Genomic DNA, 57,671 nt, shown 5'->3' with positions numbered 1-57,671 from the left:
GAACGTGGAGATCACGTTGGTTCGCACCAGACGGATGAACACGCCTGCGGTCAGCAGGCCCAACGCCAACGCGGGAAGCACGGCGTGGCGCAGCACGTCGGCGAGCACGGTCATGTTGCCCAGCTGCAGGGCGTCGATGATGTAGAAGCCGGTGGGCGAGATCAGTCTCGAGAACTGCATCTCGGACGCCAATGACGATCGGCCGGAAGCGGGAAGCACGTTCAGCCAGATGGCGAAGATCAGTTTCAGGACCAGGCCAAGGAAGAAGACCGGCGTGGCGTAGCACAGGATTGCGAAGGTGCGGATACCGGCATCAGCCGCGCGGTCGCGCCGGCGTGCGGCAAGACGCCCCAGACCGATGCCGACGATCAGCGCGACGATCAGCGCGAGGAAGGCCAGTTCAAAGGTCGCGGCGCCATAGTGGGCGAGGATGGCGCTCACCGGCTGGTTGTCGGTCAGCGTGGTGCCGAGGTCGCCATGCAGCAGGTCACCCAGATAATCGGCGTATTGCACGATCAGAGGCCGGTCGTAACCGGCGGCGTGGATGCGTCGCTGCAGCTCCTCGGGGGTCAGCCGTCCGCCCATCGCGGCGGAGATCGGGTCACCGGTGGCGCGCATCACGAAGAAAACGATGGTGACGAGAATGAAGACGGTGGGAATGATCAAAAGGAACCGAGTGAGGACGAAACGGAAGAATCCACCCGACAGTCGGTTCTTTTTGGCTTGTTTCGGCTTCGCCGCATCAGGTACGGCGGCCGGAGCTGCTGTGTTGGACACGCGGCGCTCCTTACGGTAAAGGCCAATGGAAACGATTGTTCCTCCCGGCACGGGAGGCGATGACAAAGTCGCGTCACGACACGCACCTTCCCTATGCGGGGAGGTGGGACGCAACGCCGGAAGGGAGAGACGCGCCGGGCGAATGCCCGTTACGCGCGCTCTCCCTTCTCCCGCCTTGCGGCGGATGGCTCCCGTCGGGGAGCATGCAGGTCACTTGGTGACGGAGGAGTAGCGGAAGCGGAAGGATGCGTCAAGCACGACGCCCTTCACGTTCGAGCCGGCGACGGCGGTCTGAGCACCCTGCAGCAGCGGGATGGTGGACAGATCGTCGGTTTCAAGCCGCTGAATCTGCTTCAGGGTCTCGGCTCGGGCGTTCTCGTCGGTTTGGACGGCCTGCTTGACGATGAGGTCGTTGATCTCCTTGTTGGAGTATCCGTTGTTCACGAAGTTGCCGTCGCGGAAGAACGGGGAAAGGTAGTTGTCCGGATCGGAGTAGTCCGGGAACCAGCCGAGCTGGTAGACCGGGTATGCGCCATCGGAATCCTTGGTGACCACACGGTCCTTGTTGTACTGAGTCCATTCGGTCTGCTGCAGGTCGACGGAGAATAGGCCGCCCTCCTCGAGCTGGGACTTGATCGCGGCGTACTCGTCGGCGGAGGAGGAACCGTAATGGTCGCCGTTGTACTGCAGTTTCAGGTCGACCGGAGTGGTCACGCCGGCGTCCTTGAGCACCTTCCTGGCCTTGTCGACGGAAGGCTTGCCGTTCTCGCCGTAGGCGGCCTTCAACGTGTCCTCGTGGCCGGCAAGGCCATCGGGGATGTAGGAGTACATCGGGGTGTAGGTCTTCTTGTAGACCTTGGTGGCCAGTTCGTCACGGTCGATCAGGTTGGCGACGGCCTGGCGCACCGCCTTGGCCTTGTTGGCGTCGGCGTTGGGCTGGGATTCGCCGAAGGGCTGGATCTTCATGTTGAAGACGAGCAGACGCTCCTCGCCGCCCGGTCCCTTGATGACCTGCAGCTTGGAGTCCTTGGACAGGTCCTCGATGTCGGTCGGGGTCAGGGAGCGGTAGGCGACATCGACCTGCCCCTGCTGCACGGCCATCTTCAGGTTGGAGGCGTCGGCGAAGTACTTGACCTGCACCGCGGCGTTCTTGGCGGGGGTCAGGCCTTGATAGTCGGCGTTCTTCTCGTAGGCGGCCGTCTCGTTGAGTTTGAAGGAGGTCAACGAGTAGGGGCCGGCGAAGGCCTTCTTGGACACGATGGTGTCGGCGTCGGTCAGCTTGTCGGCGGCGAAGGAGTCCTCGTCGACGATCGGACCGGCCGGGGAGCTCATGACCTGCTTCAGGGTCACGTCGAAAGGCACGGCGTCGGTGAACACCACGGTGGTGTCGTCCACGGCCTTGACGTCGGTGATGTTGGCCAGCAGCGAACTCGGCCCGTTCTCGTCGTTGATCTTCTTGACGCGATCGTAGGAGAACTTCACGTCGGAGGCGGTCAGGTCATTGCCGTTGGCGAATTTCAGACCCTTCTTGAGTTTGACGGTGAACTGGGTGCCGTCCGCGTTCCAGGTGCCGTTGTCGGCGGCGATGTCGGCAGACAGTTCGGAGGTGTTGTAGTTCTGGGCGTACAGGAACGGGAACACCTGAATCTGCACGGCGTAGGAGCCGTTGTCGTAGGATCCGGCCGGATCGAGGCTGGTGATCTTGTCGGTGGTGCCGATGGTGACGGCGGAGCTGCCGCCGGCCGTGGCGGCATCATCCTTCACGCCGCCGCATGCGGCGAGGGACGCGATGGCGGCCACGGAAGCGATGGCGGCCAGAATCTTCTTGGAATGCACGGGAGTCCTCTCTCTGTAATGGCATCGCCGCGCCTGTGCTGTGGACACGGCCTTTCCGCCGACTATCGCCCCGGTTTGTTAACCGTGCGTTTCCGAATCGGACTTCTTTCATTCCACTCGCGACGCATGGCGGCTGATTTTCGGCGGTATTGAGCGGTTTATCGGATTCCTGTGACATCTGGCCCCGTGGGGCCGCATGGTGAGACAAACCGTCGCGTCTCGCCATCAGCCCCGCGGTCCCGACATGCCGTCACCGGCGAATGCGCAGCGTGGCGAGCTGGAAGGGCGCCAACGAGACGACCGCACCGTCGGCGGGCATTGGTTCGTCGCCGGCGAGCGCGCGCGGCAGTTCGGTGTCCAATTCCGGCTCTTCCATGAGATTCACCTCCTGTACGCTGGCCTTGGCGTCGGCGAGAGCGGCGTCAAGGCGTAGTGCGGCCGCGGCATTGCCACCGGCGGCCTCGTACAGGCGCACAATCAGATCGTCGGAACCGTCATCGGCGAGCTTGATCCAGTCCAATACGATGACGCCGGTGGCGTCGGCGAGCGAGACCAGCGGCGCCATATCAGGCAACTCCCCTATTACGGGGCTGTTGAGTCGCGCCGCTTCGTCCAGCACCGCATTCATATCGGCGGCAGCGACCAGAGACCACGCGAAGGAGTGTGCGCCTTGGTCGGTGCGTGGGTCGGGGTACAGCGGTGCGGACAGCAGCGAGATCCGCACCATGGTGCCGCGGCCGGTGCCATGTGCCGCATCGGCGTGGATGGGGCTGACGTCGGAGCCGTAGGTGGAGGCGTTGACCACAGCGGCGGCATAGTCGGCATCGGCGATACGTACGAAGCGGTGTGTGCAGCTTTCGAATTTGGCATCATCGCTGCGCGTGTTCTTGTTAATCGGACGTTCGACCAACCCGTACTGGCATTCGTACTGCGCGTTCACCGCCTGCACCGTGACCGGCATATCCACTTTGAGGAACTGTTCGACGGCATGCCAGTCCACATCGGCGGTGAAGTCCAGTGTGGCGGAGCCTGGCCTTAAGGCAATGCCCGTACGAATTTCAACGCCCTTCGCGCGAGTGACAGCACGCACGACGGCCCCACCGTTGGCGGTTTCGTCCACGCTTGCAATCGATGCCTCGCTGAGCGTGGTGACGGTGAGGAACGCATCGCGTTGAATATCCCAGGCATCCCAGTGGGACGGTTCGTCCTTGAGCATCTCGTAACGGCCCAATCGGGTGCCGGCCGGTACCAGTTCGCGGCCGTTGCGTTGATCGACGAGCGACGAAACGGTGCCGTCGGCCTCGATGCGCACGTGCAGTCGGTCGTTGTCGAGCACAATCGTATCGCCGTCATGGGCAACGGCGACCCGAGCCACGGATGCGGTTCCCACTTCGGCTCGGCTCGAAGCCGGGCGTACCGCCCATGCCTCACAGTCCTGGCGGGAATATGGGGCAATTACGGCGTCGGTTATGGTTGCGTCATCGGGTTCCACGGCTGCGATCGCGCGCCCGGCTTCAAGGGCGATCTCGTTCAGCCGAGCGATGTCACGCGCGTATTCGGTCCGCGCCTGACGATGCACCCACGCGATGGCCGAACCGGGCAGAATGTCGTGGAACTGGTTCAGGAGCAGCGTTTTCCATATGCGGTCCAGCTCTTCGCGCGGATAGACATAGTCCGGGTTCTTGATGCGGGCCACGGTGCACAGGTATTCGGCGACACGCAGCATCGACTCCTCCTGACGGCAGCCGCGCTTCATGTCCTGCTGGGCGGTGAGGGTAGCACGGTGCAGTTCAAGGTACAGTTCGCCCTTGAACACCGGGGTCTCTCCTTGCGCATCGTCGACGATATCCTTACGCACGCGGTCGAACAGTTGGTCGGGAGTACCGAATTCGATCTTCGGCGCACCGGCGAGATCATGGTCGCGGCGGATGCGTGCGGTCATCTCACGGGTGGGGCCGCCACCGCCATCGCCGAAACCGTACAGCAGAATCGCGTTACGGGAGAGGTCCTTGTCCAGGAAGTTGCGCTGCGAATACATCAGCTCGTGCATGCTCATCCACGAGCAGTAGGTATCCGAAGGCGGGAAGTGCGTGAGAATACGAGTGCCGTCGATGCCCTCCCACATGAAGGAGTGGTGCGGGAACTTGGTAGTGTCGTTCCACGAGATCTTCTGCGTGAGGAACCAGTCGAATCCTGCACGGCGGGCGATCTGCGGCCAAGAGCCGGTGTAGCCGAAACTGTCCGGTAGCCAGATGCCGCGCGGCGCGACGCCGAGATGCTCCTTGAAATATCGGCGGCCGAACGTGATCTGCCGCACCAATGATTCGCCGGAAGGAATCATGTTGTCGGATTCCACCCACATGCCGCCGACCGGGATGAAGCGGCCCTCTTCGATGCGCCGCTTCATTCGTGCGAACAGGTCGGGATGCTCCTCTTCCAGCCATGCGTACTGTTGGGCGGAACTCATCGCATACGTGAAGTCCGGGTCTTCGTCCATCAAAGCCAGCACGTTGGATACGGTACGGGCCACCTTGCGCCGGGTTTCGCGCACCGGCCACAGCCAGGCGGAATCGATATGGGCGTGGCCGATGGCGATGTGTTTGATTGCGCTGGAGGCGGCCGGTTCGGCGAGTACGCCGGCGAGCGCCGCACGGGCTGCCGACACGGTTTCCAAGTCGCGTTCATCGTAGATGTTCAGGGAGCGTTGCAGTGCTTTGGCGAGCTGCCAGTAGCGTGGGTCGTCGTCCTTGAGCTCACGAATCAGCGAGGAGACGGTTTCCAGATCCATGTAGTAGGCGAACACGTCTTCGTTGAAGATGGTGACGTCCATACGACTCAGTGTGTATGGGAAGTCACAGGTGCCGGTGGCCTCTTCACCGAGTTCGGTGGGTGAGAACGGGGTGGAGCCTTCGACGAATGGGTTGGCGGCGGCTTCGATATAGACGGTGAAGTCGCCATGTTCATCGAGTTCTACGGTGCTGCTGCCGTCCGCGTAGACGAGTGGAATCCAGTGGTTGCGTGGGTTCGCGGATTTGATGGCGGTGCCGTCGGCACGATAGACAAGTCCCTCGGATTGGAATCCGGGGCCGCGGTGATCGAGCCAGCCGAGGTCTACCATGAGTTCGACTTTTCGTCCTTTGACCGCCGCCATGTCGATGTGGCCGTTCACCTCGAACCATGTGGTGCCCCATGCGGTGCCCCAGACTCCGGGAACGCGGAAAGGTTCGAAGGGCACTTGGCCGTTGCGCACTTTGGCTAGAAATTCGCTGGAGGGCACCGGTTCGCCGGGATTGTGGAACGAACGCAAGGTGCATGCGGCAAGTGTGGTGTGGATATGCGGTTTGACGCGCTGCTGCATGACGCGGTCGCAGCGCTCCAACTGCTGATTGGGCAGAAGAAACATGGAGAGTTCTCCTTTGCTGTGTCTGATGGAAATGATGGGTGTGGTGGCAATTGGGAAAACCGTAATACGACATGCTTCTGCCCCCTCATGGTACAAGGAGGCAGAAGCGTCAGGCGAAAATTCAGCGCGTGATGCGCAGGGTGGCGAGCTGGAACGAGCCGAAGTGCAGTGTGGCGCCTTCGGCGTTCTGTGTACCGTCTTGCAGCGCGACCGGCAGGTCGGCGGCCAGATCGTCGCCTTCCAACACGTTGGTCTCATGCACCGAAGCGCCTGCGAGCGCCGGGCAGATGCGCAGCGTGGCATCGGCCTGGCCGCCGGCCGCCTCATAGGCACGTACGATCAGGTCGCCGGAACCATCATCGGCCAGCTTCATCCAGTCCAGCACCACGGTGCCATTGACGGACTCGATCGAGGCGAGCGGCGTGATATCGGGCACATCATGGAGTACCGGTGCGTTGAGCACACCGGCGGCGCCAAGCGCACGGTCCACCGTGGCGTCGGTCACCACGGACCAGTCGAACTCGTGCGAGCCGATATCGGTGCGCGGGTCGGGGAAGGTCGGCGCGGAGAGCAATGACAGTCGGAACATAGTGCCCGAGTCACAACCTTCGGCGGCATTCCCGGCGATCGGCGTGGCATCGGACCCGTATACCGATCCGTTGATGACGGCCGCGGCGTAACCGGCATCGCCGATAATGGCGAAACGGTTCGTGCTGCTCTCATACTTGGCTTCGTCTGATGCGGTGTTTTTGACGATTGGGCGGCGGACCAGACCATACTGGCAGTCGTAGGTCGCCTGATCGGCCACAATGCCCAGCGGCAAGGCGACCTTGAGGAAACGTTCGCGCTCATGCCAGTCGATATCGGCATGGAAATCAAGCGTGTGCGAACCCGGGCGCAGCGTGATGGTGGTGGTGATAACGGTGTCATCGTCGGCGGTGCGCACGCGAACTCGTGCCGCACCGTTTTCGGTATCGACCGATTCGATTGATCCGGTCATGGCATTCGCCATGAGCAGGGATTCGCGTTCGATCTCCCACGCATCCCAAACGGCGGGTTCGTCCCTCAACAGTTCGTATTGGCCCAGTCGGGTGCCGGCCGGAACCAGTTCACGGCCATGCTCCTCGTCAAGCAGCGACGAGATTGTACCGTCGGCCTCGATGGTGACGGACAGTACGCCGTTGGCCAGCAGTACACGGCCGTTCTCCGATGTCTGGGTCAGTACGGAAAGCGCGTTGGTCGGTTCGTTGATGCGGTTGGCATGCCAAGACGCGCCGTCATTGCGGAACTGGCTGATGCGGGCCTCGGCGAGCAGGTCGGCCTGCGGGTTGGCCTTGCGCAGCACGGCGCACATGTCTTGGGCGATTTCAGCGAGACGCTTCAGGTCGCGGCGATAGTCCTCGCGGGCTTCGCGGTGCACCCATGCGATGGCCGAGCCGGGCAGGATGTCGTGGAACTGGTTCAGCAGCAGCGTCTTCCATATGCGGTCCAGCTCCTCGCGCGGGTAGACGTACTCCGGATCGGACAACACGGCGGCTGCGCCCAGGTATTCGACCGTGCGCAACAGCGATTCCTCTTGGCGGCAGCCGCGTTTCATGTCCTGTTGCGAGGTCAAGGTGCCACGGTGCAGTTCGAGATACAGCTCGCCCTTCCAGACGGGCATTTCTGGGCCGGCGTTCTCTGCAAGCTGCTGATGCGCCTTGTCGAAGAAGTCATTCGGCTCTTCGATGCTCACCCTGGAGACACCTTCGAGGTTCTCGTAGCGGTGCAGGTGCTCCATCATGTTGCGCGTGGGGCCGCCACCGCCATCACCGAAACCGAAGAGCAGAAGCGAGCGGTCGGAGAGATCCTTGTCCTGGAAGTTCTTCTCGGCGTAGTCGAGTTCCTGGACCTTGCACCAGGCGGCATAAGTATCCGCCGGCGGGAAGTGGGTGAAGATGCGCGAGCCGTCGATGCCTTCCCACATGAACGAGTGGTGCGGGAACTTGGTGGTGTCGTTCCACGAGATCTTCTGCGTGAGGAACCATTCGTACCCGGCACGGCGGGCGATCTGTGGCCATGCGCCGGTGTAGCCGAAGCTGTCCGGCAGCCATACGCCCTTGGGCTCCACACCGAGATGTTCCTTGAAGTATTTGCGGCCATATGCAATCTGGCGAATCAGCGATTCGCCGGCGGGCAGCATGCCATCGGCTTCCACCCACATGCCGCCGACCGGGATGAACCGGCCTTCTTCAATGCGCCGCTTCATGCGCTTGAAGATGTCCGGATGATCCTCTTCCAGCCAGGCGTACTGCTGGGCGGAGCTCATCGCGTATTTGAAGTCGGGGTCGGCGTCCATCAGCGCCAATGCGTTGGATACGGTGCGGGCCACCTTGCGGCGGGTCTCGCGCACCGGCCACAGCCATGCGGAGTCGATATGTGCGTGGCCGATGGCGCTGACGTTCATGGCCGAGGCATTGGCCGGCTTGGCCAGTACGCCGGCGAGTGCTGCGCGCGCGGCTTCCACGGATTCGGGGTTGCGCTCGTCGTAGGCGTTCAGCGAACGCTGCAATGCTTTGGCGAGTTGCCAGTAGCGCGGCGACTGTTTGTCGGCGAATTCCATCAGGGAGCTCACCACGTCGAGATCGACGGAGTAGTTCTCGTAGCGTTCATCGAATTCGGCCAGATCGGCAGACTTGAATACGTACGGCTCGTCCGGCTTGCCGGTGGCATGGTCGCCCAGTTCGGTCTCAATGAACGGAGGCACGCCGAGCAGCAGCGGGTTGCTGGCGGCTTCGAGGTACAGGGTGAAGCTGCCGTCTTCGGCGACCGGCACTTGCGCGTTGCCCTCGGCATCCATGAACGGCACCCAATAGTTGAGCGGGTGTACGGCTTTGATGGCGGTGCCGTCGGCACGGTAGACGAGGCCCTCGATATGGCCGCCGCAGGAGTGCGGGTACCAGCCAAGGTCGAGGATGAGCTCCAGCGGCTTGCCTTTCGGGTAGCCGGCCGGCACGGACCCGGTCAGGCGGAACCAGACCGTGCCCCATGTGGTGCCCCATTCGCTGCCGAGCGTAAACGGCTTGAAATCGATGTCACCTCGATTGAGTTTCGTGAAGAACTCGTCAGTGGGCATCGGCTCTCCGGGAATGTCAAAGGACTCCACCGCGAGCTGTACGATCGATGGGTGGATATGAGGGTCCACGCGCTGGCGCACGATGCGCTTGCACCGCTCCAGTTGCTGTTCAGGTTTCAGGAACATCTGCTGTTCACTCCCCTTATCTCTGCCGCTTGTGCGGCCACATCATTGTGCTGCCCGTTCATGGGAAACATATCGACATGCGCCCTCGCCCGCAGGAGACTAAAGCGCTTTAGTAACATGTTGGAAGGAACGGGATATGATGTCAAATTATTATCGCAATTCAGCGTGTTCCGTCAGGCATGTCATGCTCGGTGTCGATGACGATGGTCACCGGCCCGTCATTGACCAGCCCGACCCGCATATGCGCGCCGAAACGACCTTCCTTCACCGGTACTCCCCCGGAGCGCAACGCCTCGTTGAACTTGATCCACATGAGATCGGCATGCTCGGGCTTGCCGGCCTTGATGAAGCTCGGGCGATTGCCCTTGTGCACGTCGGCAAACAGCGTGAACTGCGAGATGGAGAGAATCTCGCCGCCGATGTCCTGAATCGAACGGTTCATCTTGCCCTGCTCATCCTCGAACACCCTGAGATTCAGGATCTTATGGGCCAGCCAGGCGATCTGCTTGTCGTCGTCCTCATCGGTGACGCCCACCAGAATCATGAATCCCGGGCCAATCTGCTGCGGCTCGAACGTGGGATCCAGCGTGCCCAATTCATTGGCCACGTTCACGGACGCTTCGGATACTCGTTGCAATACGACTTTCATGGTTCCCTACAGTAGCAACTGCAGCAACAAAAAAGCGCCGTTCCCTTACGGAAACGACGCTTGTCTTGGTGGAGGCGCGGGGAATTGAACCCCGGTCCGATGACCGAGCCCACAGTCTTCTACGTGCGTAGTCTGCTGGCCAAGTTGGCGATTTTTCTGCCCCCATCGATGTCGCAGACAACTGATGGCGAGCATATCCGCAGTTAAAGTCCCGATGCAGCCCTGAGGCTCAACTGCATCAGCAAGTCTTCTAAACGACGCTCAGCATCCCCCCAAAGACGAGGAGGAGTGAACGGAGCGGCTGCTCACTGGTTAATCCTGACTAAAATCAGGCAGCGAGAGCGAACTCAGTGCGGTTAGATTTAGCACTTATTCTTTTGCCGGGGTCATCCACGAGCGGACCCGGCGTTCTCGGCACGCTTCCCTGCAGCGAACAGGTCACCGTCGAAACCGATCGCCCCCCAATCTTGAGTTATCAAGCTTCCGGCTTTTCGGCCGGACTTTTCAGTATACACCCTATGGCGCTACGCGCGCAAGTCGCCGGCAGCGAACGCCGCCCCGGAACCAACGGAACCAACGTTGTCAGCAGGACCAACGGAGCGAACATCGCCCCGGAACCAACGGAACCAACGAAGCCAACGGAACCGCCATCACTTGATGATGGGCTTCTGGGATGCGGAAACATCAATCTGATGTTTGCCGGCAAAGCCAGCCGTGCCAGCGGTGATGTTCTTGTCGATTTCCTCGACTTCCGCCAGCTTCAGCTTCAGTTGCGATGAGTCGCCCCAAATGATTACGCGGTCACCGTCGTTAAGCGTGGTGGTCACCGAATCCTGCGTCTCAGCGGTGACCTTGGTAATGGACTTACGCATCGATTCCGGCAATGCGCCCAGAATCGCCAGCGCCTCCTTCACCGAACGGTTCTTGAGACTGGCGTCTATATCCTTGACCTCGATCACCGGGATGCCATCCACGTTGGCGTTCTTCACCGAGTTCAACACGCGCGCCTGGGAATCCACCGCGGTCAGGGTATCGCCTCTTTTCAGCATGGCCGCAGGCCGTTGCGCCTTGACTTCCACGCTCATCGACTTGGGGAACTGTTTGGAGACCTTGGCCTCGCTGACGCCGGGAATGGACTTGAGTTGCTCTGTGACCTCATGGGCGGAGACCAGGAACAACGACTTTCCAGCCTGCTTATCGGCGATGGCATGGATGGTCTGCGCGCTCACCCATTCGTTGGCACCGGATACGCCGATCTCGCTGGTTTCCAGACGAAACACCGGCGAGAAGAGCAGCAGCCACGTTAGCCCCGTCACTACAGCCACGCTGACGACAGCAATCAACACGCGTAACGCAACGACACGTACGTTCGCACGCTTGCGTTCTTTGGCGCGTTCGGTGAAATTCACCACTTTCGGGCGTGATACGACTCCTAGGGAGCCGGTGGTCTGGTGCAACGTTTCGGCAACGTAATCCTCGCTGTGCAGCCGTCGTGCATCGACGAAGGCACCGGCCTGGCCCTTGGCTACCGTCACATCGTCGATAATCTCCGGCTCGTCGATCTCATGCCCGGAAGACACGGACCGGGGAGCGCGAGACTTCGACGAGTGACCCGTGTTTCCGCGTGAACCGATGGTGCGCGGCTTGCGGGGACTTCCGGACGAACGACGTGAGCCGTTGTCATTGCCCCCGGATCTGACCGTGCGCCCGGACATCACTCGCAGCTTTCCCGATGGGCCTCAAGTGCGGTGAGCAGCACCTGATCCATGTCGGTGATGTCGCCCGCGCCCACGGTGAAGATCACGTCGCCGTGGTGGGCGCGCATGGCCATCATCTTGGCGGCCAGGCACATATCCTCGACCGGCTGAATCCACGTGCCTGCGGAAGCATCCTTGAGTCCCGCAGCCGCGTCCACGATGGTGGAGGGGCTGATGTCCGGGAAATCGGCCTGCTTTTCACGGGCCGGGAAGATGCCGGTGATAATGACGTCATCGGCTTTGGCCAAGGATTCGGCGAACTGGTGCGCGAAGAACTTGGTGCGGGAGAACAGGTGTGGCTGGAAGATCACACGAATGGTCGAATCGGGGTACCGGCGTCGGGCCGCATCCAGCAGGGCCGCGATTTCGGTGGGATGGTGGGCGTAATCGTCCACTACAGTGACCTGCTTGACCGTGCCGCGCACCTGGAAACGGCGTGCCGCACCGAGGAATGTGCCGGCCGCCTTGGCCGCGTCTGCGGGGCTCACGCCCAGCAGCACGGCAGCGCTGATGGCGGCGGCCGCATTGCGCGCATTGTGCACGCCAGGAACCTTCAGGGCAACGCTCTGAGACACCGGCTCCCCCGCCGTCACCGCGGCCGGCAGATGCAGGGTGAGCTGTTCGACGCCGCTGCCTGCGGTCTCGCTTTCCGAAGCGATCCAGACATACGCGGCACCGCCCAAATCGGGCAGGGATTCACGCGCGGTAGTGCCGTAGGCAACGGTATGGGATTTCACGTCGGCGGGCATGGCCTCCAGCACGGCAAGTCCGTCGGGGTCGTCGATACTGATGATCACGTGACCGGTGGCCCGGCCGGCGTGGGCAACGAACGCGGCACGGTAGTGGGCTTCGTCGCCGTAATGGTCGAGATGATCGGCTTCACAGTTGGTGATGATGGCGATGGTCGGATGATATTTGGCGAAGCTGCCGTCCGATTCGTCGGCTTCGGCCACCAGGATATCGCCTTTGCCCGCGTGTCCACCGTCCAGCGTGGTGCCGTCCGGGCCTTGGATAAAGCCGCCGATGGCGTAGCTTGGATCAGCACCGGCGTTCACCAGAATGTGGGACAGCATGGAGCTGGTGGTGGTTTTGCCATGCGCTCCGGCCACGGTGACGGCTCGTTTGCCGTTCATGAGCAGAGCGAGGATGTCACTGCGATGCACAATGCGCTTGCCTGCCGCGTGCGCTGCGACGATTTCCGGATTGTCCGGTTTGATGGCGCTGGAGTAGACCACGGTCTCGGCCTGGGCGACATTTTCGGCTCGCTGCCCGAATTCAACGGTGATGTCCAGCGTTTCAAGTCGGTCGGTTTTGGCGCTGTGTGTGCGATCGGAGCCGTCCACCGCGACTCCTTCGGCGTGCAGCATTTCGGCCAGAACGCTCATACCGGCGCCGCCGATACCGATGAAATGGGTGGCGCCGAGATCCGCGGGGCGGGCCGCAGCATCGAATGAGGCATACGTGGGGTCAAGCACGATGGGCTGATCTTGAGACAATTCACAACTCCTTTGGGGATTCCAGCACCCTATATTATGACCGTATCTCGTGTTGCGGGACGGGATTGGCCCGTATCGCGCACGGGATGATATCTGAATACTATTTGGATGGTTCGGCTAATTGCAGAACGTGCCGGGCCATGATTTCGGCAGCGTTTCTGATGCCGTATTCCCATGCCTTGCGGCCGAATTCGGCAAGTCGTTCGTGATCGGCGAGCAGATCGGGCACATGCTCATGCACCCACTGCGGGGTCAGGTCCTTGTCTGCGACCAGAAGGCCGCCGCCGGCGTTCACCACCGGCTCGGCGTTGAAACGCTGCTCGCCGTTGCCGATGGGCAGCGGCACGTAAATGGCCGGCAGACCCAGTGCAGCCAGCTCGGATACCGATCCGGCTCCGGCGCGGCAAATCACCAAGTCGGCACAGGCGAAGGCCAGATCGATTCGTTCCAGATATTCGGCGGTATGGTAGTCACCTTGTCCGGCCGATTCGGGGCCGATGCCGGTAAGCACGTCCGCGCCGGCCGAGGCCGTGACCAGTTCGCGTACTTCGCTGATTTTGCCTCGCCCGGTCAAGTGGATGATTTGTGCGTGGGCCAACAGGTCTGCGGCGGAGGAAGCGATGGCGCGGTTCAGGCTTTGCGCTCCCAGCGATCCGCCAGTGACCAGCACCAGCGGACGGTTCGGATCGACGCCAAGCTGCGCGGCCGATTCACGGCGTACGGCGGCACGGTCGTCACCGATGCGTTTGGTCAGGGAGGCGATGGCCGGGCGCAACGGCAGACCGACGCGCTCGACGTCGGCTCCGGCACGCGGTTTGAGACCGGTGCCCTCGTACACGGTACCGATGAAATCGGCCCAACGAGCGCCCAGTTTATTGGCCATGCCGGCACGCGCATTCTGCTCATGGACGGCAATCGGAATGCCCATCTTATGTGCGGTGGCGTAGACGGGGGCGGAAGCATACCCGCCGAATCCGGCCACGACATCCGCATGCCGCGTTTCAAGAATGGAGCGCACCTTGGCGGTTTCTCGCTTCCATTTTGCCGGGAAGCGCAGCATGTACAGGTCAGGGCGACGCGGGAACGGCACTTTTTCGATGGTGTCGAGCTCGTAGCCGGCCTCAGGCACCAAGTCCTTCTCCAAACCCACCGCAGTGCCGATGACGGTGACCTGTGCCGTGGGTTCGATGTCGCGAATCGCCCCGGCGACCGCGAGCAGCGGATTGACATGTCCGGCGGTACCGCCGCCAGCAAGAACGATATGTGGTGTGCCTTGATCCATGATTACCGAGTCTACTTACGCGCTCTGACGCGACTGTTTTATCTGCGGTTGAGAGCGCATAAGTCCCACAACCAGTCCGGCCGCCGTCAAGCACATGATCATTGATGAGCCACCTGCGGAGACGAACGGCATAGGCACGCCCAATACCGGGAACACACCCACGACCACGCCGATGTTGACCATGGCCTGGCCCACAATCCAAATGGTGACGCACATCAGCACCATGGCAACATAACGATCGGTGACCTGCAATGCGATGACGATCATGCACCAGGCGAGAATCGCGAAGAACAGCAATACGATGGCGCAACCAACGAATCCGGTCTCCTCGCCGATGATCGCGAAAATGAAATCGTTATGGGCGGCCGGCAGGTAATTCCATTTCTCTCGCGAATTGCCGATGCCCAATCCCAGAAAGCCTCCGGAGGCGATGGCGTACTTGGCGTGAATGGACTGGTAGCATACGCTCTGCGCGTCAGCGGCCGAGCAATCGCCATATGTGGCCAGAATACGACGCATGCGGTTCGGGCTGGAAACCGCCAATGCACCGACCATAACCACCGCGCCCAATACGCCGACTCCCATCCATTTACTGGGGAATCCGACGATCAGGAAGGCCACGCCTCCGATGAAGACCAGAATCATGGCCGTGCCGAGGTCCTTGCCGCCCATCACCAGCGCCACGCCTATCGCATACAACACCAACGGCGCGGCATATGCTTTGATTCCCTTCTTGTGGTACATCTTGCTGCAGGCATGCAACGACGAGGGCAGCCATATGCATATCGCGAACTTCATGAATTCGGCCGGCTGGATAGTGGTGAAGCCGAGGTTCAGCCAACCTTTGTTGCCGTAGACGTCGAGACCCAGCGGAGTAAAGGTCAGCGCCTGCAACAGACAGGCACCCACCACAAAGAACACGCCGGTCCGTTTCCAGAACGTCACCGGCATCGTCAATGCCACAAAGCCCAGCACCAAGCCGATCAGGCAAAACGCGCCCTGGTTCAGAAGCTGAAGGAACGGCGACTTGCCCAGTGCGGCCATGGTGACCGTGGAGCTGGAGAACACCATGATCAGGCCGAAGCATGTCAGCCCCACCACGGCCATGCGGAATCCGTGGTAGCACCATAGCGGGTTGAGCAAGCTTCGCCAACCCGTGTAGTCGGTGATCTCGAGTGCGGGCCTGTCAGGGGCTCTGTATGCCTTACGCTTATGGGTATCAGTGGAGGCCATGCACCTCGCTCCACGTCTTGGCTGCGGCGGCGAATCGATTGCCTCGATCCGCATAGGACTTGAACTGGTCCATGGAGGCGCAGGCCGGAGCCATAAGCACAATGTCGCCGGCGGCGGCATACGTGCCGCAGGCTTCGACGGCACGATCCATGACGGTATCGTTGTCTTCGGGATCGATGATGGTCACCGGGATGTCCGGAGCTTGGCTGGCAAACGCTTCGATCATCGGCTGCTGGTCTTTGCCGATGATGACGGCCGCTTTGATGGTATGTGCCTGGTCCTTGACCAGGTCCTCGAATCGACTGCCCTTGGCCAGACCTCCGGCAATCCAGATCACAGACTTGGCCGGGAAGCTGGACAGCGAGGCGCGTGCCGCATGGCCGTTGGTGGCTTTGGAATCGTCCACGAAACGAACAGAGCCGCCCTCGACTACGGCCTCAGCCACGGTTTCGATGCGATGGCCGCCCGGCTTGAACGAGGTAAGCGCCTTCAGCGCGGTATCGCAATCAGCGCCAAGTCCCAGCACCAACGCCAATGCCGTCAATGCATCGGCCACCAGATGCGGGTACAGTGAGCCGTCCGGCTCCGCCAGATGCGTGAAATCGGTGATGGCGGCCAGTCTGACCGGCTCCCCCACTGCGCCGCCGGCCACGCCGCTCCTGTCCACAATCCAGCCATCTTCAATGCCGATCTGACCGGCCTGGGGGGCCTCGAGCGTGAATCCCACCTTGCGGCATCCTTCGGCGGTTTGGGCCTCGGCCGCCAGTTCGCTGACTTTGGTGTCCTGCGCATTGTAGACGATGGCGTGTTTGGCGTTGTGGAACACCTTGGATTTGTCGGCGGCGTAATTCTCGCGCCCGCCATGCCAGTCGAGGTGATCGTCGGCGATATTGGTGATCGCCGCGCAGTCAAGTGCCAGCGAATCGGTGAAGTGCAATTGGAAGGAGCTCAGTTCCACGCACAGTACGTCATGCTGAGGATTGGTGGCGCAACGAGACAGGCTCATGCTCATGTCTCCGGAGGCGATATTGCCGGCGGTCGGCGCGTCGAGTCCGCAGGCGGTGAGCATTTCCGAGGTCATCTCGGTGGTGGAGGTTTTGCCGTTGGTGCCGGTGATGCCGATCCATGGAGCCGGAGTACCGGTGCGCTCGTTATTCACACGCAGTTGCCATGCGAATTCCACCTCGCTCATCACGGGGATGCCACGGCGTTGGGCTTCCAGCACGAACGGGGTGCGGGGGTTGAACACCGGGGACGACATGACGTAGTCCACGTGGTCCCAGTCCACGTCATCAAAGGAGCGGAGATCAGCCTCGGGCTTCCTCTCGTCGACGCCAATCACGTGGGCGCCGCGTTCCCTCAATACCTCCGCCAACGAGGTGCCGGATACCCCCAGTCCGGCGATCGCCACTGTCTTATCCGCTACTTGCATTGTTCCTCCTGATATAGGAATTCCGTGGGTGAGCATAATCCACCCAGATTTCCGCTAGCTGAACAGCAGGCCGGAGCGGGTGACCCAGTCGCCGTAGAAAATCGTCAGGGCGAGCAGCACGAAGATGAGTTCGATCATCCAGAACCGCACCACCACCTTGGTTTCGGTCCAACCCTTCAGTTCGAAATGATGGTGGATCGGTGCCATTTTGAATACACGTTTGTGGGTCATCTTGAAGTACCCGACCTGGATGACGTCGCTCATGGCTTCCATGACGTACAGTCCACCCAGAACCACCGCCAGGAATTCGGTGTGCGTGGCGATGGACAGGGCTGCGAACAGACCACCCAAGGCCAGGGAACCGGTATCACCCATGAAAATCGATGCGGGGTTCGAGTTGTACCACAAGAAGCCGAAGCAGGCGACGGCCGCGCATACGGCGATGACGGTCAGATCGAGAGGATCGGACACGGCATAGGAATATCCGCCATGGCTGCCGCCCTTGATGTGGTAGCTTTCCCAGAATGCGATGATGCCAAAACCGGTGAAGGCGATCATCGACGAACCTGCCGCCAGACCGTCAAGCCCATCCGTCAGATTCACTGCGTTGGTCCATGCGGTCATCAGGAAGTTCACCCAGATGACGAACAGGATGATGGCCACGGTTCGACCGGCGAAGTCGAAGTTGAAGAACGGCCGTTCGATGAAGCTGATGCCCGCCTGCGCACTGGGGAAACCCGATTTGGTGGGAATCAGCAGCGCCAGCACCGCGTATATGGTGGCGAAGATGAACTGGCCGATGAACTTGCCGGTCACCGATAGGCCTTCGTTCTGCTTCTTACGCACCTTGGCGAAGTCGTCGATAAAGCCCAGCAGACCCATCGACAGCATGGCGAACAGTACGAGCACCGCGGACCAGGAGGGCACGTCGCCCGAACGCAGGTATCGGTACAGTGCGGAGGATGCCCAACCGAGCAGAATCGCGAAGTTGATGACCACGCCGCCCAACGTGGGGGTGCCGCGCTTGACCAGATGCGACTGCGGCCCATCCTGGCGGATGTACTGGCCATAGTGCAGCTTGTGGACCAGCCGAATCAGCAGCGGGGTGCCGACTAAGGTGACGATGAGCGACACCAGCATTCCAATGATCAGAGCAATCACGTGCAGCTTCTCTTTCTTGTCGGTTTCTTGGGGTGGTTATCGGGTCAGTTCTTTGCCCAGCGTTCAGCCAAAGCGCTCAGGCCTGACGCGTGCGATCCCTTGAGCAGTACCACAGCGTCGGAATGGTTGCGCGCCAAGTCGATGACCAGCTGTTCGGCCGCATCGATGTCGTGTACGCAATCCACCGACGCGGATTGGCTCTGACGGGCACCGTCCGCCAGAGCCTGTGCCAGTGCATCGAGATGTTGGTCTTGGGCGGAACCGACCGCGATGATCGCGTCGATGCCCAATTCGGCCGCATACGTGCCGATAGAGGTGTGCAATGCCGTCTCATCGGCGCCGAGTTCCAGCATGGCACCCAGCAGCGCCACGCGGAACGGATCCTTGCCGTCATTTGAGTTCCAAGCCTTCAACCCGTTCAGGCCGGCTTTCATGGAGTCGGGATTGGCATTGAAGGAATCATCGATCAGTGTGAAGGAAGTCCCCTCGCGATTCACCGTGGACAATGCCATGCGATGAGGGCTGATGGTGTGCTGCGAGGCCAGAATCCGCGCCACCGTTTCGGGTGCCATACCGTAACGCATCGCCACGGTTGCGGCGGCCAACGCGTTCATCACGTTGTGACGTCCAGGAATGCCCAGATGCACCGGCGTATGGTTGCCGTCCGCATCGACCAACGTGAATTCAGCATGATCGGACCGGTCGGCAGTGACATCAATGGCCCGCACCTCGGGCTCCTGCGACGATCCCAAGCCGAACCACAGCACATCGCCGCTGGCCAGGCCGGCCATGGGAACCACGTGTTCGTCATCGGCGTTCAGTACCGCGGTGCCTCCGGGAAGCAGTCCCTGCACGATTTCGCTTTTCGCCTGTGCGATGCGTTCGCGGGAGCCGAATTCTCCAAGGTGAGCGACGCCGACCTTCAATACGATTGCCGTGTTCGGCGGCGCGATACGGGTCAGTCGCGCGATTTCGCCGATATGGCTGGCACCCATCTCAGCCACGAAGAACCGGGTGTGCTCATCGACCCGCAACGCAGTGAGCGGCAGGCCGATCTCATTGTTGAACGATCCCACCGGAGCCACGGTCGGGCCTACGGTGGCAAGCAGGGAGGAGAGCAGATCCTTGGTGGTGGTCTTGCCCACCGAACCGGTCAATCCGATGATGTCGAAGTCGCCGTCCAGCTCGCGGCGGCGAACGATGTTGTGTCGGGCGAGCTCGCCAAGGGCGTCGACCGTGTCTTTCACTACGATCTGCGGCAGGCCATCGGACTCCACCTCATGGTCGACGATGGCCACCGTGGCTCCCTGTTCAGCGGCTTTCGCCACAAAGTCATGCCCATCGACACGCTCGCCTCGGATGGCCACAAACACCGATCCGGGACCGGCCTGCCGCGAGTCGCTGACCGTATTGGTGGCTCGAGACTCGGAATCGGCGTCTCCGATCAATCGACCATCGACGGCCTTGGCGATCTCCTCCACACTCATCGGAACCATGGTGTTTCAAACTCCTTTACGATTACGCTTCGTCCCGCATCCACGGACTTAATTGAGATTGTTGGCCACATGCAGGGCACTGCGTATGTTGTTTTTCCTCACGCCGGCGGCCAGTACCATGGCGATGGCCAAGGACATGTGCCCGAGTCGGACGCGGTCGTACATTGCCGGTGAATCCGCAGCCATTTCATCCGATTCGGGTGTCGACGAGGTCATGGACATGTCATGTTCCGCAACGAATGCGTAGCGTGTCTTCAATTCGTCCAAGCTTGCGCTTGCGTTGACATCTTCCGTGCCCAGCACATCCACGTTCACCGATTCCAACGCATGCTCGGTCAATGTGCGGTCATCCATGGCGATGATCACGGCCGCCACACCGTCTTCGGCGCACACGGACAGCGCGCGCTGCATATCGAGGATGCCCAGAGGATAGTTCAGGTTCATGGTACGTGTCATCGACGTGGACCCGGATGCGGTGATTACCGCCACCGGATTGCCCAGCATGTGCAGGAATTCGGAGAGCTGGGACACGCCTGCGTCAACGGCCTGCTCATCCGCACCGGTCACCGCGAACACCGCCATGGCGTTGGATGGTCCACCGGCCAGGCCGCTGGCCAGATCGCCGAGTACGCGATCGTCGCAATCGCCGTAGAGCAACGGTATATCGGCATTGGCGATCTGCCCTTTGGACGCGCGTGGCAGCAACGCCGCATAGGCACCGGCCTGTGCGGCATGCAGCACATCGGGTTCCTGCTCATGCGTGCAGATGAACAGCGAGCCGGGAATCACGGTATCCACGGCATCGCTGAGTGAGGTAATGGTGACATTGGTGGCGAAGGGTGGATCGACTTCAAAACCGTACCGTTCGACCAGCATTCCCAAGGTCACCCGCTGGGCGATGGATTCGCTCACTGCACTCATGGGCTATCGCCTTTCTCCCCTGATCCTTACCACGTGACTGGAATAGCATTTTTTCGTGGACTGGAGACAGGCACCTCGTATTTCTGCATAAGGAACTCACAAATCTGTGCGGAAACAGGGCCGGCCGTCAGACCGCCGAACACACCATTCGGATCCTTCAGCACCACGGTGACCGCATAGCGCGGGTTGTCCGCGGGAATCACCACGGAATAATCGGAGAGAATGGACGAGAGCGCGCCATCCGAACCCTGCACCTCTGCGGTACCGGACTTGGCGGCCATGCGGTAACCATCGACCTTGACGAACTTGTTGTAGCTCTCCGCCACTGATTCCATCGCATTCATCATGTCCGATGCGACCTTTTCATCCACCACGCGGGTGGCTTCGCCCTTCTTGGTCTCAGTGGTCTTGCCATTGGCATCGGTGGTTGATCTGATGATCGACTGCTGCTGCTTGACGCCCTTGTTCGCGATGGTGGCCACCACGTTGTTGAGCTGCAGGGCGTTGACGGCGTAGCCCTGACCAAACAGGATGGTGTTGCGCGTACGCAGATCCCATGCCGAAGGGCTGGTGAGCAGACCGCTCGATTCACCGGGCAGGTTCAGTCCGGTCGGTTGTCCGATGCCGAATTTGGTCAGGTACTCGTAGCGTTGCTCATCCGGATAGTTCTCCCCGGCCATGATCATGCCGACGTTCGATGAGTTCTGCAGAATACCGGCGAGCGTCCAGCGCTCAGTGCCATGGTCGAATGAGTCCTTGTAGGTCTGGCCCTTCTGTGTGATGTGGTCCGGGACCGACAATTGATCGCTCATCTTATGCAGTCCCGTCTGCAGATAGCCGGACATGGAGATGACCTTGCCCACCGAACCAGGCTCGAAGGTTTCGGACACGGCCCGAGACGGGCTCATCTTCGCCGCATCGGTACCAGCCTGTACTTCATCGCTATCGGCCAGTGCGAGAATCTCCCCGCTCTGGACATCCTGCACCACGGCGATCGCCCACGCTGCACCATACTTGGATTCGGCCTCCTTCAAGGCCTTTTTGACATACCATTGCACATCACGGTCAATGGTCAGGGTGACATCGTCGCCATTTTTGGCCGCCACCGATTCGGTCATGGTGCCGGGAATCTCTTCGCCGCCATTACCACGCTGGTAGGTTTCATGGCCATCGGTTCCGGTAAGCGTCTTGTTCTCGACCTGCTCGATGCCGGCGACGCCATCGCCGTTGTCGTTCACGCCGCCAAGCAGCGCGCCCATGAGATCGCCATCCGCATACAGTCTTTCACTGCTCAGCTCACCCCAGACAATACCGCCCAGGTGCAACGCCTCGATGCTGCGCTTGACCTGTGGGGTCACGTCTTTCTTCAGAATCACATACTGCCCGGTACCGGACAGATCAGCGCCCAGTTCCATGGCGTTCATATCCAGGACTTTGGCCAGCAGTCGGCCCACGGCCGCCGCTCCGGTAGCACCCACGGGTTTGCCGTCAATTTCGTGGCAGTAATCACGGGTGTTGTCATTGCAAGTAATCGGCTCGAACTCCTGTGCAGCCTCCGGATTGGCGACGATAGTATAACGCTCCACGCTTTGAGCGAGCACGGAGCCGTTGGCGTCGAGGATACGCCCACGCTTGGCGCTCAACGTCACGGTCAGGGTGCGGTTAGCCGTGGCCGCTTGTGCGGTTTGACGGCCGCCGATGAGCTGGGTGGAGGCCAGCTGAATCACGCATGCCGACGCCACCAACGCCAATGCGGCGCCGATGGCAATGCATTTGAACGCGAAGGTCTTGACCTTGGCGAACTCTACGATGCGACGAATGGTGTTCACTGGGTTCCGCCTTTGTTGGACTGGTATCCGCTTAAGTCGATGGACACTGATCCCTGCTGCGGGACCATGCCCATGTCGCTGGCCTTGTCGGGCAGGTTCGCGACTAATTGATCGAGTTTGGCCTGATCGTCTTCGATATCTTGGGTAAGTCTGTTGATATTGGTTTCGATCTGTGCCGCCTCAAACGAGTTCTGCACCATCTGGGTACGCAGCATCAGCGCGCCGAACAAGGTGCCGACGAGGAAGATCACTGCGATGGCCACGTGCACCAGCGGTGCGCTTCTTGTTCTGGTCCATTCGATGACCCGTCCGACGACATTGCCCCGCTCGTCTCCACGCGGGTTGGAGACCACCCGCAGCTCAGGTCGGGAGGAGGACTGATGCTTGGTGTGCGGCCGGTTCGAGGCCGGAGCCGCGTTCGATCGAATGTTACGTGCGGTTGCCATATGCCGTTATCCCCTCCTTGTACGAATTCGTGCTGTGTTTTTGGCTCTGCCCGGAGACGCGGAGCCTTGTATCTTGATGTCATTCAGGCCCTGCGCGGTTTGCGTAAAGCGTTTCCTCCATCGCGACGGAATATCACGGCTGACTTCCACCGCCCGCAACCGCACCGAAGCCGATCTCGGGTTGGCTGCGATTTCATGTTCGTCGGCCTTGATGGCACCTCGCGTGAGATCCGTGAAAAACGGTTGGGCATCCGGCGGTATGACAGGCAGGCCAGCCGGAACATCCACTCGCAGCCCTTGTGCCATGAACGATTTGACGGTTTTGTCTTCGAGCGAATGATAGGACTCCACCACCAGTCGTCCCCCGACATGCAGTCGGTTCGCGGCTTGCGGCAATGTGGAGGCGAGCTTGTCTAATTCGCCGTTGACTTCAATGCGCAACGCCTGGAAGACGCGTTTGGCGGGATTGCCCGCCGGGCGGTGGGCTTGCGGCACCACTTCATCGACCAGACGGTTGAGCTGTGCGGTGGTGGTAAACGGCCCCTTGTCTCGATGCGCCACGATGGCGCGGGCGATCTGACGCGAGAAACGCTCTTCACCGTATTCCTTGAATATGCGGACCAGTTCCGCCGCATCATAGGTGGCAAGAATCCGTTCGGCCGTCAACGGCTGGCTGACGTCCATGCGCATATCCAGCGGCGCATCATGCGAATAGGAGAAGCCACGATCGGTTTCGTCGATCTGCAGGCTGGATAATCCCAGATCCATGAATACGGCGTCCACACGTTCTATGCCTCGGTCCGTCAACACCTGATCAAGCTGATCGAAGGCGGCATGCACTGGGATGAATCGATCGGCGAGCCCCTCCCGTTCCATGCGTTCGGCGGCCAGACCCAGCGCTTCGCTGTCACGGTCAATGCCGATGAGCCGAGCCTGAGGCGCGGTTTTGAGGAAGGCGATGGAATGGCCGGCAAGGCCCAAAGTGCAATCCACTGCGACGGCGTTCTCATGTTCCAGGGCAGGCGCCATCAGGTTCACGCAATCGTCAAGCAATACCGGCAGATGAATATTCGCCACATCAACCATCAGAATTCCACCTCCGGCAACACATCGTCAGCAATGTCGGAATATCCCTCTTCCTTCTCGGCGAGGTAGGACTCCCACGTGTCCTTATTCCACAGTTCGGCACGGGTGCCAACGCCGATCACCACGACGTCGGAACCCAGATTGGCGTAATCGCGCAGCATCTGCGGCACCAGTACGCGGCCCTGCTTGTCCGGCTGCTGGTCGACGGCACCGGAAAGGAACACACGCAGGTATTCGCGGGCGGCTTTGTTTCCCACCGACACACGCTGAATCTGCGAGGCGATGCGTCGAAATTCATCGAACGGCAGCAGGTACACGCACCGTTCCTGGCCTCGGGCCATGACCAGGCCCTGCCCCAGCTGGGAGCGGAATTTGGCCGGAAGCGCCATACGGCCCTTGGCATCGATCTTCGGCGTATATGTGCCGAGAAGCAATGGCGGCAGACCAGCCATGAGATCGGCCATAGTGGTGGAGCCTTGTGCGTTGGCATCAGCGTCGCGAATCGGCTGATCGGCAACCATGGCTCCACCTCCTTCATCGTTACGTGGGATACACTTCGGCCAACTGGTTCACCACTCTACCCCACGATTCCCCATTTCTCCCCACTCCTGCACGATTTGCTCACCCTTTTAGGGCGATTACCGATGGATTGCGCGTGTCGGCCACGACTGTCGCACGAATGGACGCTCCGCACATCCAATCCACGTTGTGCACTCCACCGACCAAGCAGCATGGTGAATTCACGCTGAATTCACCTATTCCGGGTTGTCCGCATCACTGACGTAGGGGGTGTGCGGTAAATTTGAATGCCTTAAGTTTTTTCTGCCCCACGGAAATGGAACGAAGAGAACAGCATGTCGAGTTACGCCTCCCAGCTGCATGAGGAGCAGCAGGCCGTCGATCGCGCCTATGGACGATTGGATGATCTGCGAGCCGAAATGTGGCAACGCCTGGACACCGTACGCGCCGCCGGCTCCCACGGATCCCCCACGCAACGCAGCGAACGAGACTCCTTTGCCACAATGTACGAAAACCGCCTCACGCAATTGCGCAGCGTTGAGGATCGGCTGGTGTTTGGCCGCCTCGATGCCAAGAACGGCGACCGTCATTACATCGGCCGCATCGGCCTGTCGAGCCCGGACCATGAGCCGATTCTGACCGACTGGCGTGCCGAAGCCGCACGTCCTTTCTATGAGGCGACCCCCTCCAATCACGGCGACATCGTGATGCGCAGGCATATCACCTTGAGTTTCCGCGAAGTCGTGGGCGTTGAGGATGAGGTGCTCGACGTGCATTCAGACCAGATCGGCCAGGCGTCTTCCGCCGGCACATTGACCGGCGAGGGTGCGCTGCTGGCTTCGTTGAGCTCACGCCGCACCGGCAAGATGACCGATATCGTGGCCACCATTCAGGCCGAGCAGGACCGCATCATCCGCTCCGACATGAATCGCGCCGTGGTGGTGCAGGGCGGCCCCGGCACCGGCAAGACGGCCGTGGCGCTCCATCGCGCCGCCTACCTGCTGTACACGCACCGGCGCACGCTGGAACGTTCCGGCGTGCTGGTGGTTGGCCCTAGCTCGGCGTTCCTGCACTACATTGATCAGGTGCTGCCCTCCTTGGGCGAGACCGGCGTGGTCTCACGCACCATCAGCGATCTGATTCCCGGCATCACCGCCACGGCGGTCGACTCCCCTTATGCAGCCAAGCTCAAGGGCGACCGACGCATGACCTCCGTAGTGGCCAATGCCATCGCCGCACGCGTGCGTGTTCCCGCTGCTCTGCCGACAGTAACCATTAGCGGCATTCAGGTACCGATGTTGGCCACTGATATCGAACAGGCGCAGGCGGACGCGAAGCGCACCCGGCAACCTCATAACAAGGCCCGCGAGACCTTTATCCGTTCGATGCTGACCAGCATGCAGAACCGTTATGCCGAACAGCTTGATTACACGCCGGATCAGGCGGAGCTGAACCGCGCGATGTCGCTGCTGCGTATGAACGAGCAGGTGCGCAAGACCCTGAACCTGTGCTGGCTGCCGATGACCGCCCCATGGCTCATCGATCAGCTGTTCGCCCATCCCGAACGTCTGAAGTCTCTGGCTGGTTGGCTGACCGACAACGACATCGCGGCACTTGCCCGTCCCAAAGGCTCCCCGTTGACCCGTTCCGACATTCCGCTGCTCGACGAAGCGATGGATATGCTGGGCCCCGATCCCAAGGCGGTGGCCCGCCAGTCCGCCGCCGACGCACGTCGTGCCGCCGAAGAGCAGTATGCCAAAGACACGCTGGCCGCGACCGGTCTGGGTGGAGGCATCGTCTCCAGTCAGATGCTGCTCGACCAGATGAACGGGGACGACGCTGAGCTGACCGCGCAGCGGGCCGCGGCCGACCGTGAATGGACCTACGGGCACATCGTGGTCGATGAAGCGCAGGAACTGACCGCCATGGACTGGCGTATGTTGATCCGCCGTTGCCCCTCCCGCTCGTTCACCATCGTGGGCGATGTGGCGCAGACTTCGGCGCTGGGTGGCACCCGACGCTGGAGCAAATCGATGAACCGCCTGTTCGGAGAAAGCCACTGGGATCTGAACGAGTTAACCATCAACTACCGCAATCCGCAGGAAGTTTCCGAACTTGCCTCACGATTCGCCGAGAAGGAAGGCCTCTATATCTCCACGGTCAATGCGGTGCGCACCATCCCCGATTCGGTGTCCCGCAATGTGGTGCCCGACATGTCGTCCTTGCTGGAAACGACGGCCGAGCAGGCGGCGCAGCTTGCCGAACAATTCGTTTCGGCAGACGGCACCGGCCGCATCGCCGTCATCTGTCCGGATGATCTCATCGCCCCGGTGCACGACGCCGTGCGCCGCAAACTGGCCGCCATTCTTGACCCGGCCGAATACGCAAGGCTCATCGAGCAGCCCGAATGGGATGAGCAAATCAGCGTCTGCGGCACCGAAACGGTCAAGGGTCTGGAGTTCGATGCCGTCGTGGTGGTCGAGCCCGGTCTCATCGAGGATGACGCGCCGAGCCGCCCGGTCGCCGCTTCGGACCTGTACGTGGCAATGACCAGGCCGACCCAGAAACTGGTTATAGTTCGGACAAAAACAGACGAGAAGTCCCTGAACATCTAAGGTATGAAGCATGCCCAAAGCACTGTTATTGGAAAACATTCACCCCGACGCGGCCAAGTCGTTGCGTGACCACGGTTTCGAAGTCGAGACCATGAAGGGCGCCTTGAGCGAGGACGAACTCATCGACGCGCTGGATGGCGTGGACCTGGTGGGCGTACGCTCCAAGACCAACGTCACAGCCCGCGTTCTGGATGCGCGTCCTACGCTCAGCGCCATCGGCTGCTTCTGCATCGGCACCAATCAGGTCGATCTGGAGTACGCCGGCAAGCGTGGCATCGCCGTGTTCAACGCTCCCTACTCCAACACCCGTTCCGTGGTGGAATTGGTGATTTGCGACATCATCTGCTTGATGCGCCGCATTCCCGCACACACGCATCACATCAAGCATGGCCTGTGGGACAAGTCCGCTTCCGGCTCGCATGAAGTGCGCGGCAAGACCCTCGGCATCATAGGCTACGGCAACATCGGCTCCCAGCTGTCGGTACTGGCCGAGGCCCTCGGCATGCGCGTGGTGTTCTACGACATTGAAGAGAAACTGGCACTGGGCAACGCCCACCGTTGCGACACCCTCAACGAACTGCTGGAACAGTCCGATGCCGTGACCCTGCACGTGGATGGCCGCAAGTCGAACACCGGCTTCTTCGGCGAAGACCAATTCGCCCACATGAAGCAGGACGCGATTTTCATTAACCTTTCGCGCGGTTTCGTCGCCGATCTGGGAGCTCTGAAGCAGCACCTCGATTCCGGCCATCTGTCTGGCGCGGCGGTCGACGTGTTCCCCGTTGAACCGAAGAAGAGCGGAGATCCGTTCGAGACCTCACTGGCCAATGAAGACAATATGATTCTGACTCCTCATATTGGCGGCTCCACTTTGGAAGCTCAGGAATCCATCGGCCATTTCGTCTCTCAGCGTCTTGAGGATTACTGGTTCAGGGGTTCTACCTCCTTGTCCGTGAACCTACCGCAGATCAACCTCGGTGAGTGCGAGGGTGTGTGCCGTATCGCCCATCTGCACGACAATCTTCCTGGTGTGCTGGCTCATGTCAATCGTGTGCTCGGCGAGGAGAACATCAACGTTTCCTTCCAGTCGCTGGCCACCGAAGGCGAACTTGGCTATGTGGTCACCGACGTGGCTCAGAAGCCCAGCGCCGCCACGCTTGAAGCACTGCGCAGCATCGAAGGCACCATTCGCATGCGTGTCATCAGCTGACGCAGCTCATCCTCGATTGATATGAAAGAGACCCGTCGTTGACGGGTCTCTTTCATAAGTGCAGGGCTTCATGATTGGCGCGCACCATGGTTTGCGAATCACTCGCATATCACGGTGCATGGCATTCGAATATTATTCACGCAAACCATCAATGGCGCTTTGGAAATCCTCCAGACCTGCAAAGTTCTGGTACACACTCGCGAATCGAAGGTACGCCACCACATCCAAGTCACGCAACGGTTTCAGGATGGCTTTGCCCACTTCGTCTGAGGTGACTTCGGCAAGGCCTCGGGAGCGAAGATCCTCTTCGACTTTCTGTCCCAGCAGCTTCAGATCCTCTTCTCTGACCGGCCGCCCCTGGCAGGCTTTGCGTACGCCGGAAATCACTTTGTCTCTGCTGAATGGCTCCACGCCACCCGAACGTTTAGTGACCAGCAGCATACTGGTTTCCACCGTGGTAAAACGCTTGTTGCATTTCGGGCATACGCGACGCCGACGGATGGAATGACCGTCATCGCTAATGCGCGTATCAATGACTTTGGTGTCGGGGTTCTGGCAAAAAGGACAATGCATGCTCCCCAGAATAACGTGTACGGGCGGAAAAACCATGCCGATCGGGTTTCATTTACTCAGCCGGAACAATAATGCGCTGCCCGGCCTGCAATGATCCGGACTCAAGATTGTTCAACGCAATCAGTTCATCCACCGTTTCCGATACATCATGACCAGCAGGCGTGATAGCCGAAGCATATGACCAGAGCGTATCCCCCGGCCGCACGATATAACTGGTCACCTGCGTGGCCCCCGTATCCGATTGGGCCCGCTGAGCGGTAAACGCGCCGAAACCACACCAAGCAAGCGCCAAGGCGACCATCACTGCGATAATCCTCCCACGCACATTCCGGCGGGACGTTCCAGCATGCTGCATAGTTACACGTGCGCTACAGGCCGGGGCCATCACCATTGAACCAGTCATCACGACCACCTCTCTCGAACAGATGTTCTATCGAACAACTGTTCTTATAATGGCACAAATGTTCGACACGGTCAAGTAGAAACTCGAACAGATGTTTGATTTCACGCGAACAACACGTTATGCTGGTGGCATAACGAAAGGAGCCCTGACGTGAGCACCATTCCCTTCTCCCCCAAGCAGAAGCCGGACGAGTCCACCCTAACCGACCGCCAGCGCAAAGTGTTGGACGCCATTCGCACGCATATCGACGAACAAGGCTTCGCTCCTTCTTTCCGGGAAATCGGAAATGCCGCCGGGCTCAAAAGTCCGTCTTCGGTCAAGCATCAGCTACAAGTTTTGGAAGACAAGGGCTTCATCCGCATGAACGCGAACAAGGGTCGCGCCATCGAGGTGGTGGCAGGATCCGCCCCGAATGCCGAAAAGCCCTCCCAAGCCAGCGAAGAGGCAACCAGCACCAGTAATGTGGCGGAGATATACCAATTCCCCGCCGAAGCCATTGCCGAATCACACGATGTGCCGCTCGTCGGCCGTATTGCCGCCGGTGTGCCAATTACCGCCGAACAGCATGTGGACGACGTCATGCGTCTGCCGGAACGGCTGACCGGCTCCGGCACCCTGTTCATGCTGGAAGTCCACGGTGATTCCATGGTGGATGCCGCTATCTGCGATGGCGACTATGTGGTGGTGCGAGAACAGAATTCCGCCGTCAACGGAGATATCGTCGCCGCTCTGCTGGATGACGAGGCCACGGTGAAGACCTTCCGCAAGGAAAACGGCCATGTCTGGCTGATGCCGCACAACCCCGCATACTCGCCCATCGACGGCACACATGCAACGATTATGGGCAAGGTGGTCACCGTACTGCGCAAATTGTAGCCTGTTCGCCACCAGCTGATCAGCGTGCGCTGAATCGCGCTGGTCGTGCTATAGTCGCACACAGCTTACGAAACCCCGGCCTCGCGCCGGGGTTTCGTCGTATTCAGACCATATCGCAAATGGTATTGAGAAGCGGTTTCAACTCGATAGAGCGAAGGAGTACATATGGCTCATACCCATGCACCCGCATCATCCACATCCGTAGACCCTGCCGCGCATCAGCGCAGGCTGATTGCCACGTTGACCGTCACCGGTTCGGTCTTCCTCATCGAAGTGGTGTCGGCCGTTTTAACCGGCTCACTGGCCCTGCTGGTGGATGCCGGTCATATGCTCACCGACATGTCCGTGCTGGTGGCATCCACAATCACCGCCATACTGATGCGCCGCAAGCCCAACAACACTCGTACTTGGGGCTGGGCCAGGCTTGAGGTGCTCACCGCTGCCGCAGGTGCCGTGGTGCTGCTCGTCGTTGGCATCTATGCGTTGGTGGAGGCCGGCATGCGTCTGTTCGGCGGTTCCAAAGCGGAAATCGACGATATCGGCTTGCTGCTGTTCGTGGGCATTCTGGGTCTTGCCGCAAATATCATCTCGATTTTTATCCTTGCCTCGCAGCGCGAAGACAACATGAATATGAAGGCCGCGTTCCTCGAGGTGATGAATGACGCACTTGGCTCGGTGGCCGTGGTGGCCTCTGCCCTGGTAATGATCTCCACCGGATGGAATGGCTTCGACGCCGTGGCCGGTGCCGTCATCGCACTGATGATGATTCCGCGCGCCATCAAGTTGCTGCACAACGCGGTCAAGGTGCTGCTGGAGGAAACGCCGGATGGACTTGACCTCGATAAGGTACGCGAACATCTGGAAAGTATGCCGCATGTGCTTGCCGTGCATGACCTCCACGCCAGCACGGTGTCCACCGGCATGCCGATTCTGATGGCCCACGTGGTAGTTGACAAAGACCTCACCATGGAAGATGCCGCCACAATCCTCACCCAACTGCAGGATTGCCTGCGCGAGCACTTCCCGGTCTCGATCCCCCACACCACCTTCCAGCTCGAGCCCGAGGGCTATAGCTCCCACTCCCCCAACGAATTCCACGAATAAAAAAAAATGCTCTCAACGGGAGCATTCAGCAGGGTATAGAAAATCGCTGTACATGCGCGACCTTCGTGCCGCACAAGATGAAGGCCTACAAAGGTAGGTCAAGCCTTGTGCGGTGCGAAAGGCGCTCCGTACAGCGATTTTTATCAGAAGCCGAACTGGGCGGCGGTTTCCTTCAGCGTCTCGGCGGAGCGCTTCAGGGCGGCGAGCTCCTTGTCGGAGACCGGGGTGTTGATGGTGTTGTTGACGCCCTGACGGTTCAGGAGGGTCGGCACGGACATGCAGATGTCGGAGATGCCGTGGAAGTCCTTGAGCATGGAGCTCACCGGCAGGATGCGGTTGGTGTCGCGCAGCACGGCCTCGATGATGTCGACGCCGGACATGCCGATGGCGTAGTTGGTGGCACCCTTACCGTTGATGATCTTGTAAGCGGCGTTCTTGACTTCCTGGTGGATCTCCTCGCGCTTGGCGGCGTCAAGCGGGCTGTGGCCGGGCAGCGGGGTCCAGTCGCACATGGGAACGCCACCGATGGTGGCGGACTCCCACAGCGGGACCTCGGAGTCGCCGTGCTCGCCGGCGATGTAGGCGTGCACGTTCTTGACGTTGACGCCGGTCTGCTGGGCGATCAGGAAGCGCAGACGAGCGGAATCCAGGTTGGTACCGGAGCCGAAGACCTGGTTCTCGGGCAGGCCGGTGAGCTTCTGGGCGACGTGGGTGGCGATGTCGACCGGGTTGGTGATGAGCATGTAGATGGCGTTCGGAGCCACCTTGACCAAGTTCGGCATGATGGCCTTGAGGATGTTGACGGTAGCGCCAACGAGCTCCAGGCGGGACTGGCCCGGCTTCTGACGCGGACCAGCGGTGATGACGACCATGTCGGCGTCGCGGCAGATCTCAGGATCGTCGGAACCGTCGATGGACACGGTCGGGTAGAAGCTGGAGCCGTGCTGCATGTCAAGCACTTCGGCTTCCACGCGCTCCTTGGCGATGTCTTCAAGCACGATCTCGCGAGCGACGCCACGCTGGGCGGCGGCGAAGGCAAGGGTGGAGCCAACGGCACCGGCACCAATAACAGCAAGCTTCGTGGGCTTAACGGTAGTTTCCGCCATGATGGATGAACCTCTCTTCAAAGGCGGTCTGCTGATGAATGGCAGGCCTTGTAACTAACGTCTTCACTCTATAAACCCGCTAAGACGTTTTGCTACCAGCGCACCACCCTGTTTGATAACGGTACGGTAATGTTCTCAACGGTTGTTAGCGCTCCCAAACAAACTGTGATGTTTATCACGTTAGTCAATGGACTGTTCGACCACCTGAGCGGCAAGATGGGCGTCAACGTCCGCTTCAAGCTGTATGCCATCATCGCGGTACTCCACCTTGTCTACCTTGCCGTATTCGCGTACACGAGAGATCAGGGAGCCAGCGGTATACGGCAGCAGAGCGTTGACATGCACATGCGGGACCGGCAGCAGACTTTCGACCGCGGTACGCAGCTCGTCCAATCCCTCACCGGTATAGGCGGAGACGATGAACGCATCCGGCTGCAGTGCGGCAAGTCGTTCACGAGTTGTCTCGTCCGCCTGATCGGCCTTGTTGAATACGAGAATACGAGGAATCGAGGCCGTGCCTTCGATGTCCGCCAACACATCGTTGACCGCATCGACCTGAGAGAACGGGTCAGGGTGTGAGCCATCGACCACGTGCAGGATCACATCGGCCTCGGCCACCTCTTCCAGGGTGGATTTGAACGCCTCGACCAGCTGGGTGGGCAGGCGGCGCACGAAACCGACCGTGTCCACATAGGCGTAAGCGCGTCCGTCGCGGGTTTTGGCGCGGCGCACGGCCGTGTCCAATGTGGCGAACAGCGCGTTTTCCACCAGTTCGGCCGAGCCGGTCAGACGGTTGGTCAACGAGGATTTGCCGGCGTTCGTGTAGCCGACCACGGCCACTGTGGGCAGGCCGAAGCGACGGCGCGAACCGCGCTTGACCTCACGCGCCGGGGCCATCTCACGAATCTGACGGCGCAGTCTGGCGATACGCGTGCGAATCACACGACGGTCCATTTCGATTTTGGTCTCGCCCGGGCCTCGCGATCCGATGCCCGCATCCGCGCCGGCCGCGCGACCGCCGGCCTGGCGGGACAGCGAACCACCCCAACCACGCAGTCGGGGCAGCATGTATTCGAGCTGCGCCAACTCCACCTGCGCCTTACCTTCACGCGAGGTGGCGTGCTGGGCGAAGATGTCCAGAATCACCGCGGTGCGATCCACCACCTTGACTTTGGCGGCGTCCTCCAATGCACGGCGCTGTGACGGCGGCAGGTCGTCGTCCACGATAATCGTATCGGCTTCCTCACGCGCCACGATGTCGGCAATCTCCTTGGCTTTGCCGGAACCAACGTACGTGGCTGCATCCGGCTTGGAGCGATGCTGCAGCAAACCATCGCATACCACCGCACCGGCGGTTTCGGCGAGCGCCGCCAACTCCCTCAACGATTCCTCGGCCTTGGCTTGCGTGGTGACGGCGGACGACCAGACGCCGACGAGCACCACACGTTCCAGACGCACCTTGCGGTATTCGACTTCGGTGACGTCCTGCAGCTCGCCGAGACCGGCGACATGCTTGAGCTCGTTGCGGGCCTCGCGCTCCTCCCATTCCTGGTTGGCGTCCTCATGCCAGCCGGTCGCGCGCTGGCTGTCGTCGAGCAGCACTTCGGACTGCCCGGCCAGCACACCTTCAGGGGTAACGTCGTTGTTGCCGCGGTCGATGTCGGTGTACTGGGTGTTGTCGGTCAAGTGCGCCTCGTTTGGTTGGAATGGTTCACGATTCTTCTATGGTCCTTTATTATCATCACATGAGGTGACATGCTGGCATAGATCGGCACGTACCGGCATAGGCCGGCTGATACAGGTCGGCATACGAGAGCGGCGAATCCCGCAGAAATGGAGCGACCATGGCAGAACAGTATTTCTCTGCGGAACCCGCGTCGAAGGATGTGCGCCGCACATTGAACGTAACGTTGCGCGGCCATGAGACGACCGCTCAGGTGTCGAACGGCGTGTTCTCCGGCTCGCGCGTGGACCTCGGTACGTCGGTATTGCTGAAGCATGCGCCCGAGCCGCCGCTTACCGGCGATTTCCTGGATTTGGGCTGCGGCTGGGGCCCTATCGCCCTGACATTGGCGTTTGAGTCGCCCGAAGCGAACGTGTGGGCGGTGGATGTCAACGAACGCGCGCTGGACCTGACCCATGCCAACGCGCAGGCGAACGGCCGCACGAACATTCATACGGCTCAGGTGGACGAGTCCAGCACTCCCCTGCCCGCCGAGAACCAGCCGGCGTTCTGCGAGACGGTGCCGGGCGACCTCACGTTTGATGCGATTTGGTCGAATCCGCCGATCCGAGTCGGCAAGGAAGCGCTGCATACGTTGCTTATGGCTTGGCTGCCGAAGCTCAAGGTGGGCGGCGCCGCCTATCTCGTAGTGCAGAAGAATCTCGGCTCCGATTCGCTGATCCCCTGGCTGGACGATGCGCTCGGCGAGGGGTTCACTGCGAGCAAATACGCGAGCTCCAAGGGCTTCCGTATCATTGAAGTTCGTCATGAAATATGAGTATCCTGCAGAACTTCCCGTATCTGCCGCGCGTGATGAGATAGCCAGCGCGGTCAAACGTTCCCAAGTCGTTATTGTGTCCGGCCAGACCGGTTCGGGCAAAACCACACAGCTGCCGAAAATCCTGCTTGAGCTTGGCCGTGGCACGCACGGCAAGCAGATCGTGCACACCCAGCCTCGCCGCATCGCCGCGCGTACGGTGGCCGAACGTATCGCCTCGGAGATGGGCGTGAAGCTCGGTGACGAGGTCGGCTATCAGGTGCGTTTCACCGACGAAAGCTCGCCCAGCACACGATTGAGGGTCGTGACCGACGGTATTCTGCTCGCCCAGATCCAGCGCGATCCGAAACTCACCCAATACGATACGATCATCATCGACGAGGCGCATGAGCGCAGTCTTAACATCGACTTTCTGCTCGGCTATCTGACGGCACTGCTGCCTCAGCGCCGCGATCTGAAGCTCATCATTACCTCCGCGACCATCGATTCGGTCAAGTTCCAGGAGCATTTCGAGCACGCCTTGCATGAGAAGGTGCCGGTAATCGAGGTTTCCGGCCGCACCTTCCCCGTGCAGGTGGTCTACGAGCCGCTTGGCACCGCGCCCGCGTTGATGCGCGAAGTGCCGGGATTCGCGGTGGGCGCTCGCCCCGGTGACGCCGATTACGACGAGCTGGCCAGCGCCATCGCGGAATCCGATTCCGACCGGCCCCGCGGCCGGTCCGGTGCCTCCTATGCCGACGACGGCATCACCGATATGCCCACGGCCGTGGCTCGAGCCTGCGCCGAACTGGTGATCCACTCCTCCCACGAGCGCGGTCCCCGCGATATTCTGGTCTTCGCCTCCGGCGAGCGCGACATCCACGAGTTCGAGGCCGCACTGCGGCATCATTACGGCCCGCGCGCCGACGACATGCGCCGGCCGGATGCCATCGAGATCATGCCGCTGTTCGCGCGATTGTCCGCCGCCGACCAGCACAAGGTGTTCGAATCGCACCTTCACCAGCGCATCGTCATCGCCACCAATGTGGCTGAGACCTCGCTGACCGTGCCCGGCATCCGCTACGTGGTGGACCCCGGTTCCGCCCGTATCTCCCGGTATTCGAAGACTGCAAAGGTCCAGCGTCTGCCGATCGAGCCGATCAGCCAGGCCAGTGCCGACCAGAGGTCCGGCCGATGCGGCCGCGTGGCCGACGGCATCGCGATCCGCCTGTATTCGCGTGAGGATTACGAGACCCGACCGCGCTTCACGGAGCCGGAAATCCTGCGTACCTCGCTGGGTGCCGTGGTGCTCCACATGCTGTCGGTGGGCGTGGCCCGCACGGCCGAGGACGTCACGAACTTCGGGTTCATCGATCCGCCGGATATGAAGGCCGTGTCGGACGGTTTCAATGAGCTCACCGAGCTCAAGGCCATCGGCCGCAAGCGCGGCGAGGTGACGCTCACCCATACCGGCCGTCAGCTGGCGCGCATCCCCATCGACGTGCGTCTGGGACGTATGGTTATCGAAGCCGCGAAGACCGGTTCGCCGAATCTTCTGGCCCAGGTGCTCGTGGTCGTGGCGTTCCTGAGCTTGCAGGACCCACGTGAACGCCCGGACGACAAGCGTGAGGATGCCGACCGCATCCACAACCGGTACGCGGATGAGACCTCCGACTTCCTGACGGCCTTGAACATCTGGGACCGCGTGTTCCAGGCGGACGGCGACCCGAGCAACAACGCGCTGCGACGCATCTGCAAAACCGAGTACTTCAGCTGGCTCAGGATGCGCCAGTGGAAGGATCTCGTCTCCCAGCTGCGCCAGATGTGCCGGGAGCTGCGGTTCAAGGTCGGCGACCCGCTGCCCGCCTCCCGCCCAGGCTTGGAGATTCGCCAGATGCCGTTGAATCAGCAGGCCGCGCATTCGCTGTGCTGCTCGTGGGATGCGGATGGCATCCACAAGTCGATGCTCGCCGGATTGCTGTCGATGATGGGCATGCAGGTGGTGCGTGAGCCCAAGGCATCCGATTTCGCGGGGCTGACCGGTGCGGCGCGCGCCCGTGCGATGAAACGCGCCCAGAAACAGTCGAAGAACGATTATCAGGGCGCGCGCGGCACCCGTTTCGCCCTGTTCCCCGCCTCCGCCGTGGCCAAGAAGACCCCGTCATGGGTGATGAGCACCGAACTGGTGGAGACCTCTCGCCTGTGGGCCCGCTATTCGGCGGCCATCGACCCGACGTGGGCCGAACCGTTGGCCGGCCAATTGACCCGCACCACGTATGCGGAGCCGCACTGGTCGGGTTCGCGTGGCTCGGCTGTGGCCACCGCGCGCGTGCTGCTGTATGGTCTGCCGATCGTACAGGACCGTGCCGTGCAGTGGGGACGCATCAATCCACTTGAGGCGCGCGACTTCCTGATTCGCCAGGGTCTGGTCGAGGGCGATATTCAGCAGCGTTTCAGTTACGACGACTTTGTGGGCAAAAACCGCGACATTCTCGAGGATGCCGCCGATGATGCGAGCCGCACCCGCCAGCTGGCGGATACCGTGTCCGACGAGGATCTGTTCGACTTCTACAACGCGGTCATTCCCAACGATGTGACCAGCGTGGCCGATCTGGCGAAATGGTGGAAGTCCGAGCATGACCGTCAGCCGAATCTGCTTGATTTCGACCCGGCCAAGGTGGAGCGTCTGGCATCCAGCGATTCGGTGAGCCTGGACGATTACCCCGACCATTGGCATACGACCGGATCGGACGGCCAACCCATCGACCTGCGTTTGAGCTACGTGTACGATCCGGCCGACCCGGCCGACGGCGTCACCGTGCATGTGCCGTTGAAGGCGCTCTCGCGTATCACGCCCGACCAGTTCACATGGAATGTGCCGGGCCTGTTGGATGAGCTGATCCTGTCGATGATCAAGGCGCTGCCCAAGCAGCTGCGCGTCCAGTTCGTGCCGGCCCCGGATGCCGCGCGTGCGATTCGTGACTGGATCGACGAGCATTACCCGGATCTGCCGGGCTCGGGCTCGCAGCAGAAGCCGAATCTGCCGCCGGTGGATGAGGATGGCACGACCGTTGGCTGGCCCGATCTGGCACATGTGTTCACCAAGGCGGCCATCGCCACCAAGGGTGCGCAGATTCATCCCGAAGTGTTGGGGCCGGAACTGGTCGAGCGTCTTTCCCCGTATCTCAGGGTCACGTTCTCGGTGGAGCAGCAACTGCCGGCCGGCAAGCACCCTCGTGGACGCCGGCATGCGCGCGGCCCCGTCAAGGTGCTGGGTGTGTCCAAGGATCTGAAGGCGCTGCAACGCAAGTTCGCCGCGCAGGCGGAGGCGTCGGCCCGTCAAATGGTCAAGAAGCAGGCCGATCAGGCTGGAGAACAGGGCAAGCTGGTCAGTCAGGCGAACCTGTTGCATAAGGCGGGTGCCACCACCGAGTCCCGGGCCACGATGCTCTGGCGTGGCGCATTGGATGCGCTGCGGTTGCCGGCCGAACGCATTTCGTCGCGCTGGCTGGGTACCGAGGCGTTGATGCTAGCGTCCGCCCCGTATCGGTCCACCAAGGATCTGGTCGAGGACCTGCAGCTGGCCACGGTCAAACGGCTGATGCCGAATGTCGACAGTCTCTCGGACGATGAGGCGTTGGCCAATGCGGTGCTCGATGTGCGCGAAGTGTACGAGGACACCGTCTATCAGGTGGCGCATGACGTGATCGCCGTGCTCAAGGCGTATGCCGAAGTGGACAAGGCCACCGGAGGCAAGGCCGATCTGCCGATGCTTTCGGTGCTGCAGTCGGTGCGCGAGCACATCGCCACGCTGGTGTTCCCCGGATTCGTCGGAGCCGCTCCCCCGGACGCGCTGACGAACATCTCCCGATACCTGCAGGCCGATCTCATGCGCCTGACCAAGGCGAAGGCCGACAAGAACCGCGACGTGCGATGGGCGTGGGAGGCCGACGAGGCCCGCACGCTGGTCGACAAGGCGATGGCCAAGGCCAAGGCGGAGCCGGCCGGCCCCCGCCACGAGACGCTGATGAAGCAGGCGACCGCCGCCCGCTGGATGCTCGAGGAATTCTACGTGTCCCTGTGGGCGCAGGAACTCGGCACCGCCAAGCCGGTGAGCCTGCAGCGCATCAAGAAGGCGCTGGCGTAGCGATGGCGACGACGCAACGGCGCAAGCCGGCCAATCCGCGCGGCAGGGCGAACGTGATTGTCGCGGGGCGGGGCGTGTCAGGCGGCAATCGCAAACGTCGCCCGGGCAAACGCCCGCGCAATCGCAGGTATCCGCTCAGCCCGGCGCGCTGGTGGAAGCGGGCCGGGTTGGCGCAGCGCGTCGCGGCTGTGCTGGTCACCGTGGTGGCGGCCGCATGCGTGGTCGCGCTGGTCGTGGGCACTGTGCGGGTCGTCCAGTGGCGTCGCGACGTGCAGGAGGCCGAGGCCCGTCAGCTACAGCTGACGCAGCAATACGACTTCAATCCCGGCGACATCATCTCGGACGGCCAGTTCTTCAACGCCAATGCGATGAGCGAGGCCGAGGTCCAGTCGTTCCTCGACAAGCAGGGCGCGGCGTGCAGCGGTTCCCGGTGCCTGAAAACCATGACCTTCGACACCGAGGACCAGGCGGCGAACGAGTATTGCGCGGCGTACGAGGGCGCGAGAAAGGAGACCGCGGCCGCGATCATCGGCAAGTCGGCGCGCGCGTGCGGCATCAGCCAGAAGGTGCTGCTCACCGTGATGCAGAAGGAGCAGCACCTGGTCACGGCCGCCGATCCGACGGGCTTCCAGTACAAGGCCGCCATGGGGCTGAGCTGCCCGGACGACGCGAACTGCGATCCGGCCTATGCCGGCTTCTTCAGACAGGTGTACGGGGCGGCGCACCGCTACCAATACTACGTGGCGCATGAAAGCGCCTACGGCTATCACGCCAACGCGCTGAACTACATCCAGTACCACCCGGATGCCGGGTGCGGCGGCACCAACGTGTACATCGAGAACAAGGCGACCGCGCTGCTCTACATCTACACGCCCTACCAGCCGAACGACGCCTCGCTGGCGGCCGGGTTCGGCGAGGGCGACTCATGCTCCAGCTACGGCAACCGCAACTTCGCCCTCATCTACACCAACTGGTTCGGTGCCGCGCGCCGATAGGGGCGGGAACGGCAAAAACCGAAACCACGGTAAGGCTAGGTGTCATCCGCGCCGTCGCCGCCCCGCCGCACGGCCGGAGAACCGGCCGGATGACGGGCGGCACGGCTCACAGGTCGATCTTCGGGGAGGCGTCGAGCAGGGTACGCGTGTACTCGGCCTTGGGATGGTTGAGCACGCGGCCGGTCTCCCCGCTCTCCACGACGCGCCCGTGGCGCAGCACCGTGATCACGTCGGACACCTCCTGCACGATGCCCAGGTCATGGGTGATGAACAGGCATGCGAAACCGTGCTCGCGCTGCAGCCGGCGCAGCAGGTCGAGTACCTTGCGCTGCACGGTCACGTCCAGCGACGACGTCGGCTCGTCGGCGATGAGCAGCGACGGGTTGAGCGCCAAGGCACGCGCGATGCCGACGCGCTGGCGCTGGCCGCCCGACAGCTGGTGCGGGAACCGGCCGGCCACATCGGCGGGCAGCTCCACCTGATCAAGCAATTCAAGGACGCGCTTGCGCCGGTCCGTCTCGCTGAGCCCGCCCTGCACGAGCATCGGCTCGCCGATGCTCCATGCCACGGACTTGCGCGGGTTGAGCGCCGATCCGCTGTCCTGGAACACATAGCCCATATGCTTCAGGATCTCGCGCTTGCGCCTGCCATGCGCCTTGGCGAGATCCTCCCCCTCGATGAGCACCGTGCCCGAGGTTGGCGCGAGCTGGCCGGAGATCACCTTGGCGATCGTGGTCTTGCCGGCTCCCGATTCGCCCACCAGCGCGCGGGTCCTGCCGGCCACCAGATCGAACGAGATGTCCTTGACGGCGAAGCTGCCGGCCTTGTACGACACGGCCACGTCGTTCACCTGCGTGATGCGCCTGCCGCCGCCGGGCGCGTCGCTTTCCGTGATGCGTTCGCCGCCGGCCGCATGTTCGCCGTCTGCCGCATGCTCGTCGATGCGCAGGCGCGGCACGGCGTCGAGCAGCATCCGCGTGTAGTCGTCGGACGGGTGGCGGAAGACCTGCGCGACGCTCCCCTGCTCGACGATCACGCCGTTGTGCATCACGTACACGTCCTGCGCGGCCTGCCACACCACGCCCATGTCGTGGGTGATGAGCAGCACGGCCAGATCGAGGTCGACCGCCAGCGAGGAGATCAGGGCGAGAATCGCCTTCTGCGTGGTCACGTCGAGCGCGGTGGTCGGCTCGTCGGCGATGAGTACCTTGGGTCGGTTGATGATCGCCATGGCGATCATCACGCGCTGCAGCTGGCCGCCCGACAGCTCATGCGGGTACGACGACCACACGCGTTCGGCGTCGTCGAGCCCGACCTCGCGCAGCTGTTCGAGCACCTTGGCCTTGCGCTCGGCGGCGCTGAGCTGCTTCTGGTGGTATTTGAGCGATTCCGCGACCTGTACGCCGAGCGTGAACACCGGATTGAACGCGGTGGACGGTTCCTGGAACACCGTGCCGATGTATTCGCCGCGGATGCGTTGCAGCGGCGCGTCGACGGCCAGCAGATCGATGCCGCGGCCGGCGGCGTCCTTGCCGTCGCCGCCCGGACCGGAGTCCGGCCCGTCATCCACAAGGGCGTCGTCAAGGTACGCGTGGCCCTTCACGCTGGCCACCGACGGATCGAGACGGGGCAGCGCCATCGCCGTCACCGACTTGCCGGAGCCGGATTCGCCGACCAGAGCGGTGATGCGCCCCGGGAACAGCCTGAGGCTGACGCCGTGGGTCACCTCCCGCTCGTCGAAGCTGACGGCCAGACCGTCCACGGTCACGATCGCGCGTGGTTCACTCATTGGAAGCTCCTTGGATGCACAAGCGTTGGAATGCGTCCGGCGCGCGCCAGCGGACCCTGCCGCCGGCGCGCGCCGGATGCGGATGCCGGCTCAGTTCGCGCTGGCGAGCGAGACCTGCGTGTAGTCCGGGTACGCCGGGAAGTTGCCGATGACGAAGTTGGTCACGTTCGATCCGTGGATGAACGTGTTCTTCGAATAGATCAGCGGCACGACCGGCGCGTCGGCCATGATCGTCTTGTCGGCCTCGGCCCAGATCTTGCCGGCCTCGGTCTGATCGATGGTCTCGGTGGCCTTCTTGATCAGCTCGTCGACCTTCGGGTTCGCGTAACGGGCCAGGTTGTAGTTGCCGTGGCCGATCTGCGAGGAGTCGAACAGCGGGGAGATGTTGGCGTAGGGCGACGGGAAGTCGGGCTGCCACGAGCTGATGGCCAGATCGTAGTCGCCCTTGTCGTTGGTCAGCGTATCGGAATACACATCGTCGTTGAGTGTCTGGATGTCCACCTTGACGCCGGCCCGCTTGAGGCTCGTCTGGATCGAGGAGGCGGTTTCGGCCTGAGCGGAGGTGGCGATGAGCTTGAGGGTCGGGGCCTGCTCGCCCGACTCCTTGATCAGCTGCTTGGCCTTGTCCACGTCGCCGGTCGGATCGGCCTTGTACAGGTCGTAGTCCTCGCGGCCCTCGATGCCGGGCGTAATGAGCGTGGTGGCGAAGTTGCCGGCGATCTCGCCGCCGGAAGCCGTCTGGTAGGCCTTCTTGTCGACCGCGTACTGCAGCGCTTGGCGAATCTTCGCGTTCTTCACGTGTTGGGTGTTGATGGCGAGGTATTCCAGCGCGCCGTCGCCGCTGGTGGTCAGCAGCTTCTTGTAGTTCGGGTTGGCCTGCGCCTGCGCGAGCTGCGCGGCCGGCACGAATCCGGACAGGAACGAGTTCTTGCCTTCACCGGTGCCCTGCATGATCGACTGGGCGGCCACCGAGGTGTCCTGTCCCATCTTGAACACGATCTTGTCGGGGCCCGCGGTGCGCACCGGATCGGTCTTCTTGTCCCAGTAGGTGTTGCGCACGAAGACGGCCTGCTTGCCGGCCTCGTTCGACTCGACCTTGTACGGGCCGGAGGCCACCGGCAGCTTGCCGTAGCCGGACGCCGGGCCCTTGCCGTCGGGCACGGGGGTGAACGCGGCGAGCGAGACGACCCACGGCCAGTCGCCGAACGGCGCGTTGAGGTGGAAGATGATGGTCTTGTCGTTCGGCGTCTCGATGGAGCTGAGCTCCTGGCCGTCGAACGGGCCGTGGTAGTCCTGCGCGCCCTCGAGCAGCGTCTTGTGGTAGCTCAGGCCGCCGGTCAGCGAGTCGGCGAAGGAACGCTCCAGCCCGTACTTGACGTCCTTGGAGGTGATGGGCGTGCCGTCGGAGAACTTGAGCCCGTCCTTGAGCGTGTACGTCCACGTCTTGCCGTCGTCGCTCGACTTGCCGGTGTCGGTGGCCAGATCGGGCACGACCTTCGTCTCGCCCTTGTCGGTGATCTTCCACGCGGTCAGGCGGCGGAAGATGTTGCCGTTCGTGGTGGTCGGCAGACCCTGGCTCTTGGCCGGGTCCAGATCCATCTCCGTGCTGGACAGCAGCACGTTCAGCGTGCCGCCCTTGACGGTGGTGCCGCTCGCCGAGCCGGTGGCGGCGTTGTCGTTGGACGCGCCGCAGCCGGACAGCGCCAGTACCGCGGCACAAGCCCCCGCCGCGAATACGCGCCATGCGTTGTTCTTCATGATGGTTTTCCTCTCTATCGGTGCCGGTCCGTGGAGCAGACCGGCAAGTATCGCGTGTTGCGGCCGCAGCCGCACTACTTCGTGCCGAGCGCGACCCTGGGGTCGAGCAGGCTGTAGCAGATGTCCACGATCAGGTTGGCGACGATGACCAGCACGGCGGCGAATATCGTCGCGCCGACCAGCACCTGCAGGTCGAGGTTCGACACGGAATCGAGCAGCAGCGAGCCGAGCCCCTGCATCGAGAACACCTTCTCGGTGAGCACCGCGCCGCCGAGCAGCCCGCCCAGATCGAGGCCGAACATGGTCATCACGGGCAGCAGCGCGTTGCGCAGCGCGTGCTTGAAGACGATCACCGATTCGGGCACGCCCTTGGAGCGGGCGGTGCGGATGTAGTCCTGGCTCAGCTCGCCGATCATCTGCGTGCGGGTGACCCTGGTGTAGCCGGCGGCGCTGAGCACGGCCAGCACCAGCCACGGCAGCAGCAGATGTGTGAACCAGCCGACAGGGTCGTCGTGGAAGTTCACGTACCCGCCGCTGGGGAATATCTGCAGCACCAGCGAAAAGGCGATCACCGTCAGCAGGCCGATCAGGTATGACGGTGCCGAAACGCCCACGATCGACAGCCCGAGCAGCGTGCGGTCGATCAGCGTATCGCGCTTGAGGGCCGCCCACACGCCGGTCGCCACGCCGATGACCAACCACAGCACGGCCGCGCCGACCGCGATCGACGCGGTGATCGGGAAGCGGACGAGGATCAGCTGGCTCACCGATTCGTTGAGACGGAACGAATACCCGAGGCATGGCGCCGAGCAGACCACGGCGCCGCCGCCGCTGCCGAAGGTGCGCCCGACGAAGATGCCCGCCACGTAATTGCCCATCTGCTCGTACCACGGCTTGTCGGTGCCCATGAAGGCGGAGACCCGCTGCAGCTGCTCGGGCGTGCACGGCTTGCCGCACGACAGCTGCGCCGGATTGGTCGGCAGCAGGAAGAAGATCAGGAACAGCGCCAGCGTGATGAGCAGGATGACGACGATCGAGCTCGCCACGCGCTTGCCGATGTATTGCAGGATTCTCATGCACGTACCCCCTTGCGCGGGTCGATGGCGTCGCTCAGGCCATCGCCAAGCAGGTTGAAGCCGAAGGTCAGCAGGAACAGGGCGGCGCCCGGGAAGATCAGATACATCGGGTCGACCAGGGCCCACTGCACGGCGTCGGAGATGGACCGGCCCCATGAGGGCGTCGGCGGGTTCATGCCGACGCCGAGGAACGACAGGCCCGCCTCGGCGCCGATGCGCCCGGGGATCGACAGCGTGATGTTGACGATGAGCAGCGGCATGAGGTTCGGCAGGATCTGATGCCACAGCACATGGGCAGGCGAGGCGCCCATCACCTTGGACGCGACGGCGAAATTGCGCTTGCTCAGCGTCAGCGTCTGCCCCCGGACAAGACGCGCGATGCCGGGCCATCCGAAGAATCCGAGCACTAGCGTCAGCAGCACCGGCCTCGGGAAGCTCTGCGGCACCACCGCCGACAGCGCGATCGCGAAGATCAGGAACGGGAAGCCGAAGAAGACGTCCATCGTGCGCGAGATCAGCGCATCGACCAACCCGGGGAAATAGCCGGCCAGCAGCCCGAGCGCCACGCCGATGACCAGCGAGATGACCGACGAGACGACGCCGATGCCCAGCGAGATCCGTGAGCCGTACGCCACGATGGAGAACAGGTCGACGCCGCGCAGCGGGGTGACGCCGAACCAGTGCCGGGCACTGATGCCGCCGCCGAATCCGGCCGGCACCGACCCGGCACCCAAGGCCTCGGGATGCTCGGCGTACGGGTCGTTGCCGGTGATGGCCGACAACGGCCCGGCCAGCACCGCCAGCAGCACGAAGAACAGCACGATGGCGCCGCCGACCACTATCGATGAGCGAGCGCCGGAACGGAGAACGCGCCGCCGTCTTTCCGCCTTCGGCGCGGCTTTCGCCGTCGCATCCGTCATATTGTCATCCCCATTTTCACGCTGAACATGCCGATAATCATCAATCCGCGCAGGTGGGCGCCCGTGAGCCGGGTCCCCCTGCAGCCGGTGTCCTAACATTAAGGTTTCGCAGCAGGATGACATGCTGTGGCCTTATCGGTTATTTGGATAGCAGGTTATCAATGGACGGCAATCGGCGGATAAGGCATGCCGCGGGGACACGCGGGAAAAACCCTTCGTTCCCGCGCGTCACGCCACCCGTCATTCCCCGACCGGGCTGACGTACGGACGCAGCAGGGTCGTGGTGCCGACCGCGAGCAGCGCGAAAATCGCGCCGAACGGGCCAAGCCAAGCCAGACCAAGGGCGTCGTTGACCATGCCTCCGACCGCGGAGCCGATGGCGATGCCGATGTTGAACGACATGGAATTCAGAGAAGCGGCCAGATTCACCGAACCGGGGTGGGACTGGTACGCCACGTCCATGTACAGCACCTGGGAGGAGGCGTTCTGCAGGTACATGAACATGCCGAGCGCCACCAGCAGCAGCGCTCCGGCGACCGGCACCAGCGACGCGAACGCCAGCAGGCACAGGCAGACGGCCTGAGCGCCGTAGACCGGGCGCATGTGGGTCAACGGCTCCACGCCATGTCCCTTGTCGGCCAACGTGCCGCCGTACAGGTTGCTCCACAGGCAGGCGCAACCGTATATCACCAGGCCGATGCTGATCATGTGCTCGGGCACACCGATCTCGTCGCGCATGATAGGCGTCAGATAGGTGTAGAAGACATAGGATGCGGCCGCACCGAACACCACGTCCGCCACGCCAAGCTGGATGCGACGGTCGAAGAACAGACGGAACTGCCGGAGGAACCCGATTCGCGCCGGGTGGGAATTACGCGGCAGCACCACGGCCATCAGCGCCATCAGCATGGCGGTGAGGATCGAAATCAGGGCGAAGGAGGCCCGCCAGCCGAAGGCGGCGGCAACCCAGGTGCCAACCGGCACACCGACCACGGAGGCGATGGAGAATCCCGAAAACACCCAGGCGATGAACTTGGTGCGGTATTTGTCGGTAGTCACGTCGGGCGCGAAGGTCATGGAAACGGCCACCAGCGTGCCGGACACCGACGCGATGAGCAGCCGGGCGACCAGCAGCACCGGATAGTTCGGCGCGAGGACGCACAGGACATTGCCCGCCAGGAACACGCCCATCAGCGCCATATAGGTGGCGAAGCGGGGGAACCGCGCCGACAGGGCGGAGCCGAGCGGCGTGCAGGGCGCGTACACGAACGCGAAGAGGGCCACCAGATTGCCCGCGGTCACCTCGGAGACCCGAAGGCCGGAGGCGATGTCGGGAAGGATGCCGACCACCACGAATTCGCTCATGCCCAGCATGAAGGTGACGGTCACCAGGACGGCGACCTGCGGGTTGAAGAAACGACCGGCACCTGCTCCGTCCATCGGTGCGTTCATCTCGGGACACTCTCCTCCATCACAGCTTCGGCAGGTACTTCTTCAGTTCGAACGGCGTGACCTGATGATTGTAGTCCTCCCACTCCTGGTGCTTGTTGTCCAGGAAGTAGCCGAAGGCGTGTTCGCCGAGCACGTCGGCCACGAAGTCGGATTTCTCCATGATCTTCAGCGCCTCGTCCAGCGAGCGCGGCAGCGGCTGAATGCCCATGGCCTGACGTTCGCCGTCGGTGAGCTCCCACACGTCATCACTGGTGGGCTCGCCCAACTGCATCTGCTTATCGATGCCATCGAGACCGGCGGCCAACAGCACCGAGTAGGCAAGGTATGGGTTGGCCACCGGGTCGAGCGCACGGAACTCCATGCGCGCGGAGTTGCCCTTGCCCGGCTTGTACTGCGGGATACGCAGCAGCGCGGAACGGTTGTTGTGGCCCCAGCAGATGTAGCTCGGCGCCTCGTTGCCGCCCCACAGGCGCTTGTACGAGTTGACGTACTGGTCGGTGACCGCGCAGATTTCGGCCGCATGGTACAGGACGCCGGCGGCGAACTGGCGGGCGGTCAGGGACATGTTGAACTCCTGGCCCGCCTCGTAGAAGGCGTTGGAATCGCCTTCGAACAGGCTCAGGTGCGTGTGCATGCCGGAACCGGGCGCGTCGGCCAGGGGCTTGGGCATGAAGCTGGCGTGGATGCCGCGCTCCAAGGAAATCTCCTTGACCACCGTACGGAATGTCATGATGTTGTCGGCCATGGTGAGCGCGTCCGCGTATCGCAGATCGATCTCGTTCTGGCCTGGCCCCGCCTCATGGTGCGAGTATTCCACCGAGATGCCCATTTGCTCGAGCATGTTCACGGTGGCGCGGCGGAAGTCCATGCCTGGGCTGCGAGGCACGTGGTCGAAGTAGCCGCCCTCGTCGATCGGGGTCGGGGTCTTGGACCAGTCGTCCTGGCTTTCGAACAGGTAGAACTCGATTTCCGGATGCACGTAGAACGTGAAGCCCTTGTCCTTGGCCTTGGCGAGCGTGCGCTTCAGCACATGCCGGGGATCGCCGAGCGAGGGTTCGCCGTCCGGGGTCAGGATGTCGCAGAACATGCGGGCGGTGCCTTGCGGGCCGCCCCGCCACGGCAGGATCTGGAACGTCGAAGGGTCGGGCTGGACGATCATGTCGTCCTCGGATACACGGGTCATGCCCTCGATGGCGGAGCCGTCGAAGCCGAGCCCCTCCTCGAACGCGGCTTCCAGTTCGGCCGGAGCAATCGCCACGGACTTCAGTGTTCCCAACACGTCCGTGAACCACAGACGAATAAAGCGCACGTCGCGTTCTTCGACCGTGCGCAGCGCAAACTCCTGCTGTTTATCCATAGTCGCCTATCGTTCCATAACCGTGTTACGAGGGGCGTTAACATCTCACTGTTCGTCACCAGCGAGTCGCGATATTTCATCAACATGCCCCGGTCCGCATGTCAGGCATGGCTCGGGCCCATGCCGGCACGGCACTATGGTAGTGACTATGAGCGAACCGGCGATTCGATCGCGATTGCCAATTACATGGGTGGCACCGACGAATTCGATCAGGCCATCGCCTCATTCGCCGTCAGCTACGCCGAACAGAATGATGAAGACTACGCCGTCTTCAAGAAACTCCTCAAATCCGGCGACCTCCCGTGCTGAGCCGTTAAGCGGACAGCCCAGTGGGCTGCCCGTAGGCGAGACCTGAGTGAAGCGATAGCTGAGCGAAAGCAGATTAACAGTCTCGCCAAGGCGAGTCCTTTGTCTACTTCGCGACTGCGAGCGCTTCCTGGAGCGTGAACGCACGTGCATAGAGGGACTTGCCGAGGATGGCAGAATCAACACCAATTTCAGCCAGTTCCTTGATGGCGCGCAAATCGTCCAGCTTGGAGATACCACCGGAAGCCGTGACCTTGGCGTCGGTGCGTTCGGCGACTTCACGCAGCAGTTGGATGTTCGGGCCGGACATCATGCCGTCCTTGGCCACGTCGGTGACCACATAACGCGAGCAGCCCACGGAGTCAAGGAACTTCATGGTCTCAAACAGGTCACCGCCTTCGCGTGTCCAGCCGCGCGCCGCCAGTGTGTGACCGCGCACATCCAGACCAACAGCCACGCGGTCGCCGTACTTCTTGATGACCGAAGCGGTCCAATCCGGATTCTCCAAAGCGGCGGTGCCGATGTTCACTCGGGCGGCACCGGCCTCAAGGGCCGCGTCCAACGAAGCGTCATCGCGCACGCCGCCGGACAGTTCGATGTTCACGCGGTCGCCAAGCTCGTGAACGATTTCACGCAGCTGATCGCGATTGTTGCCCGTACCGAAAGCGGCATCAAGGTCGACCAGGTGAATCCATTCGGCACCGGCCTCAACCCAAGTACGGGCGGCCTCGAACGGCGAACCGTAATCGGTTTCGGAACCGGATTCACCCTGGCGTAGGCGCACGGCCTTGCCATCGCGTACATCGACGGCGGGCAGCAGAGTCAACGACATAAGAAGAGCCTTTCTTCAGTTACATATACACGATTTGAGCTCTCTCGTCAGAGGGAGCTTCATGCTTTTTACAGTGTGGCGATCCAGTTCTTGAGGAGCTGGGCACCGGCGTCTCCGGACTTTTCCGGGTGGAATTGCGTGGCGGACAGCGGGCCGTGTTCATAGGCGGCCACGAAACGCGACCGGCCGTACGAGCACCAGCTCGCGCGTTCGGGCGCACCGCTCAGATCAATGTCGAAACGAGACGTATCCACCGGCTTCACTTCCATCGCGGCGTAGGAGTGCACGAAGTAGAACCGTTCGTTCTCCACGCCGTTGAGCAGCACCGAATCGGGGGCGGCCTCGATCGTGTCCCATCCCATGTGAGGCACCACGTCGGCGTCCAGCAGGTTCACCGAACCGCCGATCAGCCCGATGCCCGCGGCATGGACCCCGTGCTCCAGACCGTGTTCGAACATGATCTGCTCGCCCACGCACACGCCAAGCACCGGACGGCCGGCGCGGATGCGATCATAGATCACACGGTCGCCGTCGACCTTCTTCAGACCCTCCATACATGCGGCGAACGCGCCCACGCCCGGCACGACCAGACCGTCGGCCTCCAGCGCCTGACGATAATCGGAGGTGAGAGTGGTGTCGACGCCAAGATTGGCGAGCGCACGCACCATGGAACGTACATTGCCGAAACCGTAATCGAAAACAACCGCTGTGGTCATATTCTCTCCTATCCCCTACTGGTTGGTTGGCGTCTATTCGATGCGGGAGCCGCGCCCGCCACGTCCGCGTCTGGTATGGTTGGCGAGAATCTGCATCGCCTGGTCATGGTCGAGTCCAGCGGAATCCACCACTTCAAACCCTTGGGTCTTGAGTTGGTTCAGAGTTACGATGCCGAGCATCAGGTCCTCGACGAAGCGCGGTGTGGAGGTGAACAGCACGGGCGGCGCGAAACTCTGTCCGGCCTCTCCCTGCACGTACATGGCCACTTCGAGCTTGTCGGCACGATTGACTGCAAGAATCACGGCCATGCCGGATACCACGGTGGTCAGGTCCTTGGCTGCGGCTTCCGGGCCGTCGCCGTCCAGATTCTTCAGCACCGCGACGGCCCCCTGATTGGCACCGATGCATGCGGCGGAGATATCTGACAGCTGGCAGAACGCGGCCAACAGTTCGGCGGAGGCAAGACGGGTGACGATCAACGCCACCTTCGCCTTATTGCCCAACAGTCCAGCGAGTTCGTTGTCGAAGCCGAGCGAGGGGTCGACCACGTCGGCCATGGCCTCGTTCACCGCATCAGCGACGGACCCGGTGACGTCATCGGTCATAGGCTGGCTGGAATCAGCGGAAGCCTTATCAGCCGTATCATCATTCGCGTCGGAATCGGACTTCGCTGAAGCAGCGTCCGCTGTTTCAGCGGCATCACTGGTATCACTGGCATCGCCGGATGCCGAATCGTCCGCGAATTCTTTCTCGAATCCGGCGAGCGCGGCCTCAAGCTCCTCGTCGGAGAAGTGCGATTCGTCCGGATCGAACTTGTCGCCGGCCATCACAGGGCTCCCTTGGTGCTGGGCACGCCGTCTACACGCGGGTCGATTTCCATGGCGAAGCGCAGCGCACGGGCCAGCGCCTTGAATTCGGCTTCAGCGATGTGGTGCGGGTCGCGGCCGGCGAGCACCTGCATGTGCAGGCAGATGCCGGCGTGGAAGGCGATGGATTCCATGACGTGGCGGACCAGCGAGCCGGTGAAGTGCCCGCCGATCATGCAGAATTCGTAGCCTTCGGGCTCGCCGCTGCACACGCAGTACGGGCGGCCGGAAATGTCGACCACGGCCTTGGCCAGCGCCTCGTCGAGCGGCACGGTGGCGTCGGCGAAGCGGCGGATGCCTTTCTTGTCGCCGAGAGCCTGCTTCAGGGCTTCGCCGAACACGATGGCCGTATCTTCCACGGTGTGGTGCACATCGATGTCGGTGTCGCCGTGGGCGTGGATGGTCAGGTCGATCAGCGAATGCTTGCCGAGCGCGTTCATCATATGGTTGTAGAACGGCACGGATGTATCGATATCGGTTTTGCCGGTGCCGTCGAGGTTCAGTTCGAGGTCGATGTGTGATTCGCTGGTTTCGCGGACGATGTGCGCGGTTCTTGCCATCATGTCTCCTGTGTGATTCGTCATATTGGATTGCGGCGGGACTCGAATCGCTTCGGGTCTCGCCGCAATCGGAAAGAAACGTCCCTTATGCTGCTTCCACTATACGAAGCACTTCAACAAGGGCGTTACGGAAGGTCTCCATCTCCTCGTCGGTGCCCATGCACACGCGCAGCCAACCGTCCGGTCCGACCACGCGGATGAGTACGCCGCGCTTCAGGAGCTCGTCGAAGATGGCTTCGCGCTTGTCGAAGTGCCCGCCGAACAGAAGGAAGTTCGAGCCGGATTCGGCCACTTCAAGCGGCTGGTCCTTGTAGGTCTGTTCCTTGAGCCATGCGGCGGTGGCCTCGCGGGTTTCGCGCAGGTGCTCGACACGGCTCAGCTGTTCATCGGTGTGTTCGAAGGCAGCCAGTGCGGCGGCCTGGGTCACGGCGGACAGGTGGTACGGCATGCGTACGATGCGCACGCAGTCGATGATGCCCTTGGATGCGGCTAGGTAGCCGACTCGCGCTCCGGCGAAGGCAAAGGCCTTGCTCATGGTGCGGCTTACGGCCAGGTTCGGGTGGTCCTTAATCAGGCTCACGGCGCTCGGGGTGCCTGGCTTGCGGAATTCCACGTACGCTTCGTCGATGACGAGAATCGGGTGCACGCCCTCGCCCGCGCCGGCCACTTCAGCGGTTTCGCAGGCAGCGAGAATACACTCGATATCCTCCATCGGCAACGGGGTGCCAGTCGGGTTGTTTGGTCTGGTGAGCAGCACCATCGAGGGCTTGACCTCGGCGATGGCCTCAAGCACCTTGTCGACGTTCAGCGTGAAGTCGGCGTTGCGGTGGGCAAGCTTCCAACCGGTGAAGGTGTCGCGGGCGTACTCCGGGTACATGGAGTACGTCGGGTCGGCACCGAGTGCGGTGCGGCCCGGACCGCCGAAAGCCTGGAACAGCTGGAGCATGATCTCGTTGGAGCCGTTCGCGCCCCACAGCTCGTCCACGTCCAGACGGGTACCGGATTCGCGGGCCAGGTAATCGGAGAATGCCTGACGCAATTCGATGTGCTCACGGTCCGGGTATCGGTTGAGCGTGGGGGCGATTTCACGCACACGCTTGGCGATGGTGTCGCATACGGCCGGGTCCGGCGCATACGGGTTCTCGTTGACGTTCAGGCACACCGGCACGTCCAGCTGGGGAGCGCCGTACGGCTCCTCACCGATCAGGTCGTTGCGCAACGGCAGGTTTGCGGGAATCGAGCTCATCGCAGACCGGCTCCCTTCTCCTGCTCGCGCAGGGTGGCCTTGTCATACGGATCCTTGACGAAGCGGGAGAGCACGCACTCGCCGTGGGCGGGCAGGTCCTCGGACACCGCGAAGGCGTTGATGCGGGCGGCGAGTGCCTTCAGGCCTTCCTCGTCGTATTCGATGACTTCGACCGGCTTCATGAAGGTGTGCACGCCGAGGCCGGCGGCGAAGCGGGCGGTGCCGCCGGTGGGCAGCACGTGGTTGGAGCCGGACATGTAGTCGCCCAGCGGCACCGGGGAGTACGGGCCGCGGAAGATGGCACCGGCGTTCTTGATGCGCTTGACGACAGCATCGGCATCCTTGGTCTGAATCTCAAGGTGTTCGGCGGCGTAGGCGTTGGCCGCGTCGATGGACTGGTCGAGACCGTCGGTCAGCACGATGGCAGACTGGGTGCCGGACAGTGACGTGTGGACACGCTCGGCGTGCTCGGTACGCGGCACGCGGTACTTGAGGTTCTCCTGCACCTTGTCGGCAATCTCGGTGGAGTCGGTGAACAGCACGGAACCGGCGAGCTCATCATGCTCAGCCTGGCCGATGAGGTCGGCGGCCAGCAGACTCGGGTTGGCGGTTGCATCGGCGATGATGCCGATTTCGGTGGGGCCGGCGACCGCGTCGATGCCCACGAATGCGGAGACCAGCGACTTGGCGGTGGCCACGAAGATGTTGCCCGGGCCGGTGATCTTGTCGACCGGATCGCACAGGATGTCGCCATCTTGTGGCTCGCTGCCCTTGGCGCCGTATGCGAACATGGCGATGGCCTGAGCGCCGCCGACCGCGTATACCTCGTCAACACCGAGGATGGCGCAGGTGGCGAGGATGGTCTTGTTCGGCAGGCCTTCCTCATTGTCGCGGGCGGGCGGTGTGGCAATGGCCAGCGATTCGACACCGGCGGCCTGGGCCGGCACAGCGTTCATGATGACGGAGCTCGGGTAGACGGCCTTGCCGCCGGGCACATACAGGCCGACGCGCTGAATCGGAATCCAGCGTTCGGCCACGCGGGCACCTTCGGCGAGGTCGGTGTAGAAGTCCTTCGGCACCTGGTTGGCGGCCACGGCGCGGGCGCGGCGCACCGATTCCTCGATGGCAGCGCGCACTTCGGGGTCGAGCGTGGTCAGGGCGTCCTTGATCGCCTCGACCGGCACGCGCAGGTTCTTGGGACGCACATGATCGAACTTCTCCTCGAAGTCGCGCAGGGCCGCGGCACCGCGTTCCTTGACATCGTCCAGAATCGGACGCACCAGATCGGTGGCTTCGGAAGTGCCCATTGCGGCGCGCGGCATCGCGGCGAGCAGTTCGGCACGGGACAGGTGCTGACCACGCAGGTCAATGATTCGCATGATGTTCTCACTCATAAAGCCCCATCGTACCAACGTGAGGGGCCTAAGCGGCGAGGAACGCCCATGTTCACCCGTATCGTGAGATTATCGTTCGTGATGTGGATTCGTGATGCAGGTTATTGATGCACGCCAAATGCCCGAGCGGTCTCATCGATAATCGGCATGTCATGCACGGCGACGTGACTCACTTCAGACCATCGCGGACCAATGGCTAATTGCTCAACCAAGGCTTGCACTGCGTCGCTGCTACCTTGTGCCTCCAGCTCAACCGAGCCATCGCGGCAATTGCGCACCCAGCCCTGTACACCAAGCCGACGCGCCTGAGTCATCGTAAAATAACGGAATCCCACGCCTTGCACCAGTCCGGCGACCACTATATGTTTGCGGACCAAATTCGCCGATTGCCTCATGATACTAAGTCCCTAATCCATCGTTCGCAGCATTGGGTAGAGGCTCAGGAATCGCCGGTATGCGTCGGCATATGTGCGTGCGGTGTCAGGATTCGGCTGATATACGGTGCGTTCACATACGGATTGCAGCAGGTCTGGTGCATTGAACACCAACGAGGCCATCGCCACTGCTGGCAGAATATCGGCATTGGCGAACACTTCGATGGGATGCTCCAATACATCGGCCAGAATCTGGCACCACGCATTTTCTCTGGCTCCGCCGCCAATCAGGGAAATCTCGGTAGGCTCGGCATCAAAGCTTTCCATACCTTGACGAATGGAGAAGGCCACGCCCTCAAGCGCGGCACGCATCATGTCTGCCTTGGTGGTGTCTGGATCGAGGCCAACATAGGCCCCGCGAATATTCGGGTTCATTACGGGGAACCGCTCCCCTACCAAATAGGGCAGGCACATCACACCGTTGGAGCCGGGTTCGGATGTTTCGATAAGACGATGCGCCTCTGCGTAATCGCCATCAGCGAATACGCCGGTAACCCATTTATGTACGTCGCCGGCGTTGAGGAATGGCACCGCATTCACGAATCCTTCTTCCACACCAAATGCCAGATTCGCAGCACCGGGCTTGTCGGTGAACGGTTCGGGCGAAACGGTGGCAATCCAACCTGAGGTGCCGATATTGATGTTGTATTGGCCGGGGCGGCTGACACCGCTGGCCAGCGTGGTGGCACCCGCATCGCCAATGCCCGCGTATACCGCAGTTCCAGCGGAGAAACCGGCGCGTTGTGCAGCGGATTCCGTCACTATGCTAATGCAGTCCTGCGGATTATGCAGTTGCGGCAATATGGTCATGTCGATTTCTGCAACCTCGCATAATTCGGCATCCCACTGGCCATTACGGATATTCATGGCCCCAGCTGTGGAGCACGCCGCCACATCGCCCACGCATTCGCCGGTCAATTGGGCAATCAAGTAATCCTTGGAACTGATCAATACATGACGAATGCGCGCGTACGTTTCCGACTCGTGTTCGCGCAGCCACATGAGCTTCGGCAACGGCAAGCAGCCTTCGAGCCGGTTGCCAACGGTGTTCAGGAAACGTTCTGCACCGCCCTGATATGTCTCGGCGAGTTGCTTGGCCTGTTCCTCGGCTCGGCCATCCGAATACAGAATGGCATTGTGGACGGGATTGAGCTCGCCGTTCAAAGCAATAACATCCTGCATCTGACCGCTGAAGATGATGCCACGAATGCGAGTCACATTGAATTTTGACTCGGATTGCCGCGCTTGCTCAATCATGTGCTTGGAAACCGTGCAGAAGGCTTGCCACCATTGGTCGGGGCTCTGTTCCCGATAGTCGCCGTTGATAATAAGGTTAAGCTCACTACTCGCACTGGCTACGATACGGCCTCGCCTATCAACCAAGGCACCCTTCAACGCCGTGGTCCCTGCATCGAATGCAGCCACATATTCCTCTGCCACGTGCTCTCCCCTTCAATCTGGGTTGTGATTCTACTGGTTATTATCGTAGCCGCTTACTCGTTGCATTCATTAGGCCGATTTCACGTTCATTAGGTCGGTATGCCGTAAGACGGCTCTTCAGGAATGGCGTAATGACTGGGTTCTGATGCCGAAGACCCTGGACCCATTGACCTAATGAATGCAATAATGACCTAATGAACGAGAATCACGCCAACATTACGCAATTCTTTGCCCGCGAAACGCGGCTCATTGCATCGTCTTGTTTCTAGAATGGGAAATTGAACGAATACTACGACTAGTGAGGCATTATGGCAATTCAATCGACAATTATGCTGGACAACGGCACTGTCATCCCGCAGGTGGGCTTGGGCGTATTCCAGACACCGGATGGTGATACTACAGTGAACGCGGTGCAGACGGCTCTGGAGAATGGCTACCGTCATATCGATACCGCAATGATTTACCGCAACGAAGCCTCAGTAGGTGAAGGTATTCGCCGTGCTGGTGTGCCGCGCAGCGATTTCTTCTTGACCACCAAGCTGTGGAATGACGATATTCGCGCACGCCGTGGCAAGGATGCATTCCAAGAAAGCCTCGACCGCTTGGGCGTGGATTATGTGGATCTGTATCTGATTCACTGGCCGGCAGACGGCTGGCAGCAGGCATGGGATGACTTGCAGGAGATTTATGCCTCTGCCCGTGCCAAGGCCATTGGCGTCAGTAACTTCCAAAAGCATCATATTGATGAGCTGCTGACCCACAACGATATGGTGCCTGCCGTAGACCAGATTGAGTCTTCTCCGCAGTTCACCAATCAGGAACTTATCGGACAGCTACGCGCCAAAGGCATTCACACTGAAGCTTGGAGTCCGCTCGGCGGTACCGGCGGCAACCTGCTGAGCAACCCAGTATTGGCCGAGATCGGTGCCAAGTACGGCAAGTCACCTGCCCAAGTGGTGATTCGCTGGCACATCCAGCGCGGCATCGTCGTGCTGCCCAAGTCCACCCATGCCGAGCGTATCAAGCAGAACTTCGAGGTCTTCGACTTCAACCTAACAGTCGATGATATGACCGCCATTTCCGCCATCAACACCGGCAAGCGCAACGGTGCCGATCCTGACAATTTCAATTTCTAGACCTTTATAGGTCCAGATACGCAAAGAGGGAACTCTCCGTCATTTGAGGGTTCCCTCTTCTATATGCTTTCGATTCGGCCGCACCCTAGTTGCGAGAGCCTATGTCTTGTCGGTGTCTTGTCTTGTTGGTTTCGGATATGCGGGAAGCCCCGGTACCTTCAAGGTATCGGGGCTTCCTGTACGTGTGATGCGGCGGCGTGCTACTCTCCCACACCCTGTCGAGTGCAGTACCATCGCCGTGCCAGGCCTTAGCTTCCGGGTTCGGAATGGGACCGGGCGTCTCACCTGGGCCATGACCGCCGCAAATCTTCTCTT

43 protein-coding genes, 1 rRNA gene, 1 other RNA gene and 1 pseudogene (1 of these 46 running past the window's edge) are annotated in these 57,671 nt (G+C 61.6%); 9 read left to right on the top strand and 37 right to left on the bottom strand.

Going from position 1 to position 57,671, the window contains the following annotated elements; all coding sequences use genetic code 11:
• The 18 genes from FYJ31_RS02040 to mraZ all read right to left on the bottom strand — a co-directional run.
• A protein-coding gene (locus FYJ31_RS02040) for an ABC transporter permease (protein ID WP_243822170.1) crosses the window boundary here: on the bottom strand, positions 1 to 777 show its 5' portion. Its footprint begins 318 nt before the window's first position; the window shows 777 of its 1,095 coding nt (coding positions 1–777); it begins with the start codon at positions 775 to 777; the stop codon falls past the left edge of the window.
• Positions 778 to 987: 210 nt separating this feature from the next.
• Positions 988 to 2,613, bottom strand: a complete 1,626-nt coding sequence (locus FYJ31_RS02035; RefSeq protein WP_032745275.1) for an ABC transporter substrate-binding protein — start codon at positions 2,611 to 2,613, stop codon at positions 988 to 990.
• A gap of 250 nt (positions 2,614 to 2,863) precedes the next feature.
• Complete coding sequence (locus FYJ31_RS02030; RefSeq protein WP_154535842.1) at positions 2,864 to 6,016, bottom strand: alpha-mannosidase; 3,153 nt, start codon at positions 6,014 to 6,016, stop codon at positions 2,864 to 2,866.
• A gap of 121 nt (positions 6,017 to 6,137) precedes the next feature.
• Complete coding sequence (locus FYJ31_RS02025) at positions 6,138 to 9,257, bottom strand: alpha-mannosidase (protein ID WP_154535841.1); 3,120 nt, start codon at positions 9,255 to 9,257, stop codon at positions 6,138 to 6,140.
• Positions 9,258 to 9,417: 160 nt separating this feature from the next.
• Entirely contained in the window at positions 9,418 to 9,906 is a 489-nt protein-coding gene (gene dtd, locus FYJ31_RS02020; RefSeq protein ID WP_154535840.1) for a D-aminoacyl-tRNA deacylase, read from the bottom strand.
• Between the two features lie 66 nt (positions 9,907 to 9,972).
• Positions 9,973 to 10,368, bottom strand: a transfer-messenger RNA (tmRNA) gene (gene ssrA, locus FYJ31_RS02015).
• A 188-nt stretch (positions 10,369 to 10,556) separates the two neighbouring features.
• Complete coding sequence (locus FYJ31_RS02010; RefSeq protein ID WP_326831166.1) at positions 10,557 to 11,486, bottom strand: cell division protein FtsQ/DivIB; 930 nt, start codon at positions 11,484 to 11,486, stop codon at positions 10,557 to 10,559.
• 134 nt (positions 11,487 to 11,620) lie between these two features.
• Positions 11,621 to 13,159: a UDP-N-acetylmuramate--L-alanine ligase gene (gene murC / locus FYJ31_RS02005; protein ID WP_154535836.1), complete on the bottom strand. Its 1,539-nt coding sequence runs from the start codon at positions 13,157 to 13,159 to the stop codon at positions 11,621 to 11,623.
• Between the two features lie 100 nt (positions 13,160 to 13,259).
• Positions 13,260 to 14,441 (bottom strand): UDP-N-acetylglucosamine--N-acetylmuramyl-(pentapeptide) pyrophosphoryl-undecaprenol N-acetylglucosamine transferase, encoded by a 1,182-nt coding sequence (locus FYJ31_RS02000; RefSeq protein WP_154535834.1) that lies wholly within the window; start codon positions 14,439 to 14,441, stop codon positions 13,260 to 13,262.
• 15 nt (positions 14,442 to 14,456) lie between these two features.
• Positions 14,457 to 15,674 (bottom strand): putative lipid II flippase FtsW, encoded by a 1,218-nt coding sequence (gene ftsW / locus FYJ31_RS01995; protein ID WP_154535833.1) that lies wholly within the window; start codon positions 15,672 to 15,674, stop codon positions 14,457 to 14,459.
• A complete protein-coding gene (gene murD / locus FYJ31_RS01990) occupies positions 15,661 to 17,106 on the bottom strand; it encodes a UDP-N-acetylmuramoyl-L-alanine--D-glutamate ligase (protein ID WP_229773819.1) in 1,446 nt (481 codons plus the stop codon). Before murD ends, ftsW begins: the two co-directional genes overlap by 14 nt.
• A gap of 54 nt (positions 17,107 to 17,160) precedes the next feature.
• Positions 17,161 to 18,267, bottom strand: coding sequence for a phospho-N-acetylmuramoyl-pentapeptide-transferase (mraY, locus tag FYJ31_RS01985; RefSeq protein WP_326831160.1), 1,107 nt, complete (start codon positions 18,265 to 18,267; stop codon positions 17,161 to 17,163).
• A gap of 44 nt (positions 18,268 to 18,311) precedes the next feature.
• A complete protein-coding gene (locus FYJ31_RS01980; RefSeq protein ID WP_154535830.1) occupies positions 18,312 to 19,763 on the bottom strand; it encodes a UDP-N-acetylmuramoyl-tripeptide--D-alanyl-D-alanine ligase in 1,452 nt (483 codons plus the stop codon).
• 48 nt (positions 19,764 to 19,811) lie between these two features.
• Complete coding sequence (locus tag FYJ31_RS01975) at positions 19,812 to 20,684, bottom strand: hypothetical protein (protein ID WP_154535829.1); 873 nt, start codon at positions 20,682 to 20,684, stop codon at positions 19,812 to 19,814.
• 26 nt (positions 20,685 to 20,710) lie between these two features.
• Positions 20,711 to 22,513, bottom strand: coding sequence for a peptidoglycan D,D-transpeptidase FtsI family protein (locus FYJ31_RS01970; protein WP_326831159.1), 1,803 nt, complete (start codon positions 22,511 to 22,513; stop codon positions 20,711 to 20,713).
• On the bottom strand, positions 22,510 to 22,959 hold the full coding sequence (locus FYJ31_RS01965) for a hypothetical protein (protein WP_012577224.1): 450 nt from the start codon (positions 22,957 to 22,959) through the stop codon (positions 22,510 to 22,512). The genes FYJ31_RS01970 and FYJ31_RS01965 overlap by 4 nt, the downstream gene beginning before the upstream one ends.
• Before the next feature lie 6 nt (positions 22,960 to 22,965).
• On the bottom strand, positions 22,966 to 24,045 hold the full coding sequence (gene rsmH, locus FYJ31_RS01960; protein ID WP_154535828.1) for a 16S rRNA (cytosine(1402)-N(4))-methyltransferase RsmH: 1,080 nt from the start codon (positions 24,043 to 24,045) through the stop codon (positions 22,966 to 22,968).
• The gene (gene mraZ, locus FYJ31_RS01955; RefSeq protein ID WP_012577222.1) at positions 24,045 to 24,566 is read right to left on the bottom strand and encodes a division/cell wall cluster transcriptional repressor MraZ; all 522 of its coding nucleotides are present in this window, start codon (positions 24,564 to 24,566) and stop codon (positions 24,045 to 24,047) included. Before mraZ ends, rsmH begins: the two co-directional genes overlap by 1 nt.
• 333 nt (positions 24,567 to 24,899) lie before the next feature.
• On the opposite strand from mraZ, the gene FYJ31_RS01950 reads away from it, so the two are divergent.
• Positions 24,900 to 27,179, top strand: a complete 2,280-nt coding sequence (locus FYJ31_RS01950) for a HelD family protein (protein WP_154535827.1) — start codon at positions 24,900 to 24,902, stop codon at positions 27,177 to 27,179.
• Between the two features lie 10 nt (positions 27,180 to 27,189).
• Positions 27,190 to 28,389, top strand: coding sequence for a phosphoglycerate dehydrogenase (serA, locus tag FYJ31_RS01945; RefSeq protein ID WP_012577220.1), 1,200 nt, complete (start codon positions 27,190 to 27,192; stop codon positions 28,387 to 28,389).
• Between the two features lie 132 nt (positions 28,390 to 28,521).
• Here the strand turns inward: serA and nrdR are convergent, their stop codons facing one another.
• On the bottom strand, positions 28,522 to 28,962 hold the full coding sequence (gene nrdR / locus FYJ31_RS01940) for a transcriptional regulator NrdR (protein ID WP_014484715.1): 441 nt from the start codon (positions 28,960 to 28,962) through the stop codon (positions 28,522 to 28,524).
• A 52-nt stretch (positions 28,963 to 29,014) separates the two neighbouring features.
• Positions 29,015 to 29,365: a LysM peptidoglycan-binding domain-containing protein gene (locus FYJ31_RS01935; RefSeq protein WP_154535826.1), complete on the bottom strand. Its 351-nt coding sequence runs from the start codon at positions 29,363 to 29,365 to the stop codon at positions 29,015 to 29,017.
• 150 nt (positions 29,366 to 29,515) lie between these two features.
• Between FYJ31_RS01935 and lexA the strand changes: the two genes are divergently transcribed.
• Positions 29,516 to 30,241 (top strand): transcriptional repressor LexA, encoded by a 726-nt coding sequence (gene lexA / locus FYJ31_RS01930; protein WP_007052535.1) that lies wholly within the window; start codon positions 29,516 to 29,518, stop codon positions 30,239 to 30,241.
• Positions 30,242 to 30,406: 165 nt separating this feature from the next.
• On the top strand, positions 30,407 to 31,345 hold the full coding sequence (locus FYJ31_RS01925) for a cation diffusion facilitator family transporter (RefSeq protein WP_012577216.1): 939 nt from the start codon (positions 30,407 to 30,409) through the stop codon (positions 31,343 to 31,345).
• 143 nt (positions 31,346 to 31,488) lie between these two features.
• Here FYJ31_RS01925 and FYJ31_RS01920 read toward each other — a convergent pair whose 3' ends face one another.
• Both FYJ31_RS01920 and hflX read right to left on the bottom strand, forming a co-directional pair.
• The gene (locus FYJ31_RS01920) at positions 31,489 to 32,451 is read right to left on the bottom strand and encodes an L-lactate dehydrogenase (protein ID WP_065436250.1); all 963 of its coding nucleotides are present in this window, start codon (positions 32,449 to 32,451) and stop codon (positions 31,489 to 31,491) included.
• Positions 32,452 to 32,631: 180 nt separating this feature from the next.
• Entirely contained in the window at positions 32,632 to 34,137 is a 1,506-nt protein-coding gene (hflX, locus tag FYJ31_RS01915) for a GTPase HflX (RefSeq protein WP_032744285.1), read from the bottom strand.
• Positions 34,138 to 34,295: 158 nt separating this feature from the next.
• Here hflX and FYJ31_RS01910 point away from each other — a divergent pair, with 158 nt between their 5' ends.
• From FYJ31_RS01910 to FYJ31_RS01900, 3 genes are read left to right on the top strand one after another with little or no spacing between them, the layout of a single operon-like run.
• Positions 34,296 to 34,952, top strand: coding sequence for a class I SAM-dependent methyltransferase (locus tag FYJ31_RS01910; RefSeq protein ID WP_032744283.1), 657 nt, complete (start codon positions 34,296 to 34,298; stop codon positions 34,950 to 34,952).
• Complete coding sequence (gene hrpA, locus FYJ31_RS01905; protein ID WP_154535825.1) at positions 34,942 to 39,078, top strand: ATP-dependent RNA helicase HrpA; 4,137 nt, start codon at positions 34,942 to 34,944, stop codon at positions 39,076 to 39,078. Before FYJ31_RS01910 ends, hrpA begins: the two co-directional genes overlap by 11 nt.
• A 2-nt stretch (positions 39,079 to 39,080) precedes the next feature.
• Positions 39,081 to 40,073: a hemagglutinin gene (locus tag FYJ31_RS01900; RefSeq protein WP_195839409.1), complete on the top strand. Its 993-nt coding sequence runs from the start codon at positions 39,081 to 39,083 to the stop codon at positions 40,071 to 40,073.
• A 106-nt stretch (positions 40,074 to 40,179) separates the two neighbouring features.
• Here FYJ31_RS01900 and FYJ31_RS01895 read toward each other — a convergent pair whose 3' ends face one another.
• The 6 genes from FYJ31_RS01895 to glnA all read right to left on the bottom strand — a co-directional run bounded on the left by FYJ31_RS01895 (position 40,180) and on the right by glnA (position 48,425).
• On the bottom strand, positions 40,180 to 41,862 hold the full coding sequence (locus FYJ31_RS01895) for a dipeptide ABC transporter ATP-binding protein (RefSeq protein ID WP_154535824.1): 1,683 nt from the start codon (positions 41,860 to 41,862) through the stop codon (positions 40,180 to 40,182).
• Between the two features lie 90 nt (positions 41,863 to 41,952).
• Positions 41,953 to 43,620, bottom strand: coding sequence for an ABC transporter substrate-binding protein (locus FYJ31_RS01890; protein WP_032744280.1), 1,668 nt, complete (start codon positions 43,618 to 43,620; stop codon positions 41,953 to 41,955).
• A 74-nt stretch (positions 43,621 to 43,694) separates the two neighbouring features.
• Positions 43,695 to 44,696 (bottom strand): ABC transporter permease, encoded by a 1,002-nt coding sequence (locus FYJ31_RS01885; RefSeq protein ID WP_154535823.1) that lies wholly within the window; start codon positions 44,694 to 44,696, stop codon positions 43,695 to 43,697.
• Positions 44,693 to 45,616 (bottom strand): ABC transporter permease, encoded by a 924-nt coding sequence (locus tag FYJ31_RS01880; RefSeq protein ID WP_012577207.1) that lies wholly within the window; start codon positions 45,614 to 45,616, stop codon positions 44,693 to 44,695. Before FYJ31_RS01880 ends, FYJ31_RS01885 begins: the two co-directional genes overlap by 4 nt.
• Before the next feature lie 240 nt (positions 45,617 to 45,856).
• Positions 45,857 to 47,068, bottom strand: a complete 1,212-nt coding sequence (locus FYJ31_RS01875) for an MFS transporter (RefSeq protein WP_185968264.1) — start codon at positions 47,066 to 47,068, stop codon at positions 45,857 to 45,859.
• Positions 47,069 to 47,087: 19 nt separating this feature from the next.
• Positions 47,088 to 48,425, bottom strand: coding sequence for a type I glutamate--ammonia ligase (gene glnA, locus FYJ31_RS01870; RefSeq protein ID WP_012577205.1), 1,338 nt, complete (start codon positions 48,423 to 48,425; stop codon positions 47,088 to 47,090).
• A gap of 147 nt (positions 48,426 to 48,572) precedes the next feature.
• Between glnA and FYJ31_RS01865 the strand changes: the two are divergent.
• Positions 48,573 to 48,734: pseudogene (locus FYJ31_RS01865) on the top strand (DUF2252 family protein); the annotation flags it as partial.
• 103 nt (positions 48,735 to 48,837) lie between these two features.
• On the opposite strand, the gene priA reads toward FYJ31_RS01865, so the two are convergent.
• The 8 genes from priA to FYJ31_RS01825 form a co-directional block, all read right to left on the bottom strand.
• On the bottom strand, positions 48,838 to 49,563 hold the full coding sequence (priA, locus tag FYJ31_RS01860; RefSeq protein ID WP_012577204.1) for a bifunctional 1-(5-phosphoribosyl)-5-((5-phosphoribosylamino)methylideneamino)imidazole-4-carboxamide isomerase/phosphoribosylanthranilate isomerase PriA: 726 nt from the start codon (positions 49,561 to 49,563) through the stop codon (positions 48,838 to 48,840).
• Positions 49,564 to 49,631: 68 nt separating this feature from the next.
• Positions 49,632 to 50,279 (bottom strand): imidazole glycerol phosphate synthase subunit HisH, encoded by a 648-nt coding sequence (hisH, locus tag FYJ31_RS01855; protein ID WP_154535822.1) that lies wholly within the window; start codon positions 50,277 to 50,279, stop codon positions 49,632 to 49,634.
• Between the two features lie 33 nt (positions 50,280 to 50,312).
• A complete protein-coding gene (locus tag FYJ31_RS01850) occupies positions 50,313 to 51,107 on the bottom strand; it encodes a hypothetical protein (RefSeq protein WP_154535821.1) in 795 nt (264 codons plus the stop codon).
• Positions 51,107 to 51,706: an imidazoleglycerol-phosphate dehydratase HisB gene (gene hisB / locus FYJ31_RS01845; RefSeq protein WP_065436261.1), complete on the bottom strand. Its 600-nt coding sequence runs from the start codon at positions 51,704 to 51,706 to the stop codon at positions 51,107 to 51,109. The genes FYJ31_RS01850 and hisB overlap by 1 nt, the downstream gene beginning before the upstream one ends.
• A gap of 85 nt (positions 51,707 to 51,791) precedes the next feature.
• On the bottom strand, positions 51,792 to 52,952 hold the full coding sequence (locus FYJ31_RS01840; RefSeq protein ID WP_012577200.1) for a histidinol-phosphate transaminase: 1,161 nt from the start codon (positions 52,950 to 52,952) through the stop codon (positions 51,792 to 51,794).
• A complete protein-coding gene (gene hisD, locus FYJ31_RS01835; RefSeq protein ID WP_012577199.1) occupies positions 52,949 to 54,346 on the bottom strand; it encodes a histidinol dehydrogenase in 1,398 nt (465 codons plus the stop codon). Before hisD ends, FYJ31_RS01840 begins: the two co-directional genes overlap by 4 nt.
• A 101-nt stretch (positions 54,347 to 54,447) precedes the next feature.
• The gene (locus FYJ31_RS01830; protein WP_143723531.1) at positions 54,448 to 54,741 is read right to left on the bottom strand and encodes an acylphosphatase; all 294 of its coding nucleotides are present in this window, start codon (positions 54,739 to 54,741) and stop codon (positions 54,448 to 54,450) included.
• Between the two features lie 12 nt (positions 54,742 to 54,753).
• Positions 54,754 to 56,220 carry a xylulokinase gene (locus FYJ31_RS01825; protein WP_162859194.1) on the bottom strand — a complete coding sequence of 489 codons (1,467 nt, stop codon included), beginning with the start codon at positions 56,218 to 56,220 and terminating at the stop codon, positions 54,754 to 54,756.
• Positions 56,221 to 56,528: 308 nt separating this feature from the next.
• Here FYJ31_RS01825 and FYJ31_RS01820 point away from each other — a divergent pair, with 308 nt between their 5' ends.
• On the top strand, positions 56,529 to 57,356 hold the full coding sequence (locus FYJ31_RS01820; RefSeq protein WP_154535820.1) for an aldo/keto reductase: 828 nt from the start codon (positions 56,529 to 56,531) through the stop codon (positions 57,354 to 57,356).
• A 187-nt stretch (positions 57,357 to 57,543) separates the two neighbouring features.
• Here the strand turns inward: FYJ31_RS01820 and rrf are convergent.
• Positions 57,544 to 57,660, bottom strand: a 5S ribosomal RNA gene (gene rrf, locus FYJ31_RS01815).
• Positions 57,661 to 57,671: the final 11 nt, after the last annotated feature.

It is taken from the genome of Bifidobacterium sp. WCA-178-WT-4B (assembly GCF_009696495.1).
Classification (GTDB): Bacteria; Actinomycetota; Actinomycetes; order Actinomycetales; family Bifidobacteriaceae; genus Bifidobacterium; species Bifidobacterium infantis.
This window is presented reverse-complemented; position numbering and strand designations above follow the sequence as displayed.

Excerpts from the sequence above, each read along its gene's own strand:
- FYJ31_RS02030 (WP_154535842.1), bottom strand. The coding sequence starts at position 6,016 with ATGTTTCTTCTGCCCAATCAGCAGTTGGAGCGCTGCGACCGCGTCATG.
- FYJ31_RS02025 (WP_154535841.1), bottom strand. The coding sequence starts at position 9,257 with ATGTTCCTGAAACCTGAACAGCAACTGGAGCGGTGCAAGCGCATCGTG.
- dtd (WP_154535840.1), bottom strand. The coding sequence starts at position 9,906 with ATGAAAGTCGTATTGCAACGAGTATCCGAAGCGTCCGTGAACGTGGCC.
- FYJ31_RS02000 (WP_154535834.1), bottom strand. The coding sequence starts at position 14,441 with ATGGATCAAGGCACACCACATATCGTTCTTGCTGGCGGCGGTACCGCC.
- ftsW (WP_154535833.1), bottom strand. The coding sequence starts at position 15,674 with ATGGCCTCCACTGATACCCATAAGCGTAAGGCATACAGAGCCCCTGAC.
- murD (WP_229773819.1), bottom strand. The coding sequence starts at position 17,106 with ATGCAAGTAGCGGATAAGACAGTGGCGATCGCCGGACTGGGGGTATCC.
- FYJ31_RS01980 (WP_154535830.1), bottom strand. The coding sequence starts at position 19,763 with ATGGTTCCGATGAGTGTGGAGGAGATCGCCAAGGCCGTCGATGGTCGA.
- FYJ31_RS01975 (WP_154535829.1), bottom strand. The coding sequence starts at position 20,684 with ATGAGTGCAGTGAGCGAATCCATCGCCCAGCGGGTGACCTTGGGAATG.
- FYJ31_RS01965 (WP_012577224.1), bottom strand. The coding sequence starts at position 22,959 with ATGGCAACCGCACGTAACATTCGATCGAACGCGGCTCCGGCCTCGAAC.
- rsmH (WP_154535828.1), bottom strand. The coding sequence starts at position 24,045 with ATGGTTGATGTGGCGAATATTCATCTGCCGGTATTGCTTGACGATTGC.
- mraZ (WP_012577222.1), bottom strand. The coding sequence starts at position 24,566 with ATGGTTGCCGATCAGCCGATTCGCGACGCTGATGCCAACGCACAAGGC.
- FYJ31_RS01950 (WP_154535827.1), top strand. The coding sequence starts at position 24,900 with ATGTCGAGTTACGCCTCCCAGCTGCATGAGGAGCAGCAGGCCGTCGAT.
- serA (WP_012577220.1), top strand. The coding sequence starts at position 27,190 with ATGCCCAAAGCACTGTTATTGGAAAACATTCACCCCGACGCGGCCAAG.
- nrdR (WP_014484715.1), bottom strand. The coding sequence starts at position 28,962 with ATGCATTGTCCTTTTTGCCAGAACCCCGACACCAAAGTCATTGATACG.
- FYJ31_RS01935 (WP_154535826.1), bottom strand. The coding sequence starts at position 29,365 with ATGACTGGTTCAATGGTGATGGCCCCGGCCTGTAGCGCACGTGTAACT.
- FYJ31_RS01925 (WP_012577216.1), top strand. The coding sequence starts at position 30,407 with ATGGCTCATACCCATGCACCCGCATCATCCACATCCGTAGACCCTGCC.
- FYJ31_RS01920 (WP_065436250.1), bottom strand. The coding sequence starts at position 32,451 with ATGGCGGAAACTACCGTTAAGCCCACGAAGCTTGCTGTTATTGGTGCC.
- FYJ31_RS01910 (WP_032744283.1), top strand. The coding sequence starts at position 34,296 with ATGGCAGAACAGTATTTCTCTGCGGAACCCGCGTCGAAGGATGTGCGC.
- hrpA (WP_154535825.1), top strand. The coding sequence starts at position 34,942 with ATGAAATATGAGTATCCTGCAGAACTTCCCGTATCTGCCGCGCGTGAT.
- FYJ31_RS01900 (WP_195839409.1), top strand. The coding sequence starts at position 39,081 with ATGGCGACGACGCAACGGCGCAAGCCGGCCAATCCGCGCGGCAGGGCG.
- FYJ31_RS01895 (WP_154535824.1), bottom strand. The coding sequence starts at position 41,862 with ATGAGTGAACCACGCGCGATCGTGACCGTGGACGGTCTGGCCGTCAGC.
- FYJ31_RS01890 (WP_032744280.1), bottom strand. The coding sequence starts at position 43,620 with ATGAAGAACAACGCATGGCGCGTATTCGCGGCGGGGGCTTGTGCCGCG.
- FYJ31_RS01885 (WP_154535823.1), bottom strand. The coding sequence starts at position 44,696 with ATGAGAATCCTGCAATACATCGGCAAGCGCGTGGCGAGCTCGATCGTC.
- FYJ31_RS01880 (WP_012577207.1), bottom strand. The coding sequence starts at position 45,616 with ATGACGGATGCGACGGCGAAAGCCGCGCCGAAGGCGGAAAGACGGCGG.
- FYJ31_RS01875 (WP_185968264.1), bottom strand. The coding sequence starts at position 47,068 with ATGAACGCACCGATGGACGGAGCAGGTGCCGGTCGTTTCTTCAACCCG.
- glnA (WP_012577205.1), bottom strand. The coding sequence starts at position 48,425 with ATGGATAAACAGCAGGAGTTTGCGCTGCGCACGGTCGAAGAACGCGAC.
- priA (WP_012577204.1), bottom strand. The coding sequence starts at position 49,563 with ATGTCGTTGACTCTGCTGCCCGCCGTCGATGTACGCGATGGCAAGGCC.
- hisH (WP_154535822.1), bottom strand. The coding sequence starts at position 50,279 with ATGACCACAGCGGTTGTTTTCGATTACGGTTTCGGCAATGTACGTTCC.
- FYJ31_RS01850 (WP_154535821.1), bottom strand. The coding sequence starts at position 51,107 with ATGGCCGGCGACAAGTTCGATCCGGACGAATCGCACTTCTCCGACGAG.
- hisB (WP_065436261.1), bottom strand. The coding sequence starts at position 51,706 with ATGGCAAGAACCGCGCACATCGTCCGCGAAACCAGCGAATCACACATC.
- FYJ31_RS01840 (WP_012577200.1), bottom strand. The coding sequence starts at position 52,952 with ATGAGCTCGATTCCCGCAAACCTGCCGTTGCGCAACGACCTGATCGGT.
- hisD (WP_012577199.1), bottom strand. The coding sequence starts at position 54,346 with ATGAGTGAGAACATCATGCGAATCATTGACCTGCGTGGTCAGCACCTG.
- FYJ31_RS01830 (WP_143723531.1), bottom strand. The coding sequence starts at position 54,741 with ATGAGGCAATCGGCGAATTTGGTCCGCAAACATATAGTGGTCGCCGGA.
- FYJ31_RS01820 (WP_154535820.1), top strand. The coding sequence starts at position 56,529 with ATGGCAATTCAATCGACAATTATGCTGGACAACGGCACTGTCATCCCG.